The sequence below is a fragment of the Agarivorans aestuarii genome, from assembly GCF_019670125.1.
GTDB classification, from domain to species: domain Bacteria; phylum Pseudomonadota; class Gammaproteobacteria; order Enterobacterales; family Celerinatantimonadaceae; genus Agarivorans; species Agarivorans aestuarii.
Map to the genome: position 1 here is coordinate 4,487,672 of NZ_AP023033.1, position 57,671 is coordinate 4,545,342.

Genomic DNA, 57,671 nt, shown 5'->3' on the forward strand with positions numbered 1-57,671 from the left:
ATTGATACGGCTAACAAAGCGCTTTCAGCAATGCTTAGTATGCCCCATAGCTCTTGCAATGCGACTCCAGGCAAAATAGCTAGCAGAGCTTCGTTTTTGTACTGGTTAATTTGTCGCTGTAAGTTGAATATTTGCAGTTTTGATTGGGTGCCCAGCATCATAGCTGTAATGCTTGAAGGCGTAAGCTGCGCTTCACTAAATGGTAGAGCTTGTGGCGGTAAGTGAATGGCTTCAATGCCGGCGAGCGAGGTAATCACTGTTCTATCAACCGGCGTACCCGTAGCTTTTAGAATACCGCTCACTACAAAGGGGAACTGGTCATGATTAACAAAACTTACCGCTGCAATACCATGAGCCACCACAATCTTGTCACCCAATGTGTAGCCCAGCTTACGCGCCACTTCTGCGCCTAATACTACTTCAAAGGTATCGTTTAGCTGCTGGCCTTCGGCAAACTCTAAAGCTTGTTTATTGGCATATTGATAGTGCTCAAAAAAGCTATTGGTGGTACCCATTACGCGATAGCCGCGATGCGAATCCCCCAAAGAAATAGGAATCGACCATTTTACCGACGACTGACCCGCAATTTCTTGGTAACTGTCCCAGCTAATATTATTGGTGGCATTGCCAATGCGAAATACTGAATAAAGCAGTAATTGAGTAGGGCCACTGCGTGCACCCACAATTAAATCGGTGCCAGAGATGGTTGAGGCAAAGCTCGATTTGGCTTGAGTACGGAGGTTTTCCACACCCAATAACAAGGCCACACTAAGGGCGATGGTCAGCAAACTGAGTAAGGCGGTGCCTCGCCTAGCCCACAAACTTTGCCAAGCTAACTTAAGCAAGCTCATGTTGACCTCCCAAATTAAGCGCTGGCAAATCAACCACCTGATGGAAACGATTAGCTAGCTCTTGGTCGTGACTCACCAATAACAAGCTGCTATCACAGTGCTCTAACTCAGACATCAACAGGTTCATAAAATGTTCGCGATTGGTTTTATCCAACGCTGAGGTGGGTTCATCGGCAATAATTAGCTCTGGAGAACCAATCATGGCGCGTGCTGCCGCCACTCGCTGTTGTTGGCCAATGCTCAACTGACCCACTGGCTGATTAAGCTGCTTATCAGGCAACTGCAGATGCGATAATAAACGACGCGCTTCATCCAGCACCGACGTCGAACGACTTAAGGCTCGCTGCCGACGTAACTTAGAGAACTGACAAGCCAAAGCGACATTTTCGAGTACCGACAGGTAGGGCAACAGGTTGAACTGCTGAAATACGTAGCCAATATGATCAGCTCTCAATTGGTCACGTTGCGCTGCTTTTAAGCTGGCACAGTCTTGCCCCATGAAGCTTAACTTGCCCTGTTGCGGGCTAATCACCCCAGCAATCAAGCTGAGTAGCGTAGATTTACCACAGCCGCTTGGCCCATGAATAAAAGTATGGCTAGCTTTAGCAATAGTTAAATGAGGAATATGAATGGCCGGGTGTGTTTCACCCGGCCACGCAAATACCACTTCTTCTAAGGCTAATAGAGAAGCAGACTGGCTCATATTATAAGTTCACCTTGTTTTGCGCTGGCGTAACATCAAACGCTACTTGGCCGCGCTCACTAGCACCTTGTACTTGGATTTTTTCCATACGCGGGAAAAGCTTAAACAACTCTAGGTCGAAGCTTTTCAGTTCATCTAAGTGATGACAGTGGAAGTGGTAAGTTAAGCGCACATCCTCGTGGCTAGCATGAGCAGCGTGGTCATGATCATCATGGTCTTTGTGCTCATCGTGCGCAGCGTGGTCATGATCGTCATGGCCTTTGTGCTCATCGTGTGCAGCGTGGTCATGATCGTCATGGCCTTTGTGCTCATCGTGTGCAGCGTGGTCATGATCATCATGGTCTTTGTGCTCATCGTGGGCAGCGTGGTCATGATCATCATGGTCTTTGTGCTCGTCGTGCGCAGCATGGTCATGATCATCATGGTCTTTGTGCTCGTCGTGCGCAGCGTGGTCGTGGTGATCGTGGTCTTTATGCTCTGCATCCGCTTGGTCTAAGCTTCCCCAATGCTGAGTAACTTCTTCAAGCTCACATTCGCCACCGGCAAAGCTAAACAAACTCATGCTTTGAGCTGCTTGTTTTTTTGCGTCGTCCAATATCTTGTGCTGTTGCTCGTTTACAGGAGCATGCTCAAAGCCAAGGAAGTTATCGGCCGGTGAATGGATTTCAATTTCTAATTCTTCTCCACTGGCGGCAAAAAAGAGCTCTGCAACACCATGCTGATGAGCAGATTGAGCGCTAGCTGCGCAAGAAAACAGGCCCAAAAGGGCCGCATATATAGGCTGTAACTTCATTGTAAGTATCCATGATTTTAAAATTAGTAAATGATTGAAACTATTAATACTAATCTAGCTAAATAAGCCCACAGCAGAGCACCGAGTAAGTCTAAGTATATTCACTTAAAGCTAACCATAGTTAGCTGCGATAGCAGATTCAAATGTTGTTTAACTAAATTAGCAGTTCATGGACGGAGGAGAGCGGGCGCTAGCAGCTAGCGCATGCAGGCTAGTGTATAAGTAAACTGTTCTAACAAAAGCTTGGCGACGTTTAAGCAATACAATCAGCGGTACGCTACTTACTATCGCCGTTGCCAGTTTTTTTAAATTAAAACAGAGTTGACAATGTAGCTCGGAGTGCTCTGGATCAAGCCGTTCAACTTGATGTTCAGCCCAAGCCAAGACAAACCAAGACACTGATAAAATCAGTAGCCATGTGAGTCTCTTTTGCCAAGTCTGTAAGATCATGTTGTTTCCGATACTGCTAGTAAATTGGCTTATTCAGACAATAGTTTTATTTGGTAAGAGCCAAACTTGCGAATATTTATCACACCATTGTTAAAGATTAAATACTGGCCTTTAATTCCTTGCAGCTGCCCTTCTACCAAGGGATTTTTATCTAAGTTAAAACTGCTTATTTTGCTTGGATATTGAGCAACAGGAAAATTTAAATCAATCACTTGCTCATCGGGCAATTCACTAATGGCTTCTAAGCCAAAGCGCTCTGCTAAATCGGCCAAGGCCTCACCAATTTGTGGCAACAAACGTTCACGCTCGGCTATCAAATCTAATTCTATCGCATCGCCTTTCAACATCGCTCGCCAATTGGTTTTGTCTGCCACCAGCTTAGCTAATTCTATTTCTACCAAACCAGAAAGCTGGCGCGTGGCAACTTTAAATATTGGTAGGGCTTGAGTAGCACCTTGGTCAATCCAACGTGTTGGTATTTGGCTATGGCGAGTAATGCCTACCTTTAAGCCCGAGGTATTGGCTAAGTATACGTAATGAGGAATCATGCAATTTGCTTCTCCCCATTCTGGCTCACGACAAGTGCCTTGGGCGTAGTGGCAGGTTTCAGGTTTCATAATGCACATGTCGCAGCTAGCCAGCTTTCGCATACACACAAAACAATGCCCTTGAGAGTAGCTTTTCTTGGTGGCTTTTCCACAGCTTCGGCAGTTTATTTTACCGGTAAATTCAAAAGCTAAAGATTCACCAATTAGTGGATTTAGGTGTAACTCTTGCTCACCAATTGGCAAATAATACTGAACTTGTTCGCCCAGTTCTGTTCGCATTTTTGATAGATGTCCCTGCACGGCTCGCCACTCTCTGAAGTCTTATTATGGCTGAGCAGTGTAAAGCAAAGCGGGTAACTGTCCAAGTCCACAGAAGCCTTGGCATTAATAGGGATAATTGTCGTCGCTGCCGAGTTCTTGTTGCATTAACTGATGTAACTCGCCACTGCTCACCAGTATAGGCATAATTTCATCAAAACGTGTTTGTAGGTAACGCCCACGCGGATTAGCAGCAAAGCAAAAAGTAGAGCTGTATTGCAACACGTTTTCCACCAGCACATAGTCACCAGCCAATTCTGGCTTTTGTTCTAGCAGGTGATTAATGTCTTCCTGATAATTTAATACTGCATCCACTCGCTTATGGTGCAACAGCTTGATCATTTGCTCTAAGCTTGCGTACTCACGGTAATTCACTCCTTCCGGCAAAAGATCTTGCCAATCGTAACCAAGCTGCGAGACCACTTGTTTGCCAATGAGATCTTTTAGAGTGCTGTAGTACTCGGCCAATTCGGGGCTAATTAACATGTCGCTGCGGTCAATTTCTATTGGGAAAGTCGAACAGTTAGCACTAGCAAAGTCGTCGGCTGCCCCGCCAAACACAATATCTACCTGCTGCTGATCCAGCATGGCAATACTACGTAAATAGGGCATGAACTGAACGTTGTAGAAGTGATTGGGGTAAACCCGCTGCAGCAAACCAAAGTAATAGCCACTTTGGTCTTTATTTGAATAATTTAGCCACTCATCGGTGGCGATGTTAATACTGTTACTATCTGCCAAAGCAGAGCAAGGAAGGCAGAGTAACAAAAAACAGCGAAGGCCGTTCACTAGGCGAAACCCTAAAAATAGAACACCTTGAAAGCATAGTAAAGCTGCACCAAAGGGTGCAAAAATTTTTAGCCCTTACTAAAACATCCCCTCAAGGATTCCGGTCTTTTTTGCCAGAGAACTCCTGGTTTCGTCATCAGAAACCCGCTCGGCACCACGTAACATAGCGTCGATGAGCTCTCCTGCGTCAAACTTAGTTAAGGCTTCATCGGCACCCACTTGGCTAGCTCTATCAACACTAATTTCGCTAGATAGCGAGGTATGTAAAATAATATAGGCATCTGCAACACCTGGGTCGCTGCGCACTTCAAAGGTTAGTTCGTAGCCATCTAGGCCCGGCATTTCAATATCGCTCACCAGTACATCAATTGGCTTACCTTGAGCGGCAGCTTGCTGCATCATTTTAAATGCAGTCGCGCCATCGCTGGCCATTTGGTAGTCAATTTCAATGCTATCTAGGGCACTGGCTAATTGTTTACGGGCGGTGGCCGAATCATCCACCAGTAGAATTTTAAGCTGAGCAAGAATCGCTTGGTCTGGCAAACTTACCGATACGCGAATCCGATCTTCATCATCAGGGAATACCGAGGCGATCAGCTTTTCAATATCCAATAATTGCACTAATTTGTCATCAACCCGAGTAACGCCTGTTACGTAGGCGTCTTTACCTAATGAACCCGGTGGTGGATCGATATCGCGCCAGCGACATTCGGTAATTTTTTCAATGCCACGCACTAAGAAACCGACAGTTTGACGGCTAACATCGGTGATTATAATTGAACAAGACTCTCGTTCTTCTTCAGTAATTGGTCGGTAGCCAACGGCAGCAGCCATGTCGATCACCGAAATTGTTTGGCCACGCAAGGACGCTGAGCCCAGTACATATTGGTGAGAATGCGGCAGGGCAGTAAGTCGAGTGTAAGGCACAATTTCACGCACCTTTAAGGTGCCAATTGCAAATAGCTGATTTAGGGACAGCCTAAAATGCAATAAACCTTGGGTTTGACTAGTGGCGCTACTCATGAAGCATCCTTACTCTATTTAGATAACCTTCAACGTTATACCGCTTCAGCTGGCGTGTCTAATAAATAGGCGTCTTGCTGGCGAAACCGCTGACAAATTTGTTTAACTATGGCACTGCTACAAGCCGCATGGGGTTGGGTGGCAGCAACAACTACAATATCAATTGCTGGCAAGGGAGGCATTGTTTTAGCGCACAATTCTTGCAATTCCCCCTTGCTAGAACGCGCAAGTGCAGCTACGGCCAATCCTTGCGAGACTAATCCATACAAACCACTGTGATTGGCACTGGTTGCTAGCAGCCGATAAGGTACTTCGGCCTTGTCTAAGCCATCAATCGCACTAGCGTGAAATTTACAATCAGTTTCATACAAAGCCAAGGGTATAGGCCGCAGCAAGCTTAAATCGCGGCCTTTATGGCTAACCCATACACCTTGATCGTGACGTAACAAATACCCTTCATCACTATCGGGGCTGCGAGTAAGAATGGCCAAATCAAGCTCACCTTGGTCTAGGCTTTCTCTTAATTTAACACTGGGCGCAGCAGACAAGCGCAAACATAAATTAGGAATGGCTTGCTGCAGCAACTCACATAGCAGCGGTAATACCGACATGCTGTAGTCGTCGGGGCAGCCTATGCGTAGTTCTACTCTATCGTGACTATGCTTCATCTCAGTGACAGCTTGATCATGCAAGCTCACAATGCGCCGGGCATAACTGGCCAGGGCTTGCCCTGCCGGAGTGAGTACTAAACTGCGACCGTCCTTTTCGAATAGCGGGCTAGCGCTTTCTTGCTGCAACTTTTTCATTTGCGCACTAATCGCCGACTGGGTGCGAAAAGTTTGGCTGGCCGCACGCGTGAAGCTACCGCTCTCAACAAAAGCCACTAAGCTACGTAAAGCGTCAATATCCATTTCAACCCATCACCATCGTTAATAGTTGCCATCAAAAATAATCGTTATTCAAGACACAAGCAATCTGTCACATTAAAACCATCATCTAATTGGCAAGGAACAACTATGATTTTGCACGATTATTTACCTTCCGGAAATGGCTACAAGATTCGCCTATTGCTAAGCCTGCTAGGGCAAAACTACGGGCTTAAACACTATGACATTGTGAAAGGTGAAAGCCGCAGTGCTGAGTTTTTGTCGATGAATCCTAACGGTAAAATTCCGGTTCTAGAGCTAGATGATGGACGCTACTTAGCAGAATCTAATGCGGCCTTGTTTTATCTCGCTCAAGACTCAGCATTTTGGCCCGATGACAGCTGGCAACAAGCACAGGTGATTAGTTGGTTGAGCTTCGAGCAATATAGCCATGAGCCAAATATTGCTAGTCCCCGCTTTTGGCTGAGCCATGCTGGCATGACGCCCGAGCGCCAAGCTCAATTAGCCGATAAACAGCAGCAAGGTTACGCCGCATTGACGGTGATGGAACAACACCTCAAACAGCAAGACTATTTTGTAGCTAACCGGCTTACCATTGCAGATATAGCGCTATATGCCTATACCCATGTTGCCGAAGAAGGGGGATTTGATTTGCAGCAGTTTCCTGCGGTGCTTTCTTGGTTGCGGCGCATAGCCCAGCAAAATAACTACGTGAGCATTAACGATGATTCTGCGCTGATTAACTAACAGAGTAAAAAAGACCAAGCCGAGAGTCGGCTTGGTCAAACGCTTACGCTTACAATTTCACTAATAACTTGCCTTGGTTTTCACCGCTAAATAGCAAATTGATGCCCTCAATGGCTGAGTCTAAGCCCTCTAGAACATGTACTCGGTAACTCAATTTTCCAGCTTGCAGATAGCCGCTAACTTGTTGCATTAGCTGAGGAGCTTTGTCGAAATGGTCCGGCATAGTAAAGCCTTGAATCGACAAACGCTTTTTAACAATTGGGATCCAGTTAGGGCCAGCCGAAGGCTGCTCAGTGTTGTAATCAGAAATCATTCCACACACTACAACTCGGCCAAAAGCGTTCATGTTATCAATGGCAACTTGCTGAATCTCACCACCGGTATTCTCAAAATAAATGTCAACGCCATCAGGCGTTAGCTCCGCCACTTTCTCGGCAACATTATCGGTTTTGTAGTTTACCGCCCCATCAAAACCTAGCTCTTCCACCAGCCAACGGCATTTTTCATCGCTGCCAGCCACACCAACAACACGTAAACCTTCGGCCTTAGCAATTTGTCCAACCAAAGAGCCTACCGAACCAGCAGCGCCACTGACCAATAAGGTTTCACCGGCTTTGGGTTTAGCAATTTCCAGCAAGCCTTGAGCAGCAGTCATGCCCGGCAAGGCTAATACCGCTAGTACCGCTTCTGCTGGCAAACCAGGCGGAACAATATTCACTCCAGCACCAGAGCTTACAGCTTGCTCGGTCCAGCCAAACATTCCCATTACCGTAGCACCTACCGGAAATTGCGGATTACGCGACTCAACAACTTCACCAATTCCACTGGCACGCATTACCTCGTCTAGTGCTACCGGCGGAATATAACTATCGGTATCGGCGCTCATCCAACCGCGCATGGCAGGGTCTAGCGACATATGGGTTTGCTTAACCCGAAATTGGCCGTCTTGCAGCTCTTCAGCCACATGACTGCGGCTTTCAAAACAGCTGGCTTCAATATGGCTAAGAGGGCGCTTTACTAAATGAATCGACTGATAGCTTGACATGTGGGCATCCTTAAATGGGTGATCCGAGTAATTATTAACGGTTTGATTATAAATAAACTAACAAATAGGAATAAATAGCCCTTTAAGCTAAACTTTATTGCCTTTTAGACAAAAGTGAACCTGATGGATAAGTTACGCGCCCTACAATATTTTGCTCACCTTGCTGAATCTGGCAGCTTCACCAATACTGCCAATGCCTTTGATGTGCCGCCCTCTTCGGTATCTCGGCGAATTGCCGATTTAGAAGCGATGTTGAAGCAGCAGCTGCTGCATCGCAGTACTCGCCAAGTAAAATTGACCGAGTTGGGTGATTTATACTATCAACAAATATTGCCCGCGCTGCACAGCTTGAACGATGCTGAAGACTTACTTAAACAGCAGCAACAACACCCCAGCGGAATGCTATCTATCAGCGCCATGCCCAGCTACGGGGAGCTATGTTTAACACCGATATTGAGTGAATTTTCGCAACGTTACCCAGACATCGTGTTAGATCTGCACTTTAGTGATCAGTTAAGTAACTTGCGCCGCGACCAAATAGATATCGCAATTCGTGGCGGCACCGCACCCGACGAACGCATTGTTGCCAAAAAGCTCTCGAATAATCATTTTGTTTTGTGTGCTTCGCCAGAATATTTAGCGCGCAATGGCCAACCACAAAGCCCTCTCGAGCTTAATCAACACCCCAGCTTACGCTATCGAAGCCCAGAAAAAGTGCTGCCTTGGTTATATAAAGAACAACAAAAATGGCAAGAATTACATCCACCTATTCGCTTAATTAGCAATCATGGTACAAGCTTAGTCAACGCAGCCAAAAGTGGTGAGGGCATTGCTTTATTGCCAGAATGGGGAATTAGCCAACAGCTTGCCGAGGGCAGCTTAGTGGTATTTTCGGTCGGCCAAGATATTCGAGTATCGCCCGCGGAAGCCACTGGCATTTATCTTTTATACCAAGGGCTTAAGTATCAGATACCCAAAGTGAAAGTGGCTGTGGATTTTATCATTTCGCGCTTAATGCAATAGCCTAGTAGATATTCAGGCATGTTGAAGCAGCAGTAATGAGTTAAACCTTATTCTCTTAGTTATTCAGCATAATGTGCTGAGCTTATGACTAAGCTGTTCAAACTTTGCACTTTTCTCTGCAAACTTGTTTGTTAAGATAATGTTACGTTTGATTCTTGATTACATGGTCTACTTTTAGCAACAAGCCTTAACAAAAGGAACTGTTTATGGGCGAGCCGGTCAGTGACCAACAATATGTGCGCTTTGTTGACGTAAAAAAAAGCTACGATCAACGCAGCTTAGTGGTAAAAAACTTCAATCTAGATATTCGCAAAGGTGAGTTTGTTACCTTGCTTGGTCCTTCTGGTTCTGGCAAAACCACCTGTTTGATGATGCTAGCCGGTTTTGAAGATGTCACCAGCGGCCAAATATTGGTGAATGGCCAAGCCATTACTAACGTTGCTCCCTATAACCGAAACATCGGCATGGTGTTCCAACACTATGCACTCTTCCCCCATATGACAGTAGCCGAGAACCTCGCTTACCCTTTGGTAGTTCGTAAACTCCCCAAAGAAGAAATCAGCCGCAGAGTGGCTGAGTCTCTAGCCTTAGTAGAGCTAGACAGCTTTGGCAAACGCTACCCAGGACATTTGTCCGGAGGCCAGAAGCAACGGGTAGCACTGGCGCGCTCGCTGATTTTTGAACCTTCGATTGTATTGATGGATGAGCCACTGGGCGCTTTAGACAAAAACCTTCGCGAACAAATGCAGCTAGAAATTAAACGCTTACACGAAGCCATCGGCTTTACCGCTATTTATGTTACTCATGATCAAACCGAAGCCCTCACTATGTCTGATCGCATCGCCGTGTTTAACGATGGCGTCGTGCAGCAATGTGCTGCACCAGATGTGCTGTATGAGCGCCCTGAGAATGCTTTTGTTGCTGACTTTATCGGTGAAAACAACCACCTAAAAGGCAAGGTACTTAATCGCGCTCAAGGCTTAGCTAAAGTAGAACTAAGTGATGGCAGCGTTGTAAGCGGCCAAGCCATGGATTGCCCCGAATCAGGCAATGCCTGCGTATTGGCGGTACGCCCCGAAAACTTATTTATTGAAAGCGATAAACATCGCTTTGATAACCGAATTGAAGCAGAGTTTATTACGCGCCTCTATGTAGGCGACTTTATTCGCTACTTCTTTAAACTTCGTGACAAGACTGAGCTGATGGTAAAAGTGCTCAACGATCACGACGCTCCACAAATTGCCGCTGGCACAATTACTAAACTAACGTGGTCCGTTAATGACGGGTTAGCTTTTAATCCACCCCCAAGCTCTTAATGGTAAAGGATGATACCTATGAAACGTTTACTCTCAGTTATTGCTCTCGCCTCGGCCTGTAGCATTGCTAATGCCGAACAACTCACCGCCGTATCTTTTGGTGGTGCTTATGGCGCGGCCCAGCAGAAACACATGCTGGACCCCTTCATGAAAGAAACAGGCCACAAAATCCTATTTGAAAACTACTCCGGTGGGATTGCCGAGATAAAAGCCCAAGTTGAGAGTGGTAACATTCTTTGGGATGTAATCGACGTAGAGGTGATTGACCTTGAACGCGCTTGTTCTGAAGGTTTATTGGAAGTAATTGACCACGACAGCCTGCCACCAGGTGACGACGGCGTACCTGCAGCTAAAGACTTCAGCGAAGCAGCCTTAGCCAATGAATGTGGTGTAGGTAACATTGTGTGGACGGTACTTTTTGCCTACAACAATGACACCATTAAAGGTGGCCAACCTAGCTCTATTGCTGACTTCTTCGATACTAAAACCTACCCAGGTAAACGCGCTTTACGCAAACGCCCTCAGGTAAACATGGAATGGGCACTGATCGCCGATGGCGTGCCAAAAGAGCAAGTTTATGAAGTATTAGAAACCGACGAAGGCCAAGCTCGCGCCTTTGCCAAGCTCGCCACTATTGCCGACGATATTGTTTGGTTCGACAGCTGGTCACAAGCACCACAACTGCTAAATGACGGCGGCGCAGTCATGGTTCAATCCGCTAATGGGCGGATCTTTGATGCCATTCAAAGTGAAGGAAAACCCTTTGAAATGGTTTGGGATGCTCACCTTTACGACTTAGACGTTTGGGCCATTGTAAAAGGCACCAAGAAAAAAGACCTAGCCATGGAATTCATCCGCTTCGCTACTAGCTCAAAACCGTTGAGTGGCATGCCTGAAGTGGCTTACGGACCAACCCGTAACTCTTCTTACGCTTACGTCGATAAAGCGGTTATTCCTAAATTACCTTCTTCTCACTTAGATGAGGGCCTAAAAGCCTCTGGTGAGTTTTGGGCTGATTATGGTGAATCTTTAGGCGAGAAGTTTAACGAGTGGCTGCTTAAATAGCAGCAACGTAGTTAGAGGTGAAGATGGATAACAACAGTCTCAGCGTAGAAGAAATACTCCAGAGCAAACGCTTGCTTAAACGCAAGAAGCGGATGTTGCTGGCATTTACCATGCCGCTGTTGATATTTGTCTTCATCACCTTTATTTCGCCCATTGCCACTATGCTCTATCGTAGTGTTTACCACCCTACGGTAAGCCAACTTATCCCCTTGAGCTTGGCAGAGTTAAACACTTGGGATGAAGCCGGCGACCAGTTACCCAACAGCCAAGCGCTCAAACAATTTGCCATTGAGCTTCAAGGGCTCTCTAAAGAGCGCTTATCAGGAAAACTTGCCGAAGAAATCAACCGACTCAAACCCGGCAGTTCTAGCTTAATTAAATCTAGTGCCAGAAAGCTCAAGAAAAAGTCGCTAGAAGAATTACAGCAAAATGGTGATACCTTGCTGCTTGGCTACTCCAAAAAGTGGCAGGACATAAACCTATGGCGAGCGATGAAGCGGGCCGGACAAGCCTTTACCGATAGTTACTACCTCACGACCTTTGATTTAAAACGTAATGCAGCTGGCGAGATTGAGCAGCGAGATACCCAGATTTACTTAAAGCTGTATTGGAAGAGCTTAAAAATAGCGTTAATTATTACCTTTCTCACAGCGTTGCTAGCCTATCCCTTGGCTTACTACTTGGCCAACGCGCCAAGCAAAATAGCTAATCGTTTAATGGTATTGGTATTGCTGCCTTTTTGGACCTCACTGCTGGTTCGCACCACTTCTTGGATAGCCATATTGCAAACCAACGGCGTGGTTAACTCCACATTGCAGGCACTAGGGTTGATAGATGAGCCCTTTGAGATGCTTTACACCCAGTTCGCTACAGTTATTGCTATGACTCACATATTACTGCCATTTATGATTTTACCTTTGTATAGCGTGATGAAAAATATCGACCCGAGTTATTTTCGTGCAGCACTTTCCCTAGGAGCTCGACCTGTGCCTGCATTTGTAAAAATTTACCTACCAATGACCATTCCCGGGGTAAGTGCCGGCGCCTTGTTGGTATTCATTATTTCCATTGGCTACTACATTACTCCAGCGATAGTAGGCGGCACCGAAGGACAGATGATCTCAAACATTATTGCCTTCCATATGCAGTCCTCGAATAACTGGGAACTAGCTGCAGCGTTGGGGTCACTATTGTTGGCCTTAATCATTGCCCTATATTGGCTTTACGACCGCTTTGTGGGCGTAAATAACATTAAGTTGGGCTAAGCATGAAAAGTTATCCAAAGTATTTCACCTTTTGGCACATCTTGGCACACTACGGTTTACGCTTTTGCTCACTGCTAGTGTTGGCTTTTTTAATGCTGCCGATTTTGGTGATCATTCCGCTGTCATTTAACGTAGAGCCCTTTTTCAGCTTTACCGAAGGCATGTTAGCCTTAGAACCCGAAGCTTACTCGCTAAAATGGTATGCCGAGATTTGGCATGACGATAAGTGGCTACTGGCGATTAAAAATAGCTTCTTCATTGGAATTTGTGCCACTTTAATTGCCACGGTATTAGGTACCTTAGCGGCCATTGGCCTTAGCAACCCAGCCATGCCTTGGCAAAAATTGTGGATGGCTATTTTGCTTTCGCCGATGATTGTGCCGCTGATTATCACCGCAGCTGGGATGTACTTCTTTTATAGCCAGCTTAACTTGGCCGGATCTTACCTCGGGGTTATTTTAGCCCACGCCGCTTTAGGTACTCCCTTTGTATTAATCACTGTAAATGCAGCACTGTCTGGCTTTGACTATTCCTTAGTAAACGCCTCGCTAGGCCTAGGCGCGCGCCCACTCACAACCTTTTTTAAGGTGATTATGCCGCTAATCCGCCCGGGGGTAATATCTGGCGCCCTGTTTGCCTTTATCACCTCGTTTGATGAAGTGGTGGTGGTATTGTTTTTAGCTGGGCCAGAGCAGCGAACCATTCCTCGGCAAATGTTCTCTGGTTTACGCGAGCAAATTAACCCTACCATTTTGGCCGTTGCCACATTACTCATCGTAATTTCAGCCATGCTGCTATTTACCATTGAGTATTTACGTGCTCGCAGCGAGCGGATTCAAAGCGGTGAGCTAGACAGCTAAGGCTAATCATTACAAGACCTTAGCTACCCTCTTTTATCCATGAGCGAGTGGCACCAATAAATTGATCATAAACAAGCTATTCACGACTATCTTCTAATCTAACTCCCTATATTCACGTTTTAGCACCTATTATTGCTGTGCTAATTCTTTGAACTTAATTTTTAATAGCAATCACCTATCATAAAGATAGATTCAATTGCTTTTACAAATCACTGCGAAAAATTGATACTAGACCCATCAAACGAACACACCTTATTAGAGTTTACGGAGAAAGATATGTTAGAGAATCGCGAAGGCCAAAATGTACCAAGTGTTACTTTTCATACTCGTCAAAACGACGCTTGGGTAGACATTACTACAGAGCAGTTATTCAAAGATAAAACCGTGGTTGTTTTTGCCCTACCAGGTGCATTTACACCAACTTGTTCATCAACACACTTACCACGCTACAACGAGCTAGCTGGTGTACTAAAAGAAAATGGCGTTGATGAAATTGTATGTTTAAGTGTTAACGACACCTTTGTAATGAATGCATGGTTAGCAGACCAAGAAGCTGAAAACATTACGGTAATTCCAGACGGAAACGGTGAGTTTAGCGAAGGCATGGGCATGCTAGTGGGCAAAAACGACTTAGGTTTTGGCAAACGCAGCTGGCGCTACTCTATGTTGGTGAAAAACGGCGTTATCGAAAAAATGTTTATTGAGCCAGATGTAGCGGGCGACCCGTTTGAAGTATCAGATGCCGACACCATGCTTAACTACATTAATGCCGACGCTAAAAAGCCTTCTGCGATTAGTGTATTTAGCAAGCCTGGTTGTCCTTTCTGTGCCAAAGCTAAGCAATTATTACATGATAAAGGCATGGCATTTGAAGAAGTAATCTTGGGCACCGACGCCACTAGCGTAAGCCTTAAAGCCATTAGCGGCCGCAGCACTGTTCCACAAGTATTTGTAGACGGTAAACACATTGGCGGTAGTGAAGAGCTAGAAGCTTACTTAGCTTAAGCAATAAAAATTCAGGCGAGACGGTCTACTCGCCTGAACAACCCAATTCGCAGGTTTCAAAGGTAGTTATCATGTCAAATTCAGAAGTTACGCAGTCTGTAGATGTAGCCATTATTGGCGGCGGAACCGCAGGTTTAGCCGCATACCGCGCCGCAAAAGAGCATACCGATTCGGTATTGATGATCGAAGCAGGTCCTTACGGCACCACTTGTGCACGTGTGGGCTGTATGCCAAGTAAGTTGCTTATTGCAGCAGCCGAGAATGCCCATCAATATGAAAAGTCGGCCCAGTTTGGGGTTAACTTAGGTAAACCGCAGATTGACGGTCACGCCGTAATGCAACGAGTAAAGTCTGAACGGGACCGCTTTGTTGGCTTTGTATTAGAGTCTGTTGAAGGCATTGATGTACAGCATAAACTTGATGGCTACGCTGAATTTGTAAACCAAAACCAACTAAGCGTTAAACATAGCGACGGTTCAACAAGCCTTGTTGAAGCTAAACGCATTGTAATCGCCAGTGGCTCGCGCCCTGCTTTTCCAGCTCCTTGGGCTGAATTAGGTGACCGCTTATTGGTAAACGATGACATTTTTGAATGGGATACCTTACCAGAGTCAATTGCGGTATTTGGCCCAGGCGTTATTGGTCTAGAGCTTGGCCAAGCACTGCACCGCTTAGGTGTTAAGGTATTGATGTTTGGTGTGGGTGGCGCAGTAGGCCCATTAACCGACCCAACCTTAACTGATTATGCCAACACCACTTACGCCGAAGAGTTCTATTTAGATTCAGACGCTAAGGTTGAGTTAATTGAGCGCAGTGAAAATGGGGTCAAGCTTCGCTATATCGATAAACAAGGTACAACAGTTGAAACTGAAGTTGATTACCTAGTTGCTGCTACTGGGCGCAGACCAAATACCGATAAACTGGGTTTAGATAAACTGGATATACAGCTTGATGAACGCGGTGTGCCGGTTGCCGACCACTACACTTTGCAAACATCGATAAGCCATATTTTTATTGCTGGTGACGCTAGCAACCAGATCCCTCTGCTGCACGAGGCCGCCGACCAAGGCAAAATTGCTGGCGATAACGCCGGACGTTGTAAAGAAGTTCGCGCTGGTTTACGCCGAACTCCAATAGCGGCAGTATTTAGCGACCCGCAAATTGCTATGGTGGGTGAGAGCTACCGTGATATTGAGAAACGCTTAGGCTCTTGTGGCTGTTTTGAAATTGGCGAAGTAAGTTTTGAAAACCAAGGCCGCAGCCGAGTAATGCTAGTCAACAAGGGCATCGCCCACTTGTACGGCGAACAAGGCACCGGACGCTTTTTGGGCGCAGAAATCATTGGTCCAAATGCAGAGCACTTAGCCCACTTACTGGCTTGGGCGCATCAAGCCAAAATGACGGTTTCGCAAATGCTGGATATGCCGTTTTACCACCCAGTGATTGAAGAAGGGGTGCGCACCGCACTACGTGACTTAAATGCTAAGTTGCACCTAGGTCCAGAAATGATCGACGCCTGCATGGAATGTGGTGTAGGTAGCTAAAATTTTATAAGGCTCTACAACAAGCCCCGTGGTTAGCTGCCATGGGGCTTGTTTATTTAAGTGACTAAAAAATCAATAAATATGTTAGCATTCAACAATTGCCAACAAAGCTTATCATTGGATGTGGTTTGCTCTATGCTATTTACAGCTTTGTTGAAACAAGGATGAACGATACAAACGCTTATGTCTGCTTTTAGATTTTTTATTAGCTTAGCTCTAAGTTACTTTTTGGTTTGTTATAACTTGGCTTTTGCTGCCGATGTGAACAGCAGTTCCCAGCAAATATATTTAGCCGAAGACCAACAAGTACTGCCACACCGCTACAGCGATATTCCCAGCTGGCTAAACAAATTAAGCCAAGTTGACCGCGTGAAACTAAGCGGTGGAAGCTATTGGTTAGTAAAAAAGATTAATATCTCTCAGCCTAATCAATGGATAGCCAGCGTAGACGGTCCGGTTATCGAGAACATAGATTACTACCTTTATTCAGAAGGTAACCAGATGCGCCACCTTAGCAGCGGCTACTTGCATCCTTACGAATACTTATTTAGCTACGCTCGCCACATCGATACCCCAAGCCTCGGCGGCTATTGGCTAATCACCCGAATTTCTAGCCAATATTATACCGAGCAGCCACAGCTCAGCTTTGGCCATAAGTCAGACATGAGCCAACTCTATCATTGGCGAGCCAGTGTAATTACCTTGTGCTTAGGCGGCTTACTGATCTTAGCCATATACAATGGTGCGGTAGGACTAGTGCAGCAAGATAGAGTATTTGCCTACTTCAGCGGCTACTTATTTGCTATCACTCTGGCTTTGGCTCTGGTTTTTCATGTTGCAGCCCATTTACTGCAGCTACGTATTACCCAACTACACCTATTACCAGTGCTGCTAATCCCGATATTTAGCGTATTGTTTTACTGCCGCTTTCTCAATCTTCAACAACATGCTCCACGCTTATTACTAGCCAGCCGCTACTTAATTGCGCTGTGCCTTTTCAGCATTCCGGTGGCGGTTATTTGGGTGAACTGGGCGGTGATTCTGGTGTACTGCGTCATTTTGCTTTGGATAGTTTTAGCCCTAGCAAGCGCCTTTCAATGCTGGCGTCAAGGTTCCAAACAAGCCCAGTTGTTCATACTATCAACCCTGCTGCTGCTAATACCTGCCTTACTATTGGCGATGGCCGTAGTACCTAAAAACACCACAACATTGTTAGCAGCCGACTTATCCATTCTATTGAGCTGCATACTTAGTACCCTGTTTATGTCACTGGCCCTGCACTATAAGTTTAAGCGTCTCACGCTGGAGTCATTATTGGTTGCTCAACAGTTAAATGAAGAGCGAGATGCAGCACGCCTAGACGCCTTAACAGGCTTAAATAATCGCTATGCCTTTAACGAGTTTGTGAGCAGCATTGAATTTGGAGAAGAGCATCACACCAGCCTCGCCTTGGTGGATATTGATTATCTGAAAAGCATTAATGACCATGCTGGCCATCAAGAAGGCGACAAGTTAATTAAGTTAGTAGCAGAAGCCCTCAACATGGTGCTCAGCGACAAAGTTAAACTTTATCGGATTGGCGGCGATGAGTTTGCAGCTTTTTCAGACAGCTTGTCTTGCAGTGAAATTGACGAAAAACTGGCAATTGCCGACAAAATCATTCAACTCAATGGCACCGCGCAAAGTGGTATCAGTTTCGGCAGCGCCAGCACCGACGATTGCGAAGATGCCGAGCAATTATTTTACCGAGCAGACATGACCATGTACCAACAAAAAGCACAGCGCAAACGCAAAACCAAGCTAGTGGCGCTTAATCAACAGCCCTAAAGCTGTCATAGGATTCGAGCGTTAGCTTGATATGGTGTAACTTACTGGTTTAGATCATCCACTACACTTGTTGCATCACTTTTTCATGGAGTCGACCATGCTTATTTCTCCGCAATTAAGCGGCAATATCGCTCGCAATTGTCACCCACCAGGTTGTAAAGCCTATCTGCAACAACAGGCCGAGTATATTCAGCAACAAGCGCCGATAAACGGCGCTAAAAAAGTGCTAATTTTGGGTGCCTCTTCTGGTTTTGGACTAGCGTCTCGCTTGAGCTTAGCCTTAGGAGGAGGAGCTGATACCATTGGCGTTTCTTTTGAGCGCGGCCCTAATGAAAAAGGGCTTGGTAGCGCAGGCTGGTACAACAATATTTTCTGCAAAGAACTCGCCGAGCAAAAGGGCTTAATCGCCAAAAACTTTATTGGTGACGCTTTTGACCCAGCCATGCGCAGCCAAGTGATTGATTTCATCAAACAAGAATTTGCTGGCAAAGTCGATTTAGTGATCTATAGCTTGGCCACTGGCAAACGTAAGACCGAATCAGGCCAATGGCAATCGGTACTCAAAACCACCGACAAACCACTCCATGGCCTTAGCATTAATTTAGAAACCGAGCAGTTGGAGCCTCAAACTGTTGAATTAGCCTCAGCCGACGAGGTAGAAGCCACGACCAAGGTAATGGGTGGTGATGAATGGCGAAACTGGATCGATGCCTTGCAACAGGCCGAGGTACTTGCGCCAACCTGTAAAACCATTGCCTATTCCTACGTGGGCCCAGAGCGCACTGCCGCGATATATCGCGATGGCACCATTGGTCGAGCCAAGCAACACTTACATGTAACCGCACAGGAACTAAATAAGCAACTGCAAACCCAAGTCGGCGGCAATGCCTATGCTTGTGTGTGTAAAGCCTTAGTGACTAAAGCCAGTGTGTATATCCCTGTAATGTCTCCTTACATTGCGCTGCTTTATCAAGTGATGAAAGAGCAGCAAACTCATGAAGAGTGCATTGAGCAAGCTTACCGTTTATTTAGCCAGCACCTTTACCCAAGTGGTGGACAAGTGCGCTTAGACGAGTTCAACCAGCTGCGCATCGACGACTTAGAACTGAGTCCGCAAGTGCAGCAGGAGATAGACTCACGCTACCCCTGCATTACTGCCGACAACTTCAAAAGCACCACCGATTTTACCGGCTATAAAACAGCATTCTTGCGGCTAAATGGCTTTGCTGTAGATGGGGTAGACTATCAAGTACCTTGTGATATTGAGGCCTTAAGCCAGCTCAAACCATGATAGACATTCAAACAATTAGCGCAGAACAAACCCTAGCAATTCGCCAACAAGTGTTATGGCCAGAGCACGATCAGGCTTTTTGCCGCGTCGCTGAAGATGAACAGGGTGAGCATTATGGCGCTTACCTTAATGGCGAACTAATTATGGTGGCTTCGCTTTTTGTAAAGCAAACCAGTATTCGCCTACGTAAATTTGCCTGCTTACCCCAGCATCAAGGTAAAGGGTATGGAAGCTATATGCTTAACTACTTGGTAGAGCAACAAAAGGGTAGGCCATTAACTAAGTTTTGGTTTGATGCCCGCTGCAGCGCTATTAGCTTTTATCAGGGTTTAGGTTTTTTAGTGACTAGCGAAGCCTTTGATAAACACGGCGTTGCCTACGTAAAAATGGCAAAAAACCTTAAGTAAAAAAACCTTCCACAAATTGCAGGCGAAAAAAAAGGAGAAGCAATGGCTTCTCCAATTTTTCTGTCGGTCAACAAAGGTCAGATCTTATTTCTTTCGATATCGCTCCAATCCTTGGAACGATGGAAATAGAGTAATGATAGCGTTTTCTTGATGCAAGCATTTTCCCAGTCAATCACAAGAAACTAGATCGAGCTCACTTAAATCAAAGCCATCCGTGATCTGGATCAAAGAATTGGCGCATTCAGTCTTGATGGTGCTCTAAACCACTGTTTTTAATGATTAATAGCTAATACGGGCCAATAATCAGCGGCCCAAAACCTTCGACAAATAGACGCAAAAAATTGAGCAATATCAAGGGATAAAACGATTATACAAGTGGCTTTATCACTTACCAGCGCGACCGAATCGCAGTTAGCAAGCAAGCGACTAAATCAGTGAATAAATATCGAAACGGTGGGTTTTAGTACTTAAATGATTATGGGCAACTTTACCTGCTAGAGGTTCTGCATAGCTGGGCCTTTTTACCACTACTCGTTTTTGCGCAACCTTTAAAGCTTGTTCTAACAGCAAGTCAGCGTCTAAGTCGGCTCCAACCAGTAGCTGAAAAACCCGCATTTCTTTTTTTACTTGAGCCGACTTTTTACGATGCGGATACATCGGATCGAGGTAGACCACATCGGCTTGCAAGTTCTGTTGTGCGAGATCGTCAATGCTGCTGGCGTAAATTAAACGCATACGTTGGCCAACCCATTGGCCAATATCGGCATCGGCTTTAGCCCGCCGTAAGCCATCGCCCAGCAAGGCGGCAACCCAAGGGGAGCGCTCCAGCATAGTCACTTCGCAGCCTAGATTGGCTAATACAAACGCATCTCTGCCTAAACCCGCCGTGCCATCGATGACACTGGGGCGCTGACCTTTTTTTACGCCAACCGCTTTACTCACTGCTTCTGCACCACCATATTGACGACGATGGGCAACCCGACCAGCTAGAAAGTCAACTTTAACATCGCCCAACTTAGCCTCATCGCAGTAGCGCAGGGCTAAGCATTCGCCATCAAGTACCAAACAAAAACCGGTTTCTGGCAGCTGTTCGCATGGCTGCATAGCAAAGCGCTCAATTAAGCTATTGGCGTAGTCAGTGTCGGCGGATTGCTCACAATACAAACGTGGCTGCTGGCTGTCCAAGGCTGGGCTCCATAAAGAAATAAAACAAGTTTAACAGATGATGCTTAGTTCAAAACCAGCATCTCAATGGGAACGGGTTTGCCAAAATGATAACCCTGAGCAAAATCGACACCAATTTCAGCCAATACCTTGTTGATAGCCTCGTTCTCAACAAACTCTGCAATGGTCTTTTTACCCATCACGTGAGACATCTGATTAATGCTTTTTACGATGGCTGCATCCATATGATCGTTTTCTAAATCACGAATGAAAATGCCATCAATTTTGAGGTAATCGATGGGCAAGTTTTTCAAATAGCCAAAGGATGATAACCCTGAGCCAAAATCGTCGAGTGCAATTTTACAGCCCAATTTGCGTACCTTGTTAAAGAACTCGGTGGCAACATCTAAATTAGCAATAGCCACGGTTTCGGTGGTCTCGAAGCATAGCTTGTTCATTGGCAGCGCACTATCTTCCAAGGTTTGTAGCAGCCAAGCTACAAACTCAGCGCTGCCTAAAGACTGCCCAGAAAGATTCATTGAGCACATGTTAAGACGGGTTAAATGCCCGGGGTTTTCTGATAGCCACTGCAATGTTTTTTGAATCACAACTCGGTCAATTTGATCAGCTAAGTTGTAGTTTTCTGCCGCCGGTAAAAACGCCCCAGGAGGCACCACTCGGCCTTCTTCGTCAATCATTCTTAATAGTACTTCGTAGTGGAGGTAATCACTCTCACTCGGTTTAACTGGTACAATAGCTTGCGCGTACAATAAGAAACGTTCTTCACGCAGCGCTTTTTGAATACGGGTTACCCACTCCATCTGCCCTTGACGCTCAAGCAACATCTGGTCGTCCATTTGATATAAATAAACGCGGCTACGGCCTAGCGATTTTGCGGTGAAACAAGCGTTATCAGCTTGTGCTAATACTTCTTGAGAAGAACCTTGCTGCTGCTGGAACAGCGTTACGCCGATGCTGCAACCAAAGCTGAACATCCGCTCATCGCGCACGTAGTGCGTATCGTTTAACCGATCAATCACCAAGTTAGCGAAATCTAGGCTGCCTTGCTGCGAGCTGTCTTCGAGCAAAATGGCAAACTCATCGCTTCCCAAACGAGCCACCACGGCAGATTCAGGGATCATTTGTTCCAATACTCCGGCTACCTGCTTCAAGGCCTGATCGCCCGAGCCATGGCCAAAGGTATCGTTAATTACTTTAAACTGGGCCAAATCAATAAATAGCAAAGCATGCTGCTGCTCTTGCAAGTGCGAGGAGTTAAGCAGCAGCTCTAAGCGGCGCTCAAAGAACCCTCGATTATAAATGCCGGTGAGTAAATCAAAGTTAGCATGAAAATCCAGTTCTTCGGCCAAGCTGCGGGTGGCGGTTATGTCTTCACATACCAGCATGAACAAGTCTTCTTCAGCCATGCGTACAAAAGACTCTTTAAACCAAAGCTGTTTATTGTCACTGTTGTGGTAAGCAATTTGTCGAGTAACTTTGTTAGTACCAACCCCTTCTAGATACTCTAATAGAGATACTTGCTGGGCGTGTTCGGCATACAAACTGCGCAGTTGCGACAACTCAAGCTGTTTTTTAGACATACCAAGATGCTTAGCGGCCACTTGGTTACAACAAACAATCACCCCCAGACGATTGACTAACATCAACAAGGCTGGACTCTGCTCAAACAATAGGCGGTAGTGTTGCTCACTTTGCTTAAGCTGGCGATGTTCTAATTGAATTAACTCTAAATCTCGCAACTCGAGCAATACTTGTTCAACAATACCGTTGGTGGCGCTTTGTGGAGTTAGCGCAAAATCATAAAGTACATTTCGGTTCTCAAGGTTTAGCTCCGCTTGAAAACGGACTTTTTCACCGGCTAAGCTTTTTGCAATTGCATCACGAAGTTGTTGTTTCAATGGCGCTTGGTGTTGCCAAACGTGGCTATCGAGCAAAGAATTTCCAACAATGAAATTAGCCCGCTCTCCCAGCAAATCACCTAAGGCTTGATTTAATAGCTGCACATGACCATTTTCATCAAGCAATGCGCTGGCTTGCTCGGTAAAAGTAAATACAGACTGCAAATTTTGCTCATGCTCAGCTAATTCACGTTGGGTGCGGGTTAAGGCTCGCCAAACCCCGTAAATCGCCAAACCAGCAAGTAACAAAGTAATGCCCACCAGCAAAGCGCCTTGATAACGCTGTGGCAAAGTTTTATAGGCTTGCTGATTAAGAAAACGACTATTCTCGGCCAAGTTACCACGCGATACCTTCCAACGAACCAGCTGCTTATTATCAAACAAATAGGTTTGAGGACCTCGGGCACTAATGGCAATGTCGCGTACATCTGTACCTTGCAGCACTTGTAACACGGTGTCACCAAGTGCCTGACCCAATGGTTGCGGCAAACTAACAAAACCACCCACCGCACCATTACCTATCGCATGCTGCCATAGGCTATAAATAGGTGCTCTAGACACCATAGATAAAGACTGAACAGCTTGTTCTGTAAGCTGGGTATTACCTATTTGCGATTGCTGTAGAGCCCCCAACAATACTGCTTGCTTGGCACTTAACAGCGAGGTTTTTGCTTTTACTTCTTCGTAGTCTTGGTCTTGCCAAAGTGTATAAGGGATAGCAAATTGCTCAGCCAACTGCACAAATTCTTTGGTAATGTCTCTGCTAGCGGCACTATCGTCTACTAGTAAGTGAATGGCTTCTAAATCTGGAATTAGTTGGCGAATAAGCAACAGGTTTTCGCGCATTGGCAGCTGCTCGTGAATACCGGTTATCCGCCGCTCTCTTGGCCCCATGTAAGCTGAAAGGTCTGCACCCGCTGCCACGATAGGCGCTTGCAGTACCGCCTCATCTTGCAGGGCTAAAGCAGTGTGTAAGGCTTGTTCGCCCACCGTCACCACTAAATCAAATTGGTAATAAAGAATGATTTCATTGAGTAAATCGAATTGGGCTAAACGATAGCTAGGGTCTTGCGAAGGGCTTGGCTCTATTCGGTGATTAAACAACCACACAGAACGATTACCCACTTGTTGGCGCAAGCCTCTATCAAAGCTGGCATCCCACTGTAATCCAGCAGGATAAGAGTTGAGCATTAATACCCGAGCGGTGCGCGCTTCTGCGTTTAACGACAACAGCGCTAAACTCAGCAACACCAGCAGCAAAATTGGCTTAAACACCTTAATCAGTGAATAGACTCTTATTAATGAATTACTCACAAAAATAAACGGCCACCCTTCACATTTATCACCAATTATTAAGCCTTTATAGACCTTGACACTATCACTAGGCGTAGCCAAGTCACTTCTGTAGAATATGTTACCAAATTGCAGCAAGGTCTATCATATTTATGAATATTTTGATGGCTCTATCACAACTCGAAGTGACTGGAGCCGAAGTCTACGCTACCCAAGTTGGCGATCGACTCACTCAACGGGGTCATCAAGTATTTTATGTATCAGATACCTTAAGTTGCCCACATCAAGGTCAACACTTTCGCTTGCGCTTCAACAAACGTAGTCTTCCTCGCAGAGTATGGCACGTATTGTATCTTATCTATCTAATTCTTCGATATAAAATTCAACTGGTACATGCACATAGCCGTGCTTCTGGGTGGTCTTCTTATGTCGCCTGTAAGCTAACTAATACGCCAATGGTCACCAGCGTACACGGTCGCCAACCGGTGCATCGTTCACGTAAAAAATTTCACGCTCTGGGTTATCATGCTGTCGCAGTATGCGAAAACATCGCTCAGCAAATTATTCGCGACTTAGGTGTGCCTAGCGAGCAAGTTAGCGTGGTACGCAATGGTGTTGACAGCCAACAGTTTTCTCCGCTCCCAGCTGCCAATAACGATAAACCCCTTATTCAAATCATCGGGCGATTAACCGGCCCCAAAGGCGAGTTAGTTTATCAACTATTGAACCAATGTATTGATTTAGACGCTAACCAAGTACAAGTGATTAGCGGTAGTAAAGTAGACACTCGCTTTGCTGAGTTTGAAGATAAGGTAGAGTTTTGCGGATACAGCGACAACATCCGCGCTACCATTGCTCAAGCTGACTTAATAATTGGAGCCGGGCGTGTAGCTATGGAAGCCTTGCTATGCAAAAAACCAGTATTTGCAGTGGGTGAGGCTAAAGCTCTTGGCTACATTAGCTTAAATAACCTACCAGCGGCTCTTGCCAGTAACTTTGGTGATGTGGCTGATGATGGCAAAACAGAATTAGATATTGATTACTCAAACTTGGCTGAGCAATTAGCTAGCTTTGGTGAGCAGCATCAAGTAAGCAAGCAACTGGTAGCAGCAATAAAAGCTGAGTACGATTTAGATGCAATATGCCAGAAGCTATTAGATACCTACCAAAGTGCTTACGTATATACCAAACAACGAGAAATCCCGATTATCATGTACCACCGAGTCACCCAAGATGATAATCAAAAGGGAGCCTATGGCACTTACGTAACAGTTGAGCGCTTAGAAGAGCATTTTCAAACTATTAAACACATGGGCTTAACCCCAATCACTTTTAGTGAGTTAGACAAGATAGGCCTAGAACATCGTTTTAATCACGGTAAGCGCTATATCATTCTCACCTTCGACGACGGTTATCAGGATAACTTCGACCTGTTGTTACCCTTACTGAAGGAGTATCAGTTCAAAGCGGTTATTTATGCTGTCACTGGCACCGATCATAATCGCTGGGATGTTGAACACCCAACTAAACCTGACCAACGTTTTGAGCTAATGAGCCATCAAACTATGCGCGGCATTGATCAAAGTGGCTATGTTGAAATCGGTGGACATACGCTTAATCACCCCAAGCTAGCAGAGCTAGATGAAAATGATCAACAAAAAGAAATCGAACAAAACAAAGCTGAGCTAGAAAACCTATTGGGTAGAGAGCTAACCACCTTTGCTTACCCCTATGGCAACCACAATCAGCAAACCAAACAGCTAGCCAAGCAAGCTGGCTATACTTACACAGTGGCTACAGATTCTGGCCCAGTAGGCATGCACCAAGATTTGCAGCAAATTCGCCGAATTGTAATGTTCCCCAGCACCACTAAGTTTGGCTTGTGGAGAAAGATCAAAGGCAATTACACCTATAAAAAAGCAATCAAGGCAAATTGATGAGTAAAAATAACGTTCTTAAAGCCTCAGTCGTCATCGCCTTTTACAATAATATTAAGGCTTTGAAGTTGGTTCTCCGTGCATTGGAAACACAAAGCATCGCGGATTTTGAGGTAGTGATTGCAGACGATGGCTCTAACAGCACAACTGTGGAGCAATTAGAAATGCTGCAACAAAATAGCCACTTACAGATTCAACATGTTTGGCACGAAGACAAAGGCTTTCGAAAAAATCGATGCCTGAATTTAGCCGTACAGGCAGCTAAAAATGAATACCTAATCTTCATTGATGGTGACTGCGTGCCGCAAACTCATTTCGTAGAAGACCACTTGAGTGAAGCTCAGTTAGGCCGTTGTTTAAATGGCCGTCGTGCTGATTTATCGCCCCAAATGACCCGTAAACTTTTTGATTCCACAAAACCGGCTAGCTTCGTACGTGACAACTTTGCCTTCATTATTTTTACCTACCTACTTGGCCAAGGGAAAAATATAGAGAAAGGCTTTAGAATTTCATCTAATACGCTTCGCCGTTACCTACAAAAATCTAATAAGGGAATTGTCGGGTGCAACTTTTCCTTGTTCAAAAAGGATTTACTCTCTATCAACGGTTTTGATCAACGCTATGAAGCTGCCGGAACGGGCGAAGATAGTGACGTAGAATTTAGACTAAGGTTAAAAGGTATAGTTATTCACCCTTTGTTTTACAAAGCTACTCAAGTTCACCTTTATCACCAAGAACTGCCGCGTTCTACTAAAAATGATTTTTTATTCAAAAAGATACAACAAGAGCGACAGGCATGGACAACATTCGGGATTGTTAAATCATCAGACAACTGTTCTTAAAAAGCGGCTAAACTAAGAAAAGTTCAACCAACGCTTCCGCAGGAATCTTCTCCTAATAACTTAGAACAAGATTGCAACAACTGCGCAGTATCAAACTCGCCTATATTCACTTCTTCTGCATTATTAACGGCAGCTCTAGTAAATATAGACTCTGTTGGTTGATAGTTAGGTGACCACATAGCAAAATTAGCGGGTTCTTGGCGATAAATAGCCACCATTGGAACTTCAAAGCAGCGAGCTAAATGTACTGTAGCCGTGTCTACACTGATAAATAGCTTACTATGCTTTATCAGAGCTGCGTTTTGCTGTATAGACTCCGTATTCTTTATACAAAAAACGTTATCCAAAGCACTAGTAACAGTGCTGACTAGGCTTTGAGAAACTGGAGAAGCCAATACAATTATTGGGTAGCTGGGAAAATACTCCTTTAAAGCTAATAACACTTCTATCAAGCGAGATTTAGTAAAAGAGCGTTTATGAGTATTACCAAATCCATTGATAGCAATATACTTCCCTTTTTTGCTACCCAAAAAATCCAATACGCTTTGCTCAACCATTTCTGGCAGATTAAATCGGTAACTAAAATCACTAATAGTAAAGCCTAGTTGATTCGCGGCTTCGACAAAATACTGTTGACTATGCTTGCCAGCAACTTGCTGAGCGATATTGTAATTGATTAAACGAACACTTTTAGCTACCCCAATATTGGCCTTAGCCTTTAAGCAACGTAACATCAAAAAATCTCTCGCCTTCATCACCTCTGGTAGAAAAATCACAGCGTCGTAGGTTGGTACTTGACGAAGCAGGCGCTTAACCTGCCATAGTTTAGGTCGCTTAGGATACTCGTGCACAAAATCTATATAAGGATCTGTATCAAACAACTTTTTCGAGTTAGAAGTGCACAGCACTCCTAATTTAATGCCGGGCTGCTGCCTTTTGATTTCTCTATACACAAATGAAGAGACAATACTATCGCCAATTTTTCCATCGCCGCGAACAAATAAGATACTAGCGACAGTAGTAAGATCTTTTGTAGATGGCGATTTATCAAAAAGAAATCTACCCAGAGTGAAATTTACTTTATCTCTAAAACGAAAAAGCCTTCCCAATATGTTGTCTTTAATCAGCACAAACGTTCCTAGTAAATAATTTTCCTATATACTACTTCATTAACAAGCAGCTTGACACTAAGACGCTCAGACACCTAAATTCGCCAAGTGTCAGCTCGCCGAAACCAAGCCTTAAGGCACAGTAAGCAATTATATTAATTGGTAAAAAACAAAGAACCCCTTATGAAAATACTGTTTATAAGCACCGACTGGACAGGTCTAGCAAGACCAGTTGCCGATGAATTAAGTAGGCAAGGGCATGATGTAGCTTATCTAGACCACTCCGAAATAAGTCATTTTGCCTACAAAAGCAGCACGCACCGGGCACTAACAAAGCTGCTGGACCTGTTCAGAAAAAGAAAATATAAACACGTAAAAACTGAGCAGAATATCGCTTACGAACTTACCAGATTTTTTTGCGGCCAGAATTTCGATTTAGCCATATTTACCAACCCAGATATTTTTGTTGAAGAACACTTCAAAATAATCAGAACGCATATACCTAGGCTTCATTTAATGCTGTGGGACAGTTTGGGCAGAATGCCCCAAAATCGAGAAAAGCTACCTTACTTCGATAAAGTATTTAGCTTTGATCCTATTGATGTGGCAACGCATAACCTAGAAAACACAACCAATTACTACCGACGTGATCAGCTTCCTTTAAGCACTAATAGTTATCTTTACGATGTATTTTGCATTATGAGTTTTTGCAAACAACGATACCCAATACTCGTGAAATTTCTCGACAATAATCCAAATTTAAACTGTAAAATATTGCTTTATATTGACCACCCAAGAAAGCGAAAATACATAAAACACCCTAAAATAGAAATTATCGAAGAGCCCATTTTAAATGAGAAATTGCTGCCTTATGTAAGGCAAAGTCGGTGTATTCTAGATATTGGTTACGAGAACCAGCGAGGTTTATCCTTTAGGGTACTAGAAGCATTAGCCTGGGAAAGGAAGCTGATTACCACCAATACAGAAATTAGTAAGCAAGATTTTTACAATAGAGATAATATTCATATTTGGAATGAGAAAACTTCACTCTCCAGTAAATTCATTGAAAGTGATTACAATATAGTCCCACCGAATATAAAGCAGAAATACCGCATAGACAACGTTGCAAAAAAACTTATCTAAGAGCACTGATAAAAATTAAGCATTTAAAAAAACACCCAATAAAGGTTATAACATTTACCATTCAGCATACTAAATGCTTTATCATTCCCAATATTCACCCTGCAATAAAGTTAAAACTTTTAAGTTCAATAAACTCTTTACTTCGAAAAGATAGAAATCCGGCTTGAAAACTAAAAACATCGAAGCTACACATTAACCCTGGGAGAATTCAAATTAAAACCTTAATGATTTTTAAATAACCCTTCAATTGGCACGCTCCCTTCTGTTAATCTAGGAACCACCCAAGATTTAAAGCCATCAGTGTCTCTAACCAAATTTAAATAGATTTCTTTAACAACCGAAAACTCATTATTTTCAAGATAGTGTTGGTAGTTTTCTTCAACCACTTTCGAAACCTCACCTGGGTTATTCAATAGAAACTCAACTCCAATTAACATTTCATCAATGGTGTCAAAAGCATAACGATAATTATCAGGAAGATACTCTTCAAAGGAATAAAGGCTATTTTTTGTAGATTTTTTAATAACGGTTGGTTTTCTATTTCTCATCATATCTATATGTGTTAATGCGCTTCCCAATGGAAAGCTATCTATAAACAAATCACAACTTTGAAACAAATCATCAAATTCATTAACCATGGATTTTAACAGGAATCGAGACCGAGCTTCTGGCTCATCGACAAAAACTTCATTTAAAACTTCTAGTTGCTTATCGGTTAGGTTAGATATAAGCAAATGCTTTAAGTTAGAATTTCTAACTAAAAGACTTTTAATAAGATATAAATATTGATTACTATCATCAGAAAATATTTTATGGTTGTCAAACCCGCTCAAAGTTAATTTCTCGCCAGCTTTAACCCCTAACTGACTACGAACATCCTGCTGTTGCACCTCATCAATATAGGTTGTATTATTTTTAGCTATGGATTGAAGCGGTATTTTTGTGGTTTTAGTAATATTACAAAAATGTTGGGTGATATAAACTGCCGGAATCCTAAAGTTCAGAATCAAATCTGATTGACTCATGGCCAAATTAGGCGAGTGATCAGCATGATTATAAAATATTATTTTTCTATCACGCTTTAGAAGTGCGATAACCGAAGATGCAAGCAAATCATCAGAATGTGTAAAGACAAAAACTGTATCACAGCAAGAATTATATATCTTGCCATACAATGAATTGATATTATCGGTAAATTTCATTCTTTCATAATTAACACCGTCAACTGATGCAACCTCATCTAACTCTTTTTGCCTAAAAGGCGCTTGCTCTTTAGATTTAGAAAGATGAGTAAAAAAACAATGCACACTAAAATCATCTTTCAATGAGCGAGCTAAATTTACTAAAATCGGACTGTGTCCTCCTCTGTCATAAATTTCCGTAGCCAATATAGCGACAGAGCCTGAATTCTTTACTCTACCTTCACTCAAAACATCCGTTTCTTTTAATCTCTTAACGGCTAACTTCTCTAAAACATTATCAATAGGCGACAAATCAAATTTTTTATTACTCCTAAAAAACTTCAACTTTTTTTTAATAAGCTTCAACTGAAAACCAGTAATTAAATCGATCAACATAATATAAGAACCTAAAAATAGTTTTATACAAAATAAAACCTGAAACACATCAATCTAGACTTTAATATACTTCAAGCCATGTGTTCAACCCAACAAAATAGTATAAGACACTAGAGAAAAGACCAGATTTCAAAACGTGCTTATGATAACAGATTGGGAGGGCGTTGTTGCTTAAATAAGGTGAACCTTTTAGCCTCTCGGCGATGTGATCGTTAAGTCACAATAGCCAGGTCGTATCATGGGTAAAGCAAAAAGCAAAAAGCAACATCGTCAACTGGAAGCAATACAACAAGGCCTTAACCCAGCGAGGCTCAATAACCTTTTGGCTGGATAACGCTGCAAAAACACAATGGCCCCACAGGGCGCCGCGGCCGCAGCAATACCTACAGTGATAAAGCCATTAGTACCGCTTTGATGATAAAAGGTGTATTTAAGCTTGCTCTTCGTGCCTTGGAAAGTTTTATTAACTTCAGTATTCCAACTGATGGATGTAGGCTTTAAGTCACCTGACTACAGCTGTATTAGCAAGCAAGCGCAAACAGTGAAAGTGAATTATCGACCTCCCAGTCATGGCCCTGTTAGGCACATCGTGATTGATTTAACGGGCTTAAAGATGTTTGGCGAAGGAGAATGGAAGGTGCGTAAGCACGGTAAAGAAAAAACGCCGCTTACTGGGAGGAAGGCCATGCACCGCTACAAGCAGCTGACGTGTGATAAGTTGAGCTTACGTAATTACAACGCCCAAGCGGGTGAAATGATGGCAAGTGTCAATGCGTTAAACAAAAAAGACTAGGCTAGTTATGCCTATTCGTCAGGTAACTGGCTAAATAAAGTAAGAGCCTAGAATAACTGCACCTTGGACTTGATCAACAAGGCCGATTGGGAGATGTACTGCATAAAGTCAGCATTCTCCAACAAGTTAGTTCAAGGAATGTAATCTCATTTACCTTAAGCGTGAAGCCGACTAAATTAGTCTCCCAGGCTGTTGGACACGAAGTCAGTTAGATTTCATAGCAAATTCACGTCACATGTTATAATGCAAAATATAGAAAAAACCTTTTGGACAATGATGAATATTAAGTTTAATACTCCTTACATTTCAGGAAAAGAGCTCTACTACATTGCGCAAGCTGTAATGGGAGGCTACTCTGCTGGGGACGGACCTTTTGGTAAGCGCTGCGAGGAGCGCTTAAATCAGCTAATGCATATTAAAAATAGCGTCCTGCTTACAACCTCATGCACTTCAGCAATGGAGATTGCCGCATTAGACCTTAATTTGTCCAGTCAAGACGAGTTTATTCTTCCATCTTATACTTTTGTATCGACAGCAAATGCCTTTTGCCTACGAGGCGCTAAACCCATTTTTGCTGATATAGATCCACTAACTTTAAATATCGATTTAGATCATGTAGATAGCTTAGTAACCTCTGCAACTAAGGCCCTAGTACCGGTACATTACGCAGGTATTAGTTGCAACATGGATCGATTAATGTCGATTGGTCAGCTAGCCAATATCCCAATTGTTGAAGATGCGGCACAAGCTATAGGATCTAGCTACAACGGACAGCCATTAGGCACCTTCGGTGACTACGCTGCTTTTAGTTTTCATGAAACCAAAAATATTATTTGTGGAGAAGGTGGAGCTCTAGTTTGTAAAAGCCAAAAACACAAAGAAGCTAGTGAGGTCATTCGTGAAAAAGGTACAAATAGAGCTCAATTCTTTAGAGGACAAGTAGACAAATACACCTGGACTTCTATCGGATCGTCATACGTACTATCCGACCTCTCAGCTGCTTTTTTGTTTGCCCAATTGGAAAATTTTGAAGAAATACAACAACGCAGAATGGCTGTTTATAATTACTATGCTGAGCATTTAGCAATACTCGAAGAAAAAGGCCTAGCAAAACTACCTCATATTCCCGATTACAATTGCCATAATGGGCATATTTTTTACTTGTTGTTAGAAGACTTAGACACTCGACAGCGGCTGATTAGCTTTCTAAAAGATAAAGGTATCATGTCGGTGTTTCACTATGTGCCACTCCACTCATCACCGATGGGAGAGTCTTTCGGCTACAAAAAAGGCATGCTACCAATTACAGAAAAAGTGAGTGATACCCTATTGAGATTACCGCTATGCTCTGCTTATGATGAAGAGGTTGCCCAACTAGTATCAGGTAGTATTTTAGAGTTCTTTGGAATTAATAAAAGCGCCTAAGACGTATTTTTCTTGTTTGAAAATGTCGAATCATTTTCAAACATGTCTACTAATTTGAGTAAATTAGTACTTCTCTGTTTTATCCGTTTTGCAGGAGTTCCAACGTAAACTCCCCATGGAGCTGTTGACTTAGTAACTAATGAAGAAGCTCCTACCGAGCACCCTTCAGCTAAGTCAACTCCTGGCAGGATTACGCTATTCGCACCTACAACAACATGCTTTGACAAAGTCACTTTGGCGAACAATTCATTTTTGTATTTTTTAGGTATCAGGGAGTTAACCATAGTTTCACCACTATAGTCATCAGACTGAGCAAAAACCTTCACTCCGTAAGCTAAAGTACAATAATCAGCAAGGCTTACCCCTACGCTTCCTCCTGCTACAAGGCACATTGGGGTGATATGACAATTCTTACCTATATAAACGACACCAGAAATAAGACAAAAGTCATCAATTCGACTGTTGTCACCTATCTCGATAAGATGAGGATCGTAAATAGCAGCTTTATCACTGACTTTTACATTTTCACCTAAAGCCTTAAATTGCATCTCAGACAACTGGAGCTCACTCAAATACGCCATTGCACCTCCTCTAGCACGTAATTAGCACCTAAAAAGTGCATTAACTCAAAAGGAAAAAGCCTAACGCCAATCCAAAATAACTTTGCCACTTTGTCCTGAGCGCATCGCATCAAAACCTTGCTGAAAATCGTCAACACTATAATGATGGGTAATAATTGGGCTTAAATCGAGGCCAGATTGTACCAAAGATGCCATTTTATACCATGTTTCAAACATTTCTCTGCCATAGATGCCTTTAATCACCAAGCCTTTAAAAATAACTTGGCTCCAATCAATGCCCATATCGCTAGGGGGAATACCCAACATTGCAACCTTACCACCATGGTTCATCAGCTCTAACATAGAGCTAAAAGCGCTGGGCACACCCGACATTTCTAGGCCTACATCAAAGCCTTCAGTCATGTTGAGTTCGCTCATGGTATCTTTCAACGATTGCTTGGCAACATTAACTACCCGAGTTGCTCCCATTTTTTGGGCTAGGTCCAAGCGGTAGTCATTTACATCCGTTACCACCACATGGCGCGCACCAACGTGCTTACAAATAGCCGCAGCCATTACACCAATAGGGCCGGCACCGGTAATCAATACATCCTCACCCACTAAATCAAACGACAAGGCACTGTGAACTGCGTTACCAAAAGGGTCGAAAATAGCAGCTAAGTCGTCACTAATCTCGTCGGGTAGTTTAAAAGCGTTAACTGCAGGAATAACCAAGTATTTTGAAAAACAACCAGTACGATTTACGCCAACTCCAACGGTATTGCGGCACAAATGAGTACGCCCGCCCCGACAGTTTCGGCAATGGCCACAGGTAATGTGCCCTTCACCAGAGACTCTATCACCCACCGAAAAGCCACGTACTTCTTGGCCAATATCTACAACTTCTCCCGCATATTCATGACCAATGACCATGGGGACTGGAATAGTCTTTTGTGACCACTCATCCCAGTTATAGATGTGTACGTCGGTACCACAAATAGCGGTTTTGTTTATTTTAATCAGAAGGTCGTTGTGACCGAGCTCAGGCATCTCAACCTGGGTCATCCAAATTCCAGGCTCTGTTTTTAGCTTTGCTAAGGCTTTAATGCTCATTCAATCACCCCCAACTCTTTACCTACTTCTGTGAAGGCTGAAACAGCATGTTCTAGTTGCTCGCTTGTATGCGCTGCTGAAATTTGCGTACGGATCCTTGCTTGGCCTTTAGGTACCACAGGGAAAGAAAAACCAATCACGTAAATACCGCGCTCGAGTAATTTGTCGGCAAAGGTGCTTGCCAGTTTAGCGTCACCTAACATCACAGGAATGATGGCATGGTCTGCGCCCGCTAAGATAAAGCCCGCTTGGCTCATCTCGTTTCTGAAGTATTCGACGTTATCCCACAGCTGTTTACGCAGAGCATCTCCTTCAGCGAGTAATTCCAATACTTTAAGAGACGCACTAACAATGGCCGGCGCCAGCGAGTTAGAAAAGAGGTAAGGACGCGAACGTTGACGCAACCAATCAATCACTTCTTTTTTGGCTGAAGTAAAACCACCAGAAGCACCGCCCATGGCTTTACCTAAGGTGCCGGTAATAATGTCTACTCGCTGCATAACTTGATGATACTCGTGAGTGCCGCGTCCATGCTCACCTACAAAGCCAACGGCGTGAGAATCGTCAACCATCACCATGGCATCATACTTATCAGCTAAATCACAAATTCCTGGCAAGTTGGCTATCACGCCGTCCATCGAGAACACGCCATCGGTGGCAATCAGCTTAAAACGCACTCCCGCTTCATCGGCGGCTTTTAAGCATTGCTCCAGCTCTGCTAAGTCGTTATTGGCATAACGAAAACGCTTTGCTTTGCACAAACGAACACCATCAATAATCGAAGCATGGTTTAGTGCATCAGAGATAATCGCATCCTCTGGACCCAATAAGGTTTCAAAAAGCCCAGCGTTGGCATCAAAGCAAGAAGAATACAAAATCGTATCTTCCATACCCAGAAACTCACTCAAGCCTTGCTCTAAACGTTTGTGAATATCTTGAGTACCACAAATAAAACGCACCGAAGCAGCACCAAAGCCGTGGCTATCTAAACCCGATTTGGCTGCCTCAATAAGAGCAGGGGAATTGGCTAAACCCAAGTAATTGTTAGCACAAAAGTTAACAACTTGGCCTTGTTCTACAGCGATAGCGGCTTGCTGTTGCGAGTTGATTACTCGCTCATGCTTATATAAACCGTCATCTTTTACTTGTTGTAAGAGCTGAGAAATGTGTGCTGAGAAAGCGGCTGTCATGGCAAACCCTATTTAAATCCAGAATAATAGCTGAATTATAGTGTTTTATTTGGCAAATACAGCCTTAAATCTAAATTAAAAACTATTCACTGCGTTCAGCACATTTTACGTAATGTTGATGCAAATCTTGATAGATGTTTTGAGACTCATCAGTAAAGTATGGGCGCAAGGTAAACAAGATTTTAAGCACCCCTTGATACAACCGAGGTTTGGTGATTTCGCCACCTTTTAGTTGAGCACTTTGGTAGCCAATCCAAGCACCAATAATAAACTTAACGCTGTCGGCTAACTCAGCCATTGTTGCATCGTCACCACTTAGAAAGCGACTCTCGCGCAACTGAAAGAGAATATCACGGCTCCAATTAGCGAGTTCTAACTGCAAGGCTTGGTATTTCTGTTCTAGTTCAGGATCTCGCGCCAACAGATCTAACAAGTTGGCGTACATAAAACGAAAACGCCACATTAGCTCAAAGCTAGCATCCAAGTACTGCGTCAAGTGTTCTAGGCTTAACCGTTGATCAGCATGAGGACGAAAGCTGCTTTCTAACTGAGCCACGTATAAATCGAAAATGCTGCGGATAATTTCTTGTTTGTTACTAAAATGGTAGTAAAGATTCCCAGGGCTAATGCCCAGCTCGGCGGCGATATGATTGGTAGTGATTTGTCTTTCGCCGCGCTCGTTGAAGAGTTTGAGAGAAGTATGAATTATTTTGTCTTTAGTTTTCATTTGGCTAAAAAGTTCTCAATGATATTACGTTGATACCTGCAAACGCTGCCAAAATCCAGTTTTTATTGGCTAGATTCAACTGGAGGCACAATTGCTATTCCCCTCGCCACAGCATAAAATCCTTAGATTAACGGCAATTTTTGGAATGGCAGTATTATGATTATCGTAACAGGTGGCGCAGGCTTTATTGGCGCAAACATTGTAAAAAGTCTCAATGAACAAGGCCATAATGACATCATTGTGGTTGACGACCTCAAAGACGGCACCAAATTCGTCAATTTAGTTGACCTAGAAATCGCTGACTACCTCGATAAAGACGACTTCATAGCCCGTATTGTTTCTGGCGAAGATATTGGCGCTGAATACGGCCAAAAAATTGAAGCCATTTTCCATGAGGGCGCTTGCTCTGCCACCACTGAGTGGGACGGCAAGTACATGATGGAAAACAACTACGAGTACTCAAAAGAGCTATTGCATTACTGCTTAGACCGTCGCATTCCGTTCTTATATGCCTCGTCTGCTGCCACTTATGGTGACACAGAGATCTTCAAAGAAGAAAAGCAATACGAAGGCCCACTTAATGTATATGGTTATTCAAAACTGCAGTTTGATAATTACGTGCGCCGTTTGTTACCCGAAATTGACTCTCAAGTAGTTGGCTTTCGTTACTTCAACGTATATGGCCCTCGCGAGCAACACAAAGGCAGCATGGCCAGTGTGGCTTTCCACCTAAATAACCAAGTAAATGATGGGCAAAACCCTAAATTATTTGAAGGTTATGACGGCTATGGCAACGGCGGACAAAGCCGAGACTTTGTTTACGTTGGCGACGTGGTAAAAGTAAACCTATGGTTTTGGAAAAACCCGAACCAAAGCGGTATTTTCAACCTAGGTACAGGCCAAGCAGAACCTTTCCGTGCGGTGGCTGAAGCGGTAATCAACTATCACCAAAAAGGTGAAATTGAGTACATTCCATTCCCTGATCACCTAAAAGGTCGTTATCAAAGCTTTACCCAAGCAAATATCGACAAGCTACGCGCTGCCGGTTACGCAGAACCATTTAAAGATGTTGCTCAAGGGGTCGCTGAATACATGGCCTGGCTAAACAAGTAACAAAAAAATACTCAAGGGGCGACAAGCCCCTTTTTAACATAGGTTATGAATGAAGATTCTGGTGGTAGGCCCATCTTGGGTAGGCGACATGGTAATGTCGCAAAGCTTGTACAAAACCCTTAAACAACTGCACCCAAAAGCGCAATTGGATGTACTAGCGCCAGACTGGTGCCGCCCCATGCTAGAGCGGATGCCCGAAGTAGACAATGCACTGCGCATGCCCCTAGGCCACGGTGATTTGCAGCTGACAACACGTTGGAAGTTAGCCCGTGAGCTCAAACAAAACGGCTATGATTGGGCTATTACCCAGCCCAACTCCTTAAAATCAGCATTAATTCCTTGGTTTGCAGGCATTAAGCAACGTACTGGTTGGAAGGGGGAGAGCCGCTACGGCCTGCTTAACGATTTGCGCAGCAACAAACACGATTTCCCCTTAATGGTGGAGCGTTACGTTTCCTTGGCTCATCCTAAAGCGTCGATGCAATCAGCAACTGATCTACCCACTTATCTGCACCCTCAGCTACAAGCCAACCAAGCGAATCAACAAGAGGCTTTAACTCAGCTTGCATTAAACACAGAGCAGCCAATATTGGCCTTATGCCCTGGCGCAGAATTTGGCCCAGCAAAGCGCTGGCCAGAGCAACACTACGCACAAGTGGCAGCCCACTGGATTAATGAACGCAAAGGTCAAGTATGGATTTTTGGCTCAGATAAAGATCAAGCCGTGGGAGCGCAAATCATTAGCCACGTACCCCAAGAGTTGCAACCATACTGCCACAACCTTGCAGGAAAAACTAAGTTAGCTGAAGCCATCGATTTAATGGCGCTAGCTACTTTGGCGGTAAGTAATGACTCAGGTTTAATGCACATCGCGGCAGCGCTAGAGTTACCATTGATCGCTATTTATGGTTCGTCTTCACCAAAATACACACCACCACTAACCGAAAATGCCGCTATCTTGCATACTGATATCGATTGTCGCCCATGTTTTAAAAAGACTTGTCAGTTCGGCCACTTAAAATGCTTAACTGAACTAGCACCAGAGCGCGCAATTTCGTCTATTGCTGATTTATTGACTTAACTACACTTACTTTATTTAACGTTGTCGAGACTCCCTATGAGCACAAAGCCTCCGGTTATATCAATAGTTTGTCCCTGCTTTAACGAGCAAGATACAGTGGGTTTATTCATCGATACCATGCTGCCAGAACTTGAAAAAACCGAGCTTAGTTTCGAAATTGTTTTTGTAAATGACGGCAGTCGCGATAACACCTTAGCCGCACTCAAAAATTTGCAAAAACAACACGCTGGAATAAGAGTCATTAATCTCGCGCGCAATTTTGGTAAGGAAGCGGCACTTACCGCAGGGATAGATTTATCTAAAGGCCAAGTGATTGTTCCCATTGATGTTGATCTACAAGATCCACCTGAGCTTATTCATGACTTCATTCGGGAGTGGAGCAATGGTTACGATGTTGTTGTAGCTAAACGTGTTGATAGAACCAGTGACAGTTTCGCCAAAAAGCTCAGTGCTGAATTGTTCTACAAATTTCACAATAAAATATCTCATGTGAAAATTCCGGAAAATGTCGGTGATTACCGGCTAATGACTCGTAGAGTTGTGTCTGCCATTCAACAAATGCCCGAAAACCAACGTTTTATGAAGGGTATGTTTTCATGGGTTGGTTTTAAAACGAAAACTGTAGAATACAAGCGAGACCCTCGAGTCGCAGGTGAAACCAGTTTTAATGGCTGGAAGCTGTGGAATTTCGCCCTAGAAGGCATTACCAGCTTTAGCACTGCTCCGCTGCGTATTTGGCTATATATCGGTTTAGCCATTTCAACACTAGCATTTGTTTATGGCAGTGCCATTGTTATCAAAACCCTAATGTTTGGTATCGACGCTCCTGGTTACGCCTCACTAATTACCATTATGCTGTTTTTAGGCGGGGTACAGCTAATTGGCTTAGGTGTGCTGGGTGAGTATATTGGCCGTTTGTTTATGGAGTCGAAACGTCGCCCTATATATATCATTGAAGATGACAACTAGACGATGGCAAAGCTCATCAACAGATTGCTTGCGTTAAGAATAGTTAGATATGGTCTCGCCGGCGGCGTGGCGACTCTTATTCACTTCAGCTTGGCGTTAATAATACTCGAACTATGGCCCTTGGCGTTTATAGTGGCCAACCTAGTGGGGTTTAGCTTAGCGTTTATCTTCTCTTACTTAGTACAAACACTGTGGGTATTTGAAAAAGAGCTGGCGATTAATAATGCACTGCGGTTTTTTGTGGTGCAATTGGGCGCATTAAGCCTATCGGTTTGGTTATCATCACAATTAACCACCTATCCAAATTTTTTAAAAGTAAGCTTAGTGATTGCATTACTACCCGCCATCACTTTTGTTATTCACCGCTTCTGGACTTTTGCGCGCGCAGAAGCCTCTTAACTCTATTAACTCAAAAAAATGAACTCAACCGTGTCCCTAAATCAAACCATCGAAAAACACTTTAACAGCATATATTGGCTAGTACTTATCACTGCGGTTACGCTGTCGTTGATTTACGCTTCAAACCAAATATTAACTGGCGACCAATTTCAAATGCTCGTTAAGGGCTACTTAGGGGCCTACCAAGACAACTGGCTGAGCTACGGTAATGCTGCCAGTGTAGTGGGTAACGTTCCCGGCTCTTTATCAACCTACATTGTTGGCATCCCTTTGCTACTATGGGATTCTGCATGGGCGCCTATGTTGCTGCTGCTCGCATTGCGAGTTGCTTCGTTCCTATTATTCGATATAGTCATTAAGCAAACTTTTAGCCCCACAGTAAGGCTAAGTTTTTTAGTACTCTACCTGCTTAACCCTTGGTTCCTATATGATAGCTTGATTTACAACCCTGCTTACTTATGCTTCTTTGCTGCGCTGCATTGCTGGTCAGCATTTAATATGAGCCAAAAACGATCTTTTATTTTTAGCTTTTTAAATGTCATCGCCATTGGTTTTGCTATGCAGCTACATTACTCATGGCCTATTTTGGCAGTGATGTCGGTTTACTTATTCTACCGTCGACTAATCCATGTTCATTGGCTAGGTATACTGTGCGGTTGCGCGGTCATATTTGTTTCTTTAATCCCTTACTTGATTGAGTTGCAAGCTAATGAGGCAATACAAGGGCAAGAATCTGATCGCTATATTGGCTGGGGAGGGGTGCATGTATACCCGGTGCTTAAATCGGTTCTTTATTGGTTACGCTACAGTTCATTCTTATTTTCTAACCGAATTATTACCGACGCCGAATTTTTATGGCTAACCGACATTAACTGGTTACGCATGGCTGTAGATTACCTATGGCAAGCTATTTTGTATGTAGTTGGTGGCTTAACCGTCATCGTTTCCTGGGGAATCAACCAACGCGTTTGGCGAAGAATAAAGCCACACTGGCGTTCTCGTGAACCTTTAAACCTATCCAGTCAAGATTGGTTAATGCATTATGCGTTTTCGGCTGTATTGGGGATTATTATCTCAGCGATTTTATCGCCGATTATTTTTTCATATTGGCATCTAATCATTACTTTTGGCTTTGCGCTGTTCCCAATTTTGTATCAGGCTGAACGTTGGCAAAAAAGCCAACCTAAGCGGCTAGCAAAGATCATAGTCATCATTATTGGCTATTTTTTAGTAGTCAATTTGGTCGCCAGTCATGACAGTAACAAATATTCATATAAACGCAGTTATGTAGAGCAAGAGCGCCAATACTTAATAGAAAAAGGCCTACCGGGCCAGTCACCACAAGACACTATAAGGTGATGAGCGTGCTAATAAAACTACTCTACAACTTACTGCTCATTCCTTTACTGCCTTTAGCTATGTATAAGTTGTATTGGCCAAAACCGGGCAAACCCTCGGTGGGAAAACGTTGGATAGAGCATTTTGGCCTAAGTAAAAAAGTGTCAGCGGTTGATGTCTGGTTCCATGCGGTATCAGTGGGTGAAGTATTAGCGGCCATTCCTTTAATTACTCAATTAAAGCAGCAGCAACCACAACTTAATATATTACTGACTACCACTACCGCTACAGGTGCTGAGCAAGCGCAATCAAAACTGGCGGATTTAGCCATTCATCGCTACGCCCCCTTTGATTTATGGCCGAGTATTCGCTGGTTTCTACATTTACATAAACCCAAGCGACTGTGGATTATGGAAACAGAATTGTGGCCAAATTGGCTGCAGCTTTGCCAAAATCAAAACATTCCGGTATCGCTTATCAATGCCCGTATGTCACAGCGCTCTTGCCAGCGTTATTTGCGCTTCAAAGGCTTTAGCCAGCGCTTGTATAGTCAATTAGGGCAAGTATTGGCGCAACACCAAGATGATGCTCAGCGCTTTAATCAATTGGGAGTTACAGCAGCCAACTTGGTGGTAACGGGTTCGATAAAATACGACCTACCCGATACCCAAGCCATACAGCAACAAGCAGAACAACTTCGGCCTAGTTTGTTTGGTGAGCGCTTAATATGGATTGCCGCCAGCACCCACAAAGGCGAAGACGAGAAAGTACTTAAGGTGATGCAGCAAGTTCGCAAGCAGCTTCCCGACAGCTTATTAATATTGGTGCCGCGACACCCAGAGCGCTTCGACCAAGTAGCCGAATTAATTGCTAACAGCGGCTTTGATTGCGCTCGTCGCAGCAAACAACAAAGCCCCTGTGCAAAAGATGCGGTTTATTTAGCCGATACCATGGGCGAGATGCTGTTGATGTATGCTTGCTCGGATGCCGCCTTCATCGGCGGTTCATTAGTGCCCGTTGGTGGACATAATTATTTAGAAGCTGCTGCACTAAGTTTGCCCTGCGTGGCAGGCGAACATGACTTTAACTTTTCAGACATAAGCCAACAGCTGCAAGCCTGTGGCGCACTTAAGCTAAGCGCTGATACAGAGCAACTGGCTAATTGGCTTAAAGCGTGGTTAAGCAGCGCTGAAGAGCGCAGCAAAGCCGGGGACGCAGGCTTGTCTATTGTTAAGCAAAACCAAGGCGCTTTAGCGCGTAGCCTAGCTGCGCTTTTGAACTAAACGTTGATAACAAGCCACAAAGTACTGCCAGTCAGACTCGAGCCAATGACAGTACCCAGGCTTTGCCTGTTCTTTTTCTAAAGAACGGTAGAAACGAGCAATGTTAGCTTGCTGCCATTTTTTTCTCGGTCGACAAATTCGGCCATTATCAAAGTCAATTAACCAAACCCTCTGCTGGTCATCAACCATGATGTTACGTAAATTGAGGTCGGCGTGATAAACCCCAGCCCGATGAAACTGCGCAATGGTCTCGGCAATTTTTTGCCATAAATTTAAAGGTAATCGACGCTCGCTAAGCAACTTAGCCAGATCTTTAGCGCCACTAATGCGCTCTAAGATCAAATCGGCTTGGAAGCTCAAACCTTTGCGTTTAACTCTACCGGCAATGGGTACAGGGGCTGGAAGCTCAAGCGCTTGTAACTTCATCAACAGCGAGAACTCTTTCCACACTCGACTGCGTTGGAGGCTGGAATACAAATAGCGGTCATTGCTCAATTTAGCGACTAAGCCACCACGATGATAATGGCGTAATACAAATTCTCGATGTTCAAAACGAAAAAACAGGGTTTTACCTCGGCCCATCGCTTGGCCTACCACTGCTCTATTTTGCTGCCAATGGCGGGGCTCAAAATAAGCATCACTTACCTGCTGCCACACTGCCGGATTATAAAATAGCCAGCCGTCGGCGGTTTTCTGTTTTTCAATCTGCATAGTTATCGCTTGTGAAACAAATCTCAGCAATTTTACAACGCAAGCTGCAAAAAGCATAATACTTAAGAAAATCCGCCACTTTTGCCAAAATGACCAAGCAGCAAACCACCTTAAAAGTCTGTATTTTACGCCTATCAGCTATCGGCGATGTCTGTAATGCTCTGGCTGTGGTTCAGCAACTTCAAAACAGCTACCAACAAGTCCACATCACCTGGGTATGTGGTAAAGCAGAAGCACAGTTATTATCTGCCTTCAGCAATATAAAACTGGTTGTATACGATAAAAAAGATGGCTTAAAAGGCATGCTCGCTATTAAACGAGAGCTTAAAGGCCAGCAATTTGATGTGCTATTACACATGCAAGCGGCGTTACGCGCCAGCTTGCTTAGCTGCTGCATTCGCGCAAAGCGTAGAATTGGCTTTGACAAGGGCCGCGCTAAAGATGGCCAGTGGCTATTTACTAACGAAAAGATTGCTGCGGCTAATTCTGCTCATGTCTTAGATGGTTTTTTACAGTTTCTATTGCCACTGGGAGTAGATATTCAAGCCCCAAGTTGGCAAGTGCCACTCTCTGAAGCAGACCAACAAACCGCGAAACAATTGCTTGGCCGTTCTGGTAAGCATATCGTGATCTGTCCGGCCGCTAGCAAAGCCTATAAGAATTGGACCTTGCAAGGCTATGCCGGCATCGCCCAATACGCGCTTAAACAGGGCTACCAAGTGAGTTTAATCGGCAGCCCGGCTAGCAATGAAGTGGCGTTAAGTAAACAAATTAACCAAGCCTGCCAAGGTAAACTAAACAACCTTTGTGGAAAAACCAGCCTGAGCCAGCTTTGGGCACTCATTGCCCAAGCAGATCTGCTAATATCGCCAGATACTGGCCCAGCTCATATGGCGGTAGCGGTAAATACACCTGTTTTAGGGCTGTATGCTCACCACAATCCACAACGTACTGGTCCTTATCATTATCGAGATTACGTAGTGAGCGTGTGGCAGCAATTGATTGAAAAAGAACAAGGCAAACCTGCTGCTCAACTTAGTTGGCGCAGTAGGGTTAAAGATCCCAATGCTATGCAATACATCACCCTTGATGCGGTGATTGAGATGTTTGAATTTATTAAAAAAGAGCAACCATTATGAGTGCACGCCAAGCTAGCATTAGCGCAATTATCATTACTAAAAATGAACAAGACAGCCTAAAAGATTGCCTAGAAAGCTTAACTTGGGTCGACCAAATTGTGGTTGTGGACTCTGGCAGCACCGACGGCACCGTAGAGCTGGCCAAGCAATATACGCAAGATGTTTATAGTAACCTTGATTGGCCAGGCTTTGGTAAGCAAAAACAACTGGCGCAAAGCTATGCCAGTGGTGATTGGATTCTGGCTGTAGATGCTGATGAGCGCATTGATGAAACACTGCGCAATAACATCCAAACCATGCTAGAAAACCCACCAAGTAATACGGTATTCAACCTTAATGAACTGACTTGGGTATTTGGCCGTTTTCTTAAGCATTCCGGTTGGTACTATCGACATATTAGGCTTTACCCGCGTGAGCTAACTGGATACAACGACAACCTAGTCCACGAATCTGTAACGGTGCCTGATGGCTGTCAGGTAGCAGAGCTAGACGGCGATATCTTGCATTATTCCTACAAAAATATTGAGCACTACTTAGTAAAGTCGGCGGGTTATGCCAAAGCTTGGGCAGATCAGCGCGAAGCCAAAGGTAAACGGGCAAGCTTAGGCCAAGGAATAGTGCATGCGATTGGCTGTTTTGCCAAAATGTACTTGCTCAAGCGCGGTTTTTTAGATGGTAAAGCAGGCTTTTTAATTGCATTACTCTCGGCGCATTCAACCTTTGTGAAATACGCCGATTTATGGGCACGAGAAAACGACAGCCACTACAAAAAGTAAACTTACTGAAGTTTAAGGTCTTCCAATAAGTTAGCTGCATCTATAGCCGCTAAATCGGTCACGTTAACCGCATGTTCACCTAGGCAGCCATATTGCGCTACATTGGTTACCGTAAACAAACCTACGCAATAGGCACCAGCAGAGCTTGCTAAGTGCAAGGGGCCGGTATCACCACAGAAAAACAAAGGTACTTGCTGTAAAAATGCCGCTAGTTTTCTTAGGTCACCATTGGAGTAGGCGAATTCTGCCTCTACCAGTGGCTCTGTCACATCAGGACTCAATATCTCAATAAGGTTCACTTCGCCAGCATAGTGCTGCTTAAACTTAGCTAACAAAATTTGCCAGTCTTTATCGGCAATCACCTTAGCGCCACGCGCGCCACGAAAATACGCCAAACTTGGTTTTGCTTGGCATTCGCCCAACAAAGTCTGCAATTGCTTAAGCGCCTCTTGCTGCTCAGCGTCACTCAATATTAGTCGCCCAAAATATTCAGCGGGCTCAGCATTATGCAGTTGCTCTAGAAGCTCCATGCAACTTAATGCAAAGTGAGGATATCGTCCCTGGTATTTATAAGTATGGCTGCACACTGCAGCATCTGCGGGGCCATAAAAAGCGACGACGTTTTTAGCTTCAACCATTGAAGCAACAATACGGTCACTAGAGCCTCCATAAGGCAACAAAACTAAATCATAGGGTTGTTGCTTTAATTGCTTCATGGCTCGAAAAAACTGCGGGATGGTCTTCAAACCAAACTGAGAAAAGTGAATACGAGAAAGCCCGAGGTTTTCAAATATAGAGCCTTGCCAAGGATCGCTGAGTATCAGTTCAACCTCAGCGTCGGGGTACAGCGCTTTAACTTGATTAACAAAAGGCAATAAAAAGAACATATTTCCGATGCGCTTATTATTGCGAATAATTAAAACCCGCTTCACTTCTGTCGGCTTAAGCAAGCGCTCGGTTCTACCTTTTCTACCGCCCAATAGTTTGAGAAACCAAACTTCTAAGCCAATCGACTTCTCTCTGCGCTTTCCATCAAACTGTCGCAGCGCCGTTCTTATTTTTTTTATTACGCTCATCGTTTTATTCTGCTACTTGTTTTGTTTGCAGCTTTTGCCACCACAAATTAATTTTAACCGCTGAGTCACTCACATTAATCAAACTCATATCTTCCTGAGTAAGTTCACCTGCCGGCGGCGAGAAAGAAATATGTCGACCTTGGCTATTAAGAGGCTGCCAACGCAAAGGTGTTGCACTGCGACGACTAGGGAAAAAGCCTACAGTTGGCACATCTAAAGCCCCAGCAATATGCAGCGGCCCGGTTGAACCAGCAATAAACACTTCAGCACAGGCCAATACTTCACAAAAGGTTTTTAAGCCCTCTTCTGAATAATATAGCTGACTAGACACCTCTGCAGTATCTAACTGACTCACCAACTCTTGAGCGGCGATTAACTCGCCAGGCCCTGCAGTAATAACAAAGTGTAACTCGGGCTTAAGTTTAGCCAGGCAATCAATCAAACTAAAATACTGCTCAATGCTTAAGTTATTGGCCGAGCCACCACTGCCAATATGTACCATTGCTAAGGATTTAGCATCCAACTCGGCAAACTCTGCCTGCTTACGTTTAGCAATTTGCTCAGCGCTAAACTGCAAATAAGGAGCAGTAGGCTCTATCGGGTTGACTTGCAACTTAGTTAAAAAAGCGCGAGTAAGTTCTAAGTTGTATTCAAATTCAGGTTTTCGAGATTGAGAGCGGCGTTGCTTTACTCGGTGATTATACAAAAACTGAGCGAGCTTAGTGGCGGGTGCACAGCGTAATTTAATACCGGCGCGTGCACCTAACCAAGCGTTACGCATGGTCGAGAACAGGCACAAATAACCATCAAAGTGCTGTTGCTTCACCTCATTAAGTAGTGCAGCTTGCTCGCCAGCATCACCATCAGCCCCGCAATCAATAATTACCTTATCAATCCAAGGGCAAAGCTCTGCCAGAGGAGCCGTATAGCTAGGCACCAAAGCGCTAATTTCACAATTAGGTAATGAAGCTTTTAGTAGCGCAAAGCTAGGCCATGCCAGCATAAAGTCGCCAATTTTGTCGTTTCGCACTACCAACAGTTTTTGCATGTGTTCATCTCTATAATTTAGCCTGCGCATTGTGACCAATCTTGCACTCGGGCTCAAGAATTTTCCCCAAGCCTGTGAGCCAGTTAGCTCAAGCAGCTTAAGTAAATCTTTTCCCGAGCGTTTTAACAGGATTTAGCGTGAATACCTGCATCTTCTGAAAGCTTGGGGTTATAATCCAGCTAACATTAATTTTTGGCATAGCTTCATGACAACTCGGGTAATTTATCCTGGCACCTTTGATCCAGTGACCAACGGCCATAGCGATTTAATCCAACGCGCGGCGCGTATGTTCGACACAGTAATTGTGGCGGTTGCCGCCAGCCCCAGCAAACAGCCTTTGTTTAGCTTAGAAGAAAGGGTTAAGTTGCTGGAGCAAACGATTAGTGCCAATACCAATATAGAAGTGATTGGTTTTACTGGCTTATTGGTAGATTTAGCCAAACAACAAAATGCCAACGTATTATTACGAGGCTTGCGCACCGGTTCCGACTTCGAATATGAGATGCAACTGGCCGATATGAACCGCCAGCTGGATCCCAACCTAGAAAGTGTGTTTCTTACGCCAGGCGAGGGGGTAAGTTTTATTTCCTCCACCCTGATTAAAGAAGTGGCCAAACATGGCGGTGAAATAGAACGTTTTGTTGCACCACATGTTGCCCAAGCCGTCAGTGAAAAACTCGCTAAATAAAAGGGCTAGCGCTGACAATGTGGGCAAAAGAAGGTATTGCGCTGGCCAATGCGTAATGCCTTAATCAACTCCCCGCAAGAATCACAAGCTTCGCCTTCTCGGCCATATACCGCTAAGGTTTGCTTAAAATAGCCAGGCTTGCCATCGGCATTAGTAAAATCTTTAAGGCTAGTGCCGCCTTGTTCTATGGCTTCCGCCAATACTTGTTTGATGTTGTCGGTAAGCAACTCTAGGCGCACTTTGCTGACTTTATTAGCTGCACGTTTGGGGTGGATGCCCGTTCTAAACAAAGCTTCGTTGGCGTAAATATTACCTACGCCCACTACCACTTTGTTATCCATAATAAATTGTTTGATGGCCACACTGCGCTTGCTTGCTTGCTCAATTAAATACTTAGCTGAGAACTCGTCATGTAAGGGCTCTGGCCCCAAATTAACCAACAAATTATATTGATCAATGGGTAGCTGACTAAACAAGACACAGCCAAAACGACGAGGATCGTTAAGCCTAAGCACTTTTCCATTTGCCAATACAATATCTACATGGTCATGTTTTTCGGCTGCAAGGCCTTGCTCAACAATTCGCAAACTACCCGACATGCCCAAATGAATAATGATGTGGCCAGCTTCGGTTTCTAGGAGCAAATACTTAGCCCGCCGAGTGACCGACAAAATAGCTAAACCCACGCAGCACTGGATCAACTCTGGCACTGGCCAACGTAATTTAGGCTGGCGAACCACTATTTCACTAATTACTTGATTTTCAATATGCGGACTAATCCCGCGGCGGCTGGTTTCTACCTCTGGTAACTCAGGCATCGGGGGAGCTCATCGTTGGGAATAGGGCATGGTAGCTGTCGCTATCTACTTGTAATAATTGGCCTTGCCAGTTGGTTATCCAATACTGCTGATTAAGGCTAAATAAGGTGAGTTCTAGTGGCGTTGCCGAATTTGCTAAGTAAACCAGTATGGTTTGGCTACTCGCAGCACCGCCTATGGCGTTGTGCCAAGGTTCAAGATGAATATGTAACCATGCATCAATAAGCGCAACCGAGCGCTCTAAAGGCGGTTCACTGCGCCATTGAGTACCAACTCGTTCTATCACCACGCTAGGCAGCTCAATGCGTAAAATGGTGGCTCCCTGCGGCAATAACTGACCAACCACTATTTGCTCGCTTGGGGCGGTCTGTTCATTCATTTCTACGTATTTGAAAATCAAAATCATCGAGGCAACAGCAAATATGATGATGTTATTCCAGCCTCTGCGGCTCATTTTCATCGAGATTCTCCTTTAATTAGGAGCATCATAAGCGGGAAGTCTTTGGTGAGTAAAGGGCACTAGGTTGTTGTCGCCACTAAAAAACAGGCAAAAAAAAGCCCAGCCTAAGCTGAGCTTCTTTACATCAAAGCCAAAATCTATTTGATTTTGCCTTCTTTGTACATAACGTGCTGACGAACAACAGGATCAAATTTTTTGATTTCCATTTTCTCAGGCATGTTACGTTTGTTCTTATCAGTGGTGTAGAAGTGACCAGTGCCAGCTGATGAGTTCAAACGAATTTTTTCGCGAATACCTTTAGCCATTTTTTAGCTCCTTATACCTTCTCACCACGACCACGCATCTCAGCTAAAACAGCGTCGATACCTTTTTTGTCGATGATGCGCATACCTTTAGTAGATACGCGTAATTTAACAAAACGTTTCTCAGTCTCAACCCAAAAACGGTGAGATTGAAGGTTAGGCAAAAAACGACGACGAGTGCGGTTTTTTGCGTGCGATACGTTGTTACCAACAGCTGGTTTCTTACCAGTAACTTGGCATACTCTAGACATGTCAGTCTTCTCCAAATATGTACTTCTGCTCGAGCATCTGTTCATGCCCCGTTAGGCCGTCGCCCGGGACGACAGAAAGGCCGCATTTTATACAGGAAATAGAACCCTAGATCAACTAAAAATTGAACAAAGATCAGATCCAACCGCGCTCGGCGAAAGACACAGTCTCTCCACAGCCGACTACAACATGGTCTAAAACTCGCACATCAATCAGTGCTAAGGCCTTGATTAATTTGGTAGTAATTTGCTTATCAGCCAAACTTGGCTCTGCCACACCCGAGGGGTGATTATGGGCAAATATTACTGCAGCAGCATTTTTTTCTAATACTCGCTGTACCACCACCCGTGGGTAAACACTGGCGGCATCAATCGTTCCGAAAAATAGCGGCGCGAATTGTACCACTCGATGCTGATTATCCAATAGCAATATTGCAAATACTTCACGTTGTTGGTGAGATAATTCCATAGAAAGGTAGTTTTTTGCCGATTCGGCGCTATCTAACACACTATTTTCACTAATATCGGCCAGCAAATAACGTCGACTCATTTCTATCGAAGCATGTAATTGTGCAAATTTTGCGCTACCCAAACCTTTTTCTGCACAAAACTGCTGATGATCGGCAGCTAATACCGCTCGCAAGGAACCAAACTGAGCGAGTAAATGCTGAGCTAAACTCACTGCATCTAGTCCGGCACATCCTACTCGCAAAAAAATCGCCAGTAACTCAGCATCACTTAAACTTTGGGCACCACTATTTAATAGCTTTTCTCTCGGCCGTTGTTCGGCCGGCCAATCACAAATTGCCATGCATTCTAATAACTAATGAATGAATCAATAAAAACAAGCGTAGTCGAAACTGCTGGCTTGTGTATGCGGAGATCTTAAGTTTTGTGATAGGCTTGCCGATATCAAACTGAGATTATCGAAGCGGTATCAGCATGTTAACGGGAAAGAAGATTCTACTCGCGATTACAGGCGGGATTGCGGCATACAAAATGCCAGAGTTGGTGCGTCGTCTAAAAGAGCAAGGCGCAGAAGTAAAAGTGGTAATGACCAAACACGCCACCCACTTTATTACTCCCTTAACGCTACAGGCAGTATCTGGCGAACCAGTAGGCTTAGAGGTAGTCGACCCAGCTCAAGAGGCATCCATGGGTCACATCGCCTACGCCAAATGGCCAGACTTAGTATTGATGGCGCCCGCTACCGCCAATAGCATTGCTAAGTTTACCCATGGTTTGGCCGACGAATTAGTAAGCACATTGATGCTAGCAACTGCCGCCCCAATTGCCATTGCGCCAGCAATGAATCAACAAATGTACCAAGCAGCTGCTACTCAGGCTAATTTAAGCCAGCTTAAGCAACGCCAAGTGCATATATGGGGCCCAGCCCAAGGCGAACAAGCCTGTGGCGATGTAGGCCCAGGTAGGATGCTTGAGCCCACTCAATTGCTCACTCACATTAAAGAGTTTTTTTCTCCCAAAGCCCCTGCGCTATTAAAAGACGTGAATGTGATGATTACCGCCGGCCCAACTCGTGAAGCGATTGATCCGGTGCGTTATATAAGCAATCACAGCTCCGGTAAAATGGGTTTTGCTTTAGCTGCTGCTGCCGAACAACTTGGCGCCAAGGTTACGGTAGTTTCCGGCCCGGTGAACTTAGGTACACCAGCAGGCGTTAATAAGGTGGCGGTTAATACTGCCCAGCAAATGCTCGACGCAACACTAAATCAAGTAGCAAGCTGTGATATTTTTATCGCTTGCGCAGCAGTAGCCGACTACCGCGTAGCCGATGTTGCTGAACAAAAAATCAAGAAAACCGATGACAGCGACGAAATGCAGTTACGTTTAGTGAAAAATCCAGATATTGTAGCCACCATTGCTGGATTAGCTAACAAACCCTTTACGGTGGGTTTTGCTGCTGAAACACAAGACGTAGCACATTACGCACAAGACAAAATGGCGCGAAAAAACCTAGACATGATCGCCGCCAACGACGTATCAAAGCCCGAACAAGGCTTTAATAGTGAACAAAATGCCTTATCGGTATTTTGGCCAACTGGCCATCAGCAATTAGACCTCGCTGATAAATCAGAATTGGCAAAACAATTAATGGCATTAATCGCCAGGCAGTACGCTGCACAATAATCAAAACAAAAAAATGAAACAAATAGCACTAAAAATACTAGACCAAAGAATTGGCACTACTTTTCCAATGCCAGAATACGCGACACCAGGTTCAGCAGGTATGGATTTACGCGCCTGCTTAGACCAAGCCATAACATTAGCCCCCGGCCAAACCGAGCTAATTCCTACTGGCTTAGCGATTCATATAGCCGATCCTACTCTTGCTGCCACCATTTTACCGCGTTCTGGCCTTGGCCATAAGCACGGCATTGTTCTGGGTAACCTCGTTGGACTGATCGATTCCGACTACCAAGGGCAATTAATGGTGTCTTGTTGGAACCGCGGACAAACTACTTTTACCATCGAACCCGGCGAGCGCATCGCCCAGTTAGTATTTGTGCCTGTGGTACAAGCTAGCTTTGAGATAGTAGAAGATTTTGCCGCTAGCCAGCGTGGTGAAGGTGGATTTGGCCATTCCGGTACAAAGTAAACGGTTCTCAAGTAGTACGCTAATAGACTAATAAAAAGGATTACCATAACCATGGCGGGAAAACCAAAAAGCAATCGCCGCGAACAAATTCTGCAGGCGCTAGCGCGCATGTTAGAGACCAGCCACGGACAACGCATCACCACTGCAAGCCTAGCCAAAGAAGTAGGCGTATCAGAAGCTGCTTTGTATCGTCACTTTCCCAGCAAAGCTAGGATGTTTGAAGGCTTAATAGAGTTTATCGAAGAAACCTTGCTATCACGCATTAATCTGATTCAGGAAGAACAAAAAGACACCTTAAATCGCTGCCAGCACATACTCATGCTGTTACTGGGTTTTGCCGAGCGCAACCCAGGCTTAAGCCGCATTTTAACTGGCGATGCCTTACAAGGTGAGCACGAGCGTTTACGCGCCAGAGTCAGCATTTTGTTCGATAAAATTGAAGTGCAACTTAAACAAGTATTACGCGAGCGTAGGCTACGTGAAGGACAAGGCTTCTTAATTGAAGAAAACAGCCTAGCTACCTTGTTACTGGCCTATACCGAAGGACGCATTAGCCAATACGTGCGCAGTGAATTTAAGCTAGAACCTACCGCCCAATTTGACACTCACTGGGGCTTTTTAAAGCAGCAGCTAGTGCAAAGCTAAGCGCTTAATAGGCCTGCTAAATCCCCCGGCAGGCCTTAAACCTTTCTGTAAAAAATCTAGACACTTGTTTGTAAACAAAAAGCTGCTAAATTTGTAGCTAATTTCACTCCATAAGAAGGCTTAACACATGGACGTATTTACCGAAGGTACCAGTTGGTTTGAGAACAACCAAGACCTGCTAATGCAATACGCAATCAACATTGCTGCTGCTATCGCCATTTTGTTTGTTGGTATGATCGTTGCGCGCATAATGGCGTCAAGCGTAGAAAAACTAATGAACGCACGCAAATTAGACACAACAATTAGTCACTTTGTTGGCTCAATGGTTAAATACATCATCATTGCCTTTGTGATTATTGCTGCGCTATCACGCATTGGTATTCAAACCGCGTCGTTTGTTGCCATTATTGGTGCCGCTGGTTTAGCTGTTGGTTTGGCCTTGCAAGGGTCATTGTCTAACTTTGCAGCAGGTGTACTTATTATAGGTTTCCGCCCATTCAAAGCCGGTGATTTTGTAGAGATTGCGGGTACAGCGGGCTCGGTAGCATCAGTGCAAATCTTCACCACCGTGTTAAAAACGCCTGACAACAAACAAATTGTTGTACCAAATGGCGCGGTATTAGGCGGTAACATTGTAAACTACTCTACCCATCCTACCCGTCGTGTAGACTTGGTGGTTGGAGTTAGCTACAACGCCGATTTAGCTAAAACTAAAGCGATATTGCGCGAAGTATGTGAAGCAGATTCTCGTGTATTAAAAGATCCAGACATCACTATTGGTGTAAGCGAATTGGCCGACAGCTCAGTGAACCTAGTCGTTCGCCCATGGGTAAATAGCGCCGATTACTGGGGAGCTTACTTTGACCTAAACGAGAACATCAAAGTGGCTCTAGATAATGCTGGCATCGAAATTCCATTCCCACAAATGGATGTTCACTTGGATAAAGTAGCCAGCTAAAACGCTGCTTTATACCAAATAAACAGCACAGCCTAGGCTGTGCTTTTTTGTGCCTTACATTTGGCTAAATATCATCTAACCTATGAGTGGCATGCACCATTTGCTGTTGGCGTTTTTCTTGGTGTTCAATCAAGTTAGCTAAAAACTGCCTCGCCCCTAACATGGTTAACTCATCTTTAGCTAAGCGCAATAAGCTTAAAGACTGCTCACTAAGCTCCAAGGCCAAATTGCTCACATCATCACTGCTAATATCGGCTGGTTGACTCAGTTTAGCCATATAATCCAATAAATCTTTTTCCACGCGAATGTCGGTCCAGGTTTCTAACAACTCAGGTTTGGCCTGGCTAATAAAATCCTGTAAATGCTCGGCATTTTCTCGCTCTTGATGCTGCAGATAAGCCAGTAACATGCGCACTCGCTCTGCATCGCTATTTAACTCCAAGCGCCGATATAGGGCCATCATTGCTTCACGGCACGATACAAAGTGCTCTAGCAGCAGTTTTAGTTGATTAAATCGCATATCTGCTCTCCCGTTTAACTGGTGATAATCACAGTGTAGAAGCTAGCTTTTCATCTGTTTTCGCTAAGCAATCTTGGCTTGATTTACATCAAAATGAACACTCAATAAACTGCATAGTTGCGAGCTATCGCAAGCTTTAATCAAGCAAGTAATTGTTAAGCAGTTCGTCAGCAAATTTGCTAAATTATTAACTAAACCATTGAATTAGGTTAGCTACATGAAAAAGCTCATGGATTGGAGCGAAAAGAACAACTTCTACTTTCTTACCATTGCTTTGGTAGGTTACATTTTTTTAGCCGCTTGCTTAGATCAATTCTGGCAGGGAGACGGTTTTAGGTTTTTACAAATCGCCATGGTACTGGTGCTAGCAGCTGGAGTGTGGCAGGCCAAAGGTAAGCGCTTATGGTATGTAACGGGCATCGGCTTCTTATTCACCACCTCGGTACTAGCATTTTTTAGTTATTGGTTTGAAGCTGAAGGTTTAGTGAGTTTATACCTCACCATTGTGTTCTGTTATTTGGTATTAACTACCTGGACAGCTTTGAAACAGGTGCTATTTACCGGCCATATAGATAGCAACAAAATTGTTGGTGCCATCTGTATTTTTTTGCTGATTGGCCTTGGATGGGCGCACCTCTACACCATTCTCAACTTCTGGTTAAACGAAGCGTTTAACGGCGTGCCCAAAGAGCATTGGAGCACCCAAATGACCGACTTCATCTACTTTAGCTTTGTTACGCTAACTACCCTAGGGTACGGCGAAATCACCCCTAATACGCCAATCTCCCGCTTTTTTACTTTTAGCGAAGCAGTGTTTGGCCAATTCTACATGGCAATATTGGTAGCAAGCTTAGTGGGCGCAAGAATGTCGGAGCGCGAGAGCGAACGAGACTAAAGAAACCAAGGCTGCTTAGGCAGAGACTAAACAGCCTTTAAGCAGCCAATAAATCAGTGGCTAGTTTTGTTTGGTGGCTATCATCATCGCAACAACACGTAGCGATAATGCCACCAGCATAAGAACGCTAGGCCCGCTTACCCCCTGCGCTTTAAGCAAGGTGGTATTGTTTTGAATCACCATGGTATTGCTGGAATTAGCAGTAGTAGACGTGCTTTTAGCTAAACTTTCTAAAGAGCTTAACAGCTGTTCATAAGAGCTAACCTCACCGGCTAACATATCCATCAACTCATAAGCTTTTTTGTCTTTAAACGGAGATTTAACCGACTCATCCTTAAGCTGTTTTGCAATCTTCTTCATCGCGCTGTTCACAGCCTCTTCTAAGCCATTCATATTAGCCAATTTGCTATTGGTTGATTGCTTAGCGCTAAAACGATGCTGCGGCGCAGCCTGTTTTTGTTGAGCCTTACCAAAGTGCTGCACATTACTTTTAGAGGTTTTAATGGTTTTACTTAAATGCGCTAATTTATCGGCAACCGCTTTCACTTTTTGCTCCCACTGAGCGTCGGTGTTGCGGTTTTTAATGGCGGTTAAGGCGTTTGACACGAGGATAGAGATTTGAGTTTTGGTGGCATTTAGTTCAACAGACATGAGACTTCCTTAGTTCTCTGAATTACATGCAAATATCCGAATTAATGGGGTATTAAGCCCCAAGCCACGCTACTCTATCTTTTAAAAATAAAACCATCAATACACTAATGATAATTAACGTATTTTAGGTGCAAAAAAAGCGACTTAACAAAGCCGCCTTAGGTTTAGATATTATAAATGCTAAGCAATACCGTATTGCTCGCGATAAGCGCTCACTGCCTCTAGTGCAGTTTGATTATCGCCTTGTTCTTCTAAGTAAGTGATTAAATCAGCCAACTTAACAATCGAAATAACCGTAGCACTGTAATCGCGTTCAACTTCTTGAATTGCCGACAGCTCGCCTTTACCTTTCTCTTGACGATCTAAGGCAATAAGCACGCCGACTAACTCAGCGTTATGAGCATTAATAATGTCCATAGATTCACGAATCGCAGTTCCAGCAGTAATTACGTCGTCCACCAACATTACTTTGCCAGCCAACTCAGAACCAACCAAGCTGCCACCTTCGCCATGAGTTTTAGCTTCTTTTCGATTAAAGCAGTAAGGCACATCTTTACCATGGTGCTCATCTAAAGCAACCACAGTAGTGGTAGCAATAGGAATACCTTTATACGCTGGGCCAAATACCAAGTCATAATCAATATTTGAGTCTTGTAGCGCCGCAGCGTAAAACTTGCCTAAACGGTTTAAATCTCGGCCTGTGTTAAACAAACCCGCATTAAAGAAGTACGGGCTAGTTCGGCCAGACTTTAAGGTAAATTCGCCAAACTTTAATACGCCTTTGGCTAAAGCAAATTCAATAAACTCTCGTTGATAAGCTTTCATTTTTCTCTCTCAATTACTTAGCTAGGGCTTCGCGCTGGGCAGCATTAATTTGGCTAATACCCTCTTTAGCAAAGGCCAGCATTTCTAATAATTCTTCGTGGCTAAACGGTGCACCCTCTGCAGTGCCTTGCACTTCAATCATGTTGCCGTCTTCACACATAACAACGTTCATATCGGTTTCGGCTACGCTGTCTTCGGTGTATTCAAGGTCACACACTACTTTGCCATCAACCACACCTACCGATACTGCAGCAATAAGCTGCTTAAGAGGGCTAACTTTTAGTTTCTTCTGCTCCATCATCCACCAAATGGCATCTTGCAAGGCTACGCAAGCACCAGTAATAGCCGCAGTACGCGTGCCGCCATCGGCTTGAATAACATCACAATCCACTACAATGGTGTATTCGCCAAGCGCTTCTAAATCAACTGCAGCACGTAGTGAGCGACCAATTAAACGTTGGATTTCTTGAGTACGACCACTTTGCTTACCACGAGCAGCTTCACGGCCCATGCGGCTATGGGTAGAGCGCGGCAACATGCCATATTCTGCGGTAATCCA

Annotated in this window: 58 protein-coding genes and 1 pseudogene (2 of these 59 running past the window's edge); 30 read left to right on the forward strand and 29 right to left on the reverse strand. The window is 44.2% G+C overall.

The genetic code is table 11. The annotated features are described in order from the left end of the window. From K5609_RS20745 to K5609_RS20780, 8 genes are all read right to left on the reverse strand, one after another. Positions 1–851 carry the 5' portion of an ABC transporter permease gene (locus K5609_RS20745; protein ID WP_221075285.1) on the reverse strand. It extends 376 nt beyond the left edge of the window, so the window shows 851 of its 1,227 coding nt (coding positions 1–851); its start codon is at positions 849–851; its stop codon lies off the left edge, out of view. Then, complete coding sequence (locus tag K5609_RS20750) at positions 838–1,554, reverse strand: ABC transporter ATP-binding protein (protein ID WP_221075286.1); 717 nt, start codon at positions 1,552–1,554, stop codon at positions 838–840. The genes K5609_RS20745 and K5609_RS20750 overlap by 14 nt, the downstream gene beginning before the upstream one ends. Position 1,555: 1 nt before the next feature. Continuing rightward, the gene (locus K5609_RS20755; protein ID WP_221075287.1) at positions 1,556–2,347 is read right to left on the reverse strand and encodes a ZrgA family zinc uptake protein; all 792 of its coding nucleotides are present in this window, start codon (positions 2,345–2,347) and stop codon (positions 1,556–1,558) included. Positions 2,348–2,506: 159 nt separating this feature from the next. Further along, positions 2,507–2,797, reverse strand: a complete 291-nt coding sequence (locus K5609_RS20760) for a DUF2607 family protein (protein WP_221075288.1) — start codon at positions 2,795–2,797, stop codon at positions 2,507–2,509. A 29-nt stretch (positions 2,798–2,826) separates the two neighbouring features. Further along, positions 2,827–3,645: a DUF2797 domain-containing protein gene (locus tag K5609_RS20765; RefSeq protein ID WP_221075289.1), complete on the reverse strand. Its 819-nt coding sequence runs from the start codon at positions 3,643–3,645 to the stop codon at positions 2,827–2,829. Between the two features lie 84 nt (positions 3,646–3,729). Beyond that, a complete protein-coding gene (locus K5609_RS20770; protein WP_221075290.1) occupies positions 3,730–4,452 on the reverse strand; it encodes a substrate-binding periplasmic protein in 723 nt (240 codons plus the stop codon). Positions 4,453–4,530: 78 nt separating this feature from the next. Further along, a complete protein-coding gene (locus K5609_RS20775; RefSeq protein WP_221075291.1) occupies positions 4,531–5,475 on the reverse strand; it encodes a chemotaxis protein in 945 nt (314 codons plus the stop codon). Between the two features lie 35 nt (positions 5,476–5,510). Next, positions 5,511–6,386, reverse strand: coding sequence for a LysR substrate-binding domain-containing protein (locus K5609_RS20780; protein ID WP_221075292.1), 876 nt, complete (start codon positions 6,384–6,386; stop codon positions 5,511–5,513). 105 nt (positions 6,387–6,491) lie between these two features. Here K5609_RS20780 and K5609_RS20785 point away from each other — a divergent pair, with 105 nt between their 5' ends. Continuing rightward, positions 6,492–7,109, forward strand: a complete 618-nt coding sequence (locus tag K5609_RS20785; protein WP_221075293.1) for a glutathione S-transferase family protein — start codon at positions 6,492–6,494, stop codon at positions 7,107–7,109. A 49-nt stretch (positions 7,110–7,158) separates the two neighbouring features. Here the strand turns inward: K5609_RS20785 and K5609_RS20790 are convergent, their stop codons facing one another. After that, positions 7,159–8,154: an NADP-dependent oxidoreductase gene (locus tag K5609_RS20790; RefSeq protein ID WP_221075294.1), complete on the reverse strand. Its 996-nt coding sequence runs from the start codon at positions 8,152–8,154 to the stop codon at positions 7,159–7,161. Positions 8,155–8,277: 123 nt separating this feature from the next. Between K5609_RS20790 and K5609_RS20795 the strand changes: the two genes are divergently transcribed. The 10 genes from K5609_RS20795 to K5609_RS20840 all read left to right on the forward strand — a co-directional run bounded on the left by K5609_RS20795 (position 8,278) and on the right by K5609_RS20840 (position 19,757). Continuing rightward, a complete protein-coding gene (locus K5609_RS20795; protein ID WP_221075295.1) occupies positions 8,278–9,177 on the forward strand; it encodes a LysR family transcriptional regulator in 900 nt (299 codons plus the stop codon). Positions 9,178–9,383: 206 nt separating this feature from the next. Further along, positions 9,384–10,493: an ABC transporter ATP-binding protein gene (locus K5609_RS20800; protein ID WP_221075296.1), complete on the forward strand. Its 1,110-nt coding sequence runs from the start codon at positions 9,384–9,386 to the stop codon at positions 10,491–10,493. An 18-nt stretch (positions 10,494–10,511) separates the two neighbouring features. Further along, positions 10,512–11,558, forward strand: a complete 1,047-nt coding sequence (locus K5609_RS20805) for an ABC transporter substrate-binding protein (protein WP_221075297.1) — start codon at positions 10,512–10,514, stop codon at positions 11,556–11,558. Positions 11,559–11,581: 23 nt separating this feature from the next. Continuing rightward, positions 11,582–12,823: an ABC transporter permease gene (locus K5609_RS20810; protein WP_221075298.1), complete on the forward strand. Its 1,242-nt coding sequence runs from the start codon at positions 11,582–11,584 to the stop codon at positions 12,821–12,823. 2 nt (positions 12,824–12,825) lie between these two features. Beyond that, the gene (locus K5609_RS20815) at positions 12,826–13,683 is read left to right on the forward strand and encodes an ABC transporter permease (protein ID WP_221075299.1); all 858 of its coding nucleotides are present in this window, start codon (positions 12,826–12,828) and stop codon (positions 13,681–13,683) included. 276 nt (positions 13,684–13,959) lie between these two features. Continuing rightward, entirely contained in the window at positions 13,960–14,688 is a 729-nt protein-coding gene (locus K5609_RS20820; protein WP_152785351.1) for a glutathione peroxidase, read from the forward strand. Between the two features lie 71 nt (positions 14,689–14,759). Next, positions 14,760–16,232, forward strand: coding sequence for a dihydrolipoyl dehydrogenase (locus K5609_RS20825; protein ID WP_221075300.1), 1,473 nt, complete (start codon positions 14,760–14,762; stop codon positions 16,230–16,232). 183 nt (positions 16,233–16,415) lie between these two features. Next, entirely contained in the window at positions 16,416–18,059 is a 1,644-nt protein-coding gene (locus tag K5609_RS20830) for a GGDEF domain-containing protein (protein WP_221075301.1), read from the forward strand. A 97-nt stretch (positions 18,060–18,156) separates the two neighbouring features. After that, positions 18,157–19,350 carry an enoyl-ACP reductase FabV gene (fabV, locus tag K5609_RS20835; RefSeq protein ID WP_221075302.1) on the forward strand — a complete coding sequence of 398 codons (1,194 nt, stop codon included), beginning with the start codon at positions 18,157–18,159 and terminating at the stop codon, positions 19,348–19,350. Then, positions 19,347–19,757: a GNAT family N-acetyltransferase gene (locus K5609_RS20840; RefSeq protein WP_221075303.1), complete on the forward strand. Its 411-nt coding sequence runs from the start codon at positions 19,347–19,349 to the stop codon at positions 19,755–19,757. Before fabV ends, K5609_RS20840 begins: the two co-directional genes overlap by 4 nt. A 426-nt stretch (positions 19,758–20,183) precedes the next feature. Here the strand turns inward: K5609_RS20840 and K5609_RS20845 are convergent, their stop codons facing one another. Then, positions 20,184–20,861 carry a class I SAM-dependent methyltransferase gene (locus tag K5609_RS20845; protein ID WP_221077326.1) on the reverse strand — a complete coding sequence of 226 codons (678 nt, stop codon included), beginning with the start codon at positions 20,859–20,861 and terminating at the stop codon, positions 20,184–20,186. Positions 20,862–20,986: 125 nt separating this feature from the next. Continuing rightward, the gene (locus K5609_RS20850; protein ID WP_221075304.1) at positions 20,987–24,154 is read right to left on the reverse strand and encodes an ABC transporter substrate binding protein; all 3,168 of its coding nucleotides are present in this window, start codon (positions 24,152–24,154) and stop codon (positions 20,987–20,989) included. Between the two features lie 131 nt (positions 24,155–24,285). Here K5609_RS20850 and K5609_RS20855 point away from each other — a divergent pair, with 131 nt between their 5' ends. Beyond that, the gene (locus K5609_RS20855) at positions 24,286–26,070 is read left to right on the forward strand and encodes a bifunctional glycosyltransferase family 4 protein/polysaccharide deacetylase (protein ID WP_221075305.1); all 1,785 of its coding nucleotides are present in this window, start codon (positions 24,286–24,288) and stop codon (positions 26,068–26,070) included. Beyond that, positions 26,070–26,912: a glycosyltransferase gene (locus K5609_RS20860; protein WP_221075306.1), complete on the forward strand. Its 843-nt coding sequence runs from the start codon at positions 26,070–26,072 to the stop codon at positions 26,910–26,912. Before K5609_RS20855 ends, K5609_RS20860 begins: the two co-directional genes overlap by 1 nt. A gap of 23 nt (positions 26,913–26,935) precedes the next feature. On the opposite strand, the gene K5609_RS20865 is transcribed toward K5609_RS20860, so the two are convergent. Continuing rightward, positions 26,936–28,042 (reverse strand): glycosyltransferase family 9 protein, encoded by a 1,107-nt coding sequence (locus K5609_RS20865; RefSeq protein WP_221075307.1) that lies wholly within the window; start codon positions 28,040–28,042, stop codon positions 26,936–26,938. 162 nt (positions 28,043–28,204) lie between these two features. Here K5609_RS20865 and K5609_RS20870 point away from each other — a divergent pair, with 162 nt between their 5' ends. Then, the gene (locus K5609_RS20870) at positions 28,205–29,164 is read left to right on the forward strand and encodes a WaaS/CpsH family glycosyltransferase (protein WP_221075308.1); all 960 of its coding nucleotides are present in this window, start codon (positions 28,205–28,207) and stop codon (positions 29,162–29,164) included. A 221-nt stretch (positions 29,165–29,385) separates the two neighbouring features. On the opposite strand, the gene K5609_RS20875 is transcribed toward K5609_RS20870, so the two are convergent. After that, positions 29,386–30,741 carry a glycosyltransferase family protein gene (locus K5609_RS20875; RefSeq protein WP_221075309.1) on the reverse strand — a complete coding sequence of 452 codons (1,356 nt, stop codon included), beginning with the start codon at positions 30,739–30,741 and terminating at the stop codon, positions 29,386–29,388. A gap of 266 nt (positions 30,742–31,007) precedes the next feature. Between K5609_RS20875 and K5609_RS20880 the strand changes: the two are divergent. Next, positions 31,008–31,402, forward strand: a pseudogene (locus K5609_RS20880) (IS5 family transposase); the annotation flags it as partial. Positions 31,403–31,777: 375 nt separating this feature from the next. Further along, positions 31,778–32,959: a dTDP-4-amino-4,6-dideoxygalactose transaminase gene (gene rffA / locus K5609_RS20885; RefSeq protein ID WP_221075310.1), complete on the forward strand. Its 1,182-nt coding sequence runs from the start codon at positions 31,778–31,780 to the stop codon at positions 32,957–32,959. Here the strand turns inward: rffA and K5609_RS20890 are convergent. The 4 genes from K5609_RS20890 to K5609_RS20905 form a co-directional block, all read right to left on the reverse strand. Further along, complete coding sequence (locus K5609_RS20890; RefSeq protein WP_221075311.1) at positions 32,956–33,540, reverse strand: acyltransferase; 585 nt, start codon at positions 33,538–33,540, stop codon at positions 32,956–32,958. The two genes, rffA and K5609_RS20890, sit on opposite strands and share 4 nt — an antisense overlap. A 60-nt stretch (positions 33,541–33,600) precedes the next feature. Then, positions 33,601–34,626: an L-threonine 3-dehydrogenase gene (tdh, locus tag K5609_RS20895; RefSeq protein WP_221077327.1), complete on the reverse strand. Its 1,026-nt coding sequence runs from the start codon at positions 34,624–34,626 to the stop codon at positions 33,601–33,603. A 2-nt stretch (positions 34,627–34,628) separates the two neighbouring features. Further along, positions 34,629–35,822, reverse strand: coding sequence for a glycine C-acetyltransferase (locus K5609_RS20900; protein ID WP_221075312.1), 1,194 nt, complete (start codon positions 35,820–35,822; stop codon positions 34,629–34,631). Between the two features lie 82 nt (positions 35,823–35,904). Beyond that, positions 35,905–36,549 (reverse strand): TetR/AcrR family transcriptional regulator, encoded by a 645-nt coding sequence (locus K5609_RS20905; RefSeq protein ID WP_221075313.1) that lies wholly within the window; start codon positions 36,547–36,549, stop codon positions 35,905–35,907. A 156-nt stretch (positions 36,550–36,705) separates the two neighbouring features. Here K5609_RS20905 and rfaD point away from each other — a divergent pair, with 156 nt between their 5' ends. From rfaD to waaA, 6 genes are read left to right on the forward strand one after another with little or no spacing between them, the layout of a single operon-like run. Then, positions 36,706–37,662 (forward strand): ADP-glyceromanno-heptose 6-epimerase, encoded by a 957-nt coding sequence (gene rfaD, locus K5609_RS20910; RefSeq protein WP_221075314.1) that lies wholly within the window; start codon positions 36,706–36,708, stop codon positions 37,660–37,662. Between the two features lie 49 nt (positions 37,663–37,711). Continuing rightward, positions 37,712–38,743 (forward strand): lipopolysaccharide heptosyltransferase II, encoded by a 1,032-nt coding sequence (waaF, locus tag K5609_RS20915; RefSeq protein ID WP_221075315.1) that lies wholly within the window; start codon positions 37,712–37,714, stop codon positions 38,741–38,743. A 36-nt stretch (positions 38,744–38,779) separates the two neighbouring features. Next, entirely contained in the window at positions 38,780–39,712 is a 933-nt protein-coding gene (locus K5609_RS20920; RefSeq protein WP_221075316.1) for a glycosyltransferase family 2 protein, read from the forward strand. A gap of 3 nt (positions 39,713–39,715) precedes the next feature. Then, positions 39,716–40,111 (forward strand): GtrA family protein, encoded by a 396-nt coding sequence (locus K5609_RS20925; RefSeq protein ID WP_246611911.1) that lies wholly within the window; start codon positions 39,716–39,718, stop codon positions 40,109–40,111. 30 nt (positions 40,112–40,141) lie between these two features. Beyond that, positions 40,142–41,470, forward strand: a complete 1,329-nt coding sequence (locus K5609_RS20930) for a 3-deoxy-D-manno-octulosonic acid transferase (RefSeq protein ID WP_221075318.1) — start codon at positions 40,142–40,144, stop codon at positions 41,468–41,470. Between the two features lie 5 nt (positions 41,471–41,475). After that, complete coding sequence (gene waaA, locus K5609_RS20935) at positions 41,476–42,732, forward strand: lipid IV(A) 3-deoxy-D-manno-octulosonic acid transferase (protein ID WP_221075319.1); 1,257 nt, start codon at positions 41,476–41,478, stop codon at positions 42,730–42,732. Here waaA and K5609_RS20940 read toward each other — a convergent pair. Beyond that, positions 42,712–43,443 carry a 3-deoxy-D-manno-octulosonic acid kinase gene (locus K5609_RS20940; protein WP_221075320.1) on the reverse strand — a complete coding sequence of 244 codons (732 nt, stop codon included), beginning with the start codon at positions 43,441–43,443 and terminating at the stop codon, positions 42,712–42,714. The genes waaA and K5609_RS20940 overlap by 21 nt on opposite strands. An 89-nt stretch (positions 43,444–43,532) precedes the next feature. On the opposite strand from K5609_RS20940, the gene K5609_RS20945 reads away from it, so the two are divergent. Both K5609_RS20945 and K5609_RS20950 read left to right on the forward strand, forming a co-directional pair. Then, positions 43,533–44,582, forward strand: a complete 1,050-nt coding sequence (locus K5609_RS20945) for a glycosyltransferase family 9 protein (protein WP_221075321.1) — start codon at positions 43,533–43,535, stop codon at positions 44,580–44,582. After that, positions 44,579–45,358 carry a glycosyltransferase family 2 protein gene (locus K5609_RS20950; protein ID WP_221075322.1) on the forward strand — a complete coding sequence of 260 codons (780 nt, stop codon included), beginning with the start codon at positions 44,579–44,581 and terminating at the stop codon, positions 45,356–45,358. The genes K5609_RS20945 and K5609_RS20950 overlap by 4 nt, the downstream gene beginning before the upstream one ends. Before the next feature lie 2 nt (positions 45,359–45,360). Here K5609_RS20950 and K5609_RS20955 read toward each other — a convergent pair whose 3' ends face one another. Then, positions 45,361–46,434, reverse strand: a complete 1,074-nt coding sequence (locus K5609_RS20955; RefSeq protein ID WP_221075323.1) for a glycosyltransferase family 9 protein — start codon at positions 46,432–46,434, stop codon at positions 45,361–45,363. A 4-nt stretch (positions 46,435–46,438) separates the two neighbouring features. Then, entirely contained in the window at positions 46,439–47,482 is a 1,044-nt protein-coding gene (locus K5609_RS20960) for a glycosyltransferase family 9 protein (RefSeq protein WP_221075324.1), read from the reverse strand. Positions 47,483–47,687: 205 nt separating this feature from the next. Here K5609_RS20960 and coaD point away from each other — a divergent pair, with 205 nt between their 5' ends. Then, positions 47,688–48,170 carry a pantetheine-phosphate adenylyltransferase gene (coaD, locus tag K5609_RS20965; RefSeq protein WP_221075325.1) on the forward strand — a complete coding sequence of 161 codons (483 nt, stop codon included), beginning with the start codon at positions 47,688–47,690 and terminating at the stop codon, positions 48,168–48,170. A 5-nt stretch (positions 48,171–48,175) separates the two neighbouring features. Here coaD and mutM read toward each other — a convergent pair whose 3' ends face one another. The 5 genes from mutM to radC form a co-directional block, all read right to left on the reverse strand. After that, the gene (gene mutM, locus K5609_RS20970) at positions 48,176–48,988 is read right to left on the reverse strand and encodes a bifunctional DNA-formamidopyrimidine glycosylase/DNA-(apurinic or apyrimidinic site) lyase (RefSeq protein WP_221075326.1); all 813 of its coding nucleotides are present in this window, start codon (positions 48,986–48,988) and stop codon (positions 48,176–48,178) included. Beyond that, complete coding sequence (locus tag K5609_RS20975; protein WP_221075327.1) at positions 48,981–49,448, reverse strand: hypothetical protein; 468 nt, start codon at positions 49,446–49,448, stop codon at positions 48,981–48,983. Before K5609_RS20975 ends, mutM begins: the two co-directional genes overlap by 8 nt. A gap of 137 nt (positions 49,449–49,585) precedes the next feature. Beyond that, complete coding sequence (gene rpmG, locus K5609_RS20980; protein WP_343212515.1) at positions 49,586–49,741, reverse strand: 50S ribosomal protein L33; 156 nt, start codon at positions 49,739–49,741, stop codon at positions 49,586–49,588. A gap of 23 nt (positions 49,742–49,764) precedes the next feature. Beyond that, on the reverse strand, positions 49,765–50,001 hold the full coding sequence (gene rpmB / locus K5609_RS20985) for a 50S ribosomal protein L28 (protein ID WP_016400150.1): 237 nt from the start codon (positions 49,999–50,001) through the stop codon (positions 49,765–49,767). A 133-nt stretch (positions 50,002–50,134) separates the two neighbouring features. Continuing rightward, positions 50,135–50,809: a RadC family protein gene (radC, locus tag K5609_RS20990; protein ID WP_221075328.1), complete on the reverse strand. Its 675-nt coding sequence runs from the start codon at positions 50,807–50,809 to the stop codon at positions 50,135–50,137. Between the two features lie 131 nt (positions 50,810–50,940). Here radC and coaBC point away from each other — a divergent pair, with 131 nt between their 5' ends. The 4 genes from coaBC (at position 50,941) to mscS (ending at position 54,221) form a co-directional block, all read left to right on the forward strand. Continuing rightward, a complete protein-coding gene (gene coaBC / locus K5609_RS20995; protein ID WP_221075329.1) occupies positions 50,941–52,149 on the forward strand; it encodes a bifunctional phosphopantothenoylcysteine decarboxylase/phosphopantothenate--cysteine ligase CoaBC in 1,209 nt (402 codons plus the stop codon). 13 nt (positions 52,150–52,162) lie between these two features. Then, a complete protein-coding gene (dut, locus tag K5609_RS21000) occupies positions 52,163–52,618 on the forward strand; it encodes a dUTP diphosphatase (RefSeq protein WP_221075330.1) in 456 nt (151 codons plus the stop codon). 51 nt (positions 52,619–52,669) lie between these two features. Next, entirely contained in the window at positions 52,670–53,263 is a 594-nt protein-coding gene (gene slmA, locus K5609_RS21005) for a nucleoid occlusion factor SlmA (protein ID WP_016400155.1), read from the forward strand. Positions 53,264–53,390: 127 nt separating this feature from the next. Next, complete coding sequence (gene mscS, locus K5609_RS21010; RefSeq protein ID WP_221075331.1) at positions 53,391–54,221, forward strand: small-conductance mechanosensitive channel MscS; 831 nt, start codon at positions 53,391–53,393, stop codon at positions 54,219–54,221. A 64-nt stretch (positions 54,222–54,285) separates the two neighbouring features. Here mscS and K5609_RS21015 read toward each other — a convergent pair whose 3' ends face one another. Continuing rightward, positions 54,286–54,741 carry a hypothetical protein gene (locus K5609_RS21015; RefSeq protein ID WP_221075332.1) on the reverse strand — a complete coding sequence of 152 codons (456 nt, stop codon included), beginning with the start codon at positions 54,739–54,741 and terminating at the stop codon, positions 54,286–54,288. A 217-nt stretch (positions 54,742–54,958) separates the two neighbouring features. Between K5609_RS21015 and K5609_RS21020 the strand changes: the two genes are divergently transcribed. After that, complete coding sequence (locus K5609_RS21020; RefSeq protein ID WP_221075333.1) at positions 54,959–55,636, forward strand: potassium channel family protein; 678 nt, start codon at positions 54,959–54,961, stop codon at positions 55,634–55,636. Positions 55,637–55,696: 60 nt separating this feature from the next. Here the strand turns inward: K5609_RS21020 and K5609_RS21025 are convergent, their stop codons facing one another. The 3 genes from K5609_RS21025 to rph all read right to left on the reverse strand — a co-directional run. Then, the gene (locus K5609_RS21025) at positions 55,697–56,287 is read right to left on the reverse strand and encodes a hypothetical protein (RefSeq protein ID WP_221075334.1); all 591 of its coding nucleotides are present in this window, start codon (positions 56,285–56,287) and stop codon (positions 55,697–55,699) included. A 180-nt stretch (positions 56,288–56,467) separates the two neighbouring features. Continuing rightward, positions 56,468–57,112 carry an orotate phosphoribosyltransferase gene (pyrE, locus tag K5609_RS21030; RefSeq protein WP_221075335.1) on the reverse strand — a complete coding sequence of 215 codons (645 nt, stop codon included), beginning with the start codon at positions 57,110–57,112 and terminating at the stop codon, positions 56,468–56,470. A 13-nt stretch (positions 57,113–57,125) separates the two neighbouring features. After that, on the reverse strand, positions 57,126–57,671 hold the 3' portion of the coding sequence (rph, locus tag K5609_RS21035) for a ribonuclease PH (RefSeq protein ID WP_220719797.1). Its footprint extends 171 nt past the window's final position; the window shows 546 of its 717 coding nt (coding positions 172–717); its start codon lies beyond the right edge, outside the window — the gene reads right to left on this strand; it ends in the stop codon at positions 57,126–57,128.

Excerpts from the sequence above, each read along its gene's own strand:
- K5609_RS20750 (WP_221075286.1), bottom strand. The coding sequence starts at position 1,554 with ATGAGCCAGTCTGCTTCTCTATTAGCCTTAGAAGAAGTGGTATTTGCG.
- waaF (WP_221075315.1), top strand. The coding sequence starts at position 37,712 with ATGAAGATTCTGGTGGTAGGCCCATCTTGGGTAGGCGACATGGTAATG.
- K5609_RS20860 (WP_221075306.1), top strand. The coding sequence starts at position 26,070 with ATGAGTAAAAATAACGTTCTTAAAGCCTCAGTCGTCATCGCCTTTTAC.
- K5609_RS20875 (WP_221075309.1), bottom strand. The coding sequence starts at position 30,741 with ATGTTGATCGATTTAATTACTGGTTTTCAGTTGAAGCTTATTAAAAAA.
- K5609_RS21015 (WP_221075332.1), bottom strand. The coding sequence starts at position 54,741 with ATGCGATTTAATCAACTAAAACTGCTGCTAGAGCACTTTGTATCGTGC.
- rfaD (WP_221075314.1), top strand. The coding sequence starts at position 36,706 with ATGATTATCGTAACAGGTGGCGCAGGCTTTATTGGCGCAAACATTGTA.
- dut (WP_221075330.1), top strand. The coding sequence starts at position 52,163 with ATGAAACAAATAGCACTAAAAATACTAGACCAAAGAATTGGCACTACT.
- K5609_RS20870 (WP_221075308.1), top strand. The coding sequence starts at position 28,205 with ATGAAAATACTGTTTATAAGCACCGACTGGACAGGTCTAGCAAGACCA.
- K5609_RS20925 (WP_246611911.1), top strand. The coding sequence starts at position 39,716 with ATGGCAAAGCTCATCAACAGATTGCTTGCGTTAAGAATAGTTAGATAT.
- K5609_RS20955 (WP_221075323.1), bottom strand. The coding sequence starts at position 46,434 with ATGAGCGTAATAAAAAAAATAAGAACGGCGCTGCGACAGTTTGATGGA.
- K5609_RS20755 (WP_221075287.1), bottom strand. The coding sequence starts at position 2,347 with ATGAAGTTACAGCCTATATATGCGGCCCTTTTGGGCCTGTTTTCTTGC.
- K5609_RS20805 (WP_221075297.1), top strand. The coding sequence starts at position 10,512 with ATGAAACGTTTACTCTCAGTTATTGCTCTCGCCTCGGCCTGTAGCATT.
- K5609_RS20780 (WP_221075292.1), bottom strand. The coding sequence starts at position 6,386 with ATGGATATTGACGCTTTACGTAGCTTAGTGGCTTTTGTTGAGAGCGGT.
- K5609_RS21020 (WP_221075333.1), top strand. The coding sequence starts at position 54,959 with ATGAAAAAGCTCATGGATTGGAGCGAAAAGAACAACTTCTACTTTCTT.
- K5609_RS20945 (WP_221075321.1), top strand. The coding sequence starts at position 43,533 with ATGACCAAGCAGCAAACCACCTTAAAAGTCTGTATTTTACGCCTATCA.
- K5609_RS20820 (WP_152785351.1), top strand. The coding sequence starts at position 13,960 with ATGTTAGAGAATCGCGAAGGCCAAAATGTACCAAGTGTTACTTTTCAT.
- K5609_RS20900 (WP_221075312.1), bottom strand. The coding sequence starts at position 35,822 with ATGACAGCCGCTTTCTCAGCACACATTTCTCAGCTCTTACAACAAGTA.
- K5609_RS20940 (WP_221075320.1), bottom strand. The coding sequence starts at position 43,443 with ATGCAGATTGAAAAACAGAAAACCGCCGACGGCTGGCTATTTTATAAT.
- K5609_RS20975 (WP_221075327.1), bottom strand. The coding sequence starts at position 49,448 with ATGAAAATGAGCCGCAGAGGCTGGAATAACATCATCATATTTGCTGTT.
- rpmB (WP_016400150.1), bottom strand. The coding sequence starts at position 50,001 with ATGTCTAGAGTATGCCAAGTTACTGGTAAGAAACCAGCTGTTGGTAAC.
- radC (WP_221075328.1), bottom strand. The coding sequence starts at position 50,809 with ATGGCAATTTGTGATTGGCCGGCCGAACAACGGCCGAGAGAAAAGCTA.
- coaD (WP_221075325.1), top strand. The coding sequence starts at position 47,688 with ATGACAACTCGGGTAATTTATCCTGGCACCTTTGATCCAGTGACCAAC.
- pyrE (WP_221075335.1), bottom strand. The coding sequence starts at position 57,112 with ATGAAAGCTTATCAACGAGAGTTTATTGAATTTGCTTTAGCCAAAGGC.
- K5609_RS20905 (WP_221075313.1), bottom strand. The coding sequence starts at position 36,549 with ATGAAAACTAAAGACAAAATAATTCATACTTCTCTCAAACTCTTCAAC.
- K5609_RS20855 (WP_221075305.1), top strand. The coding sequence starts at position 24,286 with ATGAATATTTTGATGGCTCTATCACAACTCGAAGTGACTGGAGCCGAA.
- slmA (WP_016400155.1), top strand. The coding sequence starts at position 52,670 with ATGGCGGGAAAACCAAAAAGCAATCGCCGCGAACAAATTCTGCAGGCG.
- K5609_RS20815 (WP_221075299.1), top strand. The coding sequence starts at position 12,826 with ATGAAAAGTTATCCAAAGTATTTCACCTTTTGGCACATCTTGGCACAC.
- mscS (WP_221075331.1), top strand. The coding sequence starts at position 53,391 with ATGGACGTATTTACCGAAGGTACCAGTTGGTTTGAGAACAACCAAGAC.
- K5609_RS20795 (WP_221075295.1), top strand. The coding sequence starts at position 8,278 with ATGGATAAGTTACGCGCCCTACAATATTTTGCTCACCTTGCTGAATCT.
- K5609_RS20825 (WP_221075300.1), top strand. The coding sequence starts at position 14,760 with ATGTCAAATTCAGAAGTTACGCAGTCTGTAGATGTAGCCATTATTGGC.
- K5609_RS20960 (WP_221075324.1), bottom strand. The coding sequence starts at position 47,482 with ATGCAAAAACTGTTGGTAGTGCGAAACGACAAAATTGGCGACTTTATG.
- coaBC (WP_221075329.1), top strand. The coding sequence starts at position 50,941 with ATGTTAACGGGAAAGAAGATTCTACTCGCGATTACAGGCGGGATTGCG.
- K5609_RS20790 (WP_221075294.1), bottom strand. The coding sequence starts at position 8,154 with ATGTCAAGCTATCAGTCGATTCATTTAGTAAAGCGCCCTCTTAGCCAT.
- K5609_RS20785 (WP_221075293.1), top strand. The coding sequence starts at position 6,492 with ATGATTTTGCACGATTATTTACCTTCCGGAAATGGCTACAAGATTCGC.
- K5609_RS20775 (WP_221075291.1), bottom strand. The coding sequence starts at position 5,475 with ATGAGTAGCGCCACTAGTCAAACCCAAGGTTTATTGCATTTTAGGCTG.
- rffA (WP_221075310.1), top strand. The coding sequence starts at position 31,778 with ATGCAAAATATAGAAAAAACCTTTTGGACAATGATGAATATTAAGTTT.
- fabV (WP_221075302.1), top strand. The coding sequence starts at position 18,157 with ATGCTTATTTCTCCGCAATTAAGCGGCAATATCGCTCGCAATTGTCAC.
- mutM (WP_221075326.1), bottom strand. The coding sequence starts at position 48,988 with ATGCCTGAGTTACCAGAGGTAGAAACCAGCCGCCGCGGGATTAGTCCG.
- K5609_RS20810 (WP_221075298.1), top strand. The coding sequence starts at position 11,582 with ATGGATAACAACAGTCTCAGCGTAGAAGAAATACTCCAGAGCAAACGC.
- K5609_RS20830 (WP_221075301.1), top strand. The coding sequence starts at position 16,416 with ATGTCTGCTTTTAGATTTTTTATTAGCTTAGCTCTAAGTTACTTTTTG.
- K5609_RS21025 (WP_221075334.1), bottom strand. The coding sequence starts at position 56,287 with ATGTCTGTTGAACTAAATGCCACCAAAACTCAAATCTCTATCCTCGTG.
- K5609_RS20800 (WP_221075296.1), top strand. The coding sequence starts at position 9,384 with ATGGGCGAGCCGGTCAGTGACCAACAATATGTGCGCTTTGTTGACGTA.
- K5609_RS20920 (WP_221075316.1), top strand. The coding sequence starts at position 38,780 with ATGAGCACAAAGCCTCCGGTTATATCAATAGTTTGTCCCTGCTTTAAC.
- K5609_RS20890 (WP_221075311.1), bottom strand. The coding sequence starts at position 33,540 with ATGGCGTATTTGAGTGAGCTCCAGTTGTCTGAGATGCAATTTAAGGCT.
- K5609_RS20845 (WP_221077326.1), bottom strand. The coding sequence starts at position 20,861 with ATGCAGCCATGCGAACAGCTGCCAGAAACCGGTTTTTGTTTGGTACTT.
- K5609_RS20760 (WP_221075288.1), bottom strand. The coding sequence starts at position 2,797 with ATGATCTTACAGACTTGGCAAAAGAGACTCACATGGCTACTGATTTTA.
- K5609_RS20840 (WP_221075303.1), top strand. The coding sequence starts at position 19,347 with ATGATAGACATTCAAACAATTAGCGCAGAACAAACCCTAGCAATTCGC.
- K5609_RS20950 (WP_221075322.1), top strand. The coding sequence starts at position 44,579 with ATGAGTGCACGCCAAGCTAGCATTAGCGCAATTATCATTACTAAAAAT.